The organism is Gluconobacter thailandicus F149-1 = NBRC 100600 (assembly GCF_000964465.1).
Lineage (GTDB): Bacteria > Pseudomonadota > Alphaproteobacteria > Acetobacterales > Acetobacteraceae > Gluconobacter > Gluconobacter thailandicus.
In genome coordinates this window covers 1-46,354 of the sequence record NZ_BANH01000042.1, presented here as the reverse complement: position 1 = coordinate 46,354, position 46,354 = coordinate 1, and the positions used below count along the sequence as shown (strand labels likewise).

Below are 46,354 nucleotides of genomic sequence, written 5' to 3'. Positions count from 1 at the left end.
CCCGACAACGGCACAGGACCAGCCCTGCCGTGACTGGCTGGCGGATCAGCGTCGTGTCGCGCTGGATCTGTTTGATGAATACGCCCCCGCCACGCCGGATACGGACATTCAGGAATGCGTTCAGATCGGGAACGGCCGTCGCTGGCTCCTCAGCACCCTGTACGGACATTCCAAAGACGGGAAGCAGCTTTTCGAGTTCCTGAAGCAGCCGATTCCGCCCAACGCCCCCAGAAAGAACGGGACAAACCATGCGTCTTGATAAGGAAACAACCGAAACCTTCGTGACATGGTGGCGAGACCTGTATCCGACCAACCCTGACCAGGAAAGGGGGGGCCAGAGAGCCATCAGCGCACGCCTGCGACGGTGTGGCTCTGTCTGGGATATTATGATGGAACCAGCGTTCGCCTCGCTGGTACGTCAGTTCCCAACCGCCCCATCCCCCGACGAGTTGCCCGCGCTGGCTCTCACGATGGGCGTGCTCGCGCATGTTCGGACAGAAACACCCACGCCAAAAGCACCGGACGGCCAAAAGGCTTTTCGAAATGCCGTTGCCCGGGAAATCGGACCAACAGACTTCGGCGGTTCCCCGAATGAAGTGGCAACCTCCGCCAGATTCAAACCCAACCGACTGGAAAAACTGCTGGAGACCCGTGATCCTGAAGAGTGCCTGACTGCGTTCCGCCGCCTTGTGCGGCTGGCCAACGCACCACTCAACATTCGCGATCTGGCCCAGTCCCTTCTTCGCTGGCCGGCAGAAGATGCCGCCGCAGACCGTATTCGTACCCGCTGGGTGCATGACTATTGGGGCATCGGGAACCGCAACCCACTCTCCGCCCTTCCCGCCGACGCCCGATAAGGACATTTCTCATGAGCCGTTTTCTTCAACTGCATCTTCTGACGTTCTTCCCCCCTTCCAACCTGAACCGGGATGATCTGGGCCGCCCCAAGACCGCCATAGTCGGCGGAGCCAACAGGCTCCGACTGTCTTCACAGGCGCTCAAACGTGCATGGCGGACTTCGGAAGCATTCCAAGCGGCGCTTGAGCACAACTTGGGCAAGCGCACCCAACGGATGGGGCAAGAAATCCTGGACCATCTGATCGCAGCAGGTCAGGACGTTAAAAAAGCCACGAAAATCGCCCGCGAAGTCGCAGGTATCTTCGGCAAGCTCAAAAAGGAAGAAACCTCAACCGCTATCGAGCAGCTTGCCTTCATTTCCCCACGCGAGAAGGCAGCAGCCCTCGAACTGGCAGACCGCATGGCGGGCGGCGAAAAGATCGACCCCAAGAAAGAAGCCGCTTCTGTGCTCTTGCGGGCCGATACAGCCGCAGACATTGCGCTGTTCGGACGGATGCTGGCGGATAATCCGTCGTTCAATCGTGAAGCCGCAGCCCAGGTGGCTCACGCCATCACAACACACAAGGTCTCCATCGAAGACGACTACTATACTGCCGTTGATGATCTGAAGACCTCTTCAGAAGATGCTGGTGCAGGCTTCCTGGGAGAAGCCGGCTTCGGATCTGGCGTGTTCTATTTATATCTCTGCATCAATCGGGATCTTCTGAAGACCAATCTTGGCGATGAAGACGACGGCACCCTAGCCGCGGCCACTCTCGGTGCTCTGACGCGAGCCGCCGCAACCGTCGCCCCCAGCGGCAAGCAGAACAGCTTTGCCGCTCATGCCCGCGCGCACTACATTCTGGCTGAAAAAGGCAACCAGCAGCCCCGCACGCTGGCCGGTGCATTCGCCCAGCCCGTCACCGGAACAGACATTGTCGGCGCCTCCATCGCCCAGCTCAAAACTTTCCGGAACCAGCTCGATAACGCTTACTGGCCCGGTTCTGACGCACAGGCCGAACTGGTGCTGGGCGGCGGCGGGACACTGGAAGAGATCGTCACCTTCGCGCAGAAGGACTGATACCCATGCCACGCTATCTGACCTTCGCCCTCATTGCGCCGCTCTCGGCCTTTGGCGGCGTGGCAGTCGGGGAACGGCGGGACGGATTTGATCGCCCGGCCCGTTCGGCCATTCTGGGACTGGTCGCCGCCTGCCTTGGCCTGACCCGGGATGATCCCCGTCAGGACGATCTGGCACGCGATTACGGTCTGGCCCTTCTCTGCCACGCCCCCGGCCAGTTGCTAACGGATTTTCACACCGCCCAGATGCCCTCCGCCCAGCGCAATACACGCTTCCGGACCCGCGCGCAGGAACTCGCCACCCCGGACCTGAACACAACCCTGTCCCGCCGCGATTACCGGGCCGGAAGCTGGCACCTTGGTGCCCTGTGGCTACGGACGGAAACGGCGCCATGGTCTCTGGACGATCTGGCACAAGCCATGCGCACACCGGTTTTCACGCCCTATCTGGGTCGGAAATCCTGCCCGCTCGGTCTGCCGCTCGCTCCCGATCTTCAGGACCACGAGAACGCCGTTTCCGCCCTCCGCGACCGTTACCGACAGGGGCCGGAAGGCAGACTTTCCCTTACCAGTTCATCCTCTTCCCAAGCGGGGCATCAGGAACGCACAACCCTGCGTCATGCGCTGGCACGAACGGCACCAAACCGGAGGCACTGGGCCGAGTGGGATTGCCTTACCACCCCGGCAGAGACCCAATCCGAACACACGATGCGGCACATGATCGTCATGGACCAACGGGATGCGGACCAGCATGGCCTGCCGGACGAGACCATCCAGACCATCTTCCGCCGGGACCAGCCACGCTCCCGAACCCGCTGGCAATTCGACCTGAGAGAGGAGGCCGTCATGACGGTTCCCGTGCTGTGACGCAACTCTACCTCTCCCGCGCACGCCTGCGACGGGATAGCCAGGCGCTCTCCGCCCTCTCCAGCCTGCTCCTGCCCCACGATACGAGCGCCCAGATCAAGAGCGGTCACCACCTGATCTGGGCACTGTTCGGAGACACTCCTGAACGGAACCGAGACTTTCTATGGCGGCAGGAAGAGCCGGGCAGTTTCTACATCCTGTCCGAACGTCCCCCCGCGGACCCGCATGGACTGTTCGAAATCGACGCGCCCCGCCCGTTTGAGCCCAACCTGCGCGCAGGCGACGCTCTGGAGTTCCGGTTGCGCGCCAATGCCACGATCAGTCGTCACATCCCAGGCCAGAAACGCGGTAAACGGCATGATGTCGTCATGGATGCACTGCACCACATTCCGGGCAGACAGCCTTCCGAAAAAGGAGGAACAAGCCTGCGGGCCGAAGCCCGTCTGGCGCTCGTTCAGGACGCCGGCTCTGCCTGGTTGACCCGACAGGCACAGGACAGAGGCTTTTCCCTGCCCACGCCCCCACGCGTGGACAGCTATGACACCGTCGTCATTCCCCGAACGCCGCAGCAGAGCCCTGCAACCTTCGGCGTCATGGAATTCGAAGGCATCCTGACCGTCACGAACCCGGAGATTTTCCTGACCAGCCTGCGAAGCGGTTTTGGGCGGGCCAAAAGCTTCGGGTGCGGCCTCATGCTCATCCGCCGGGCCTGGTAAACCGCTGTGACGGAGCGGCCAGTCCCGGGGCTACCGCCGCCCCGTCCCATTCCCATCCGTGAACGGTCTTCGATCCTCTTTGTTGAAAAAGGCCGTCTGGATGTTCTGGATGGCGCTTTCGTCATGGTCGATGAGCGCGGCGTCCGCACCCACATCCCGATTGGTGGCCTGTGCTGCCTGATGCTTGAACCCGGCACTCGCGTCAGTCATGCCGCGACAGCCCTCGCCGCCCGCGCCGGAACACTCCTGATCTGGGTCGGGGAAGCAGGCGTGCGCCTCTACGCCTCCGGCCAGCCCGGCGGAGCGCGTGCAGACCGGCTTCTGTATCAGGCTAGATTGGCTCTGGATGAAACAGCACGCCTGAACGTGGTGCGCCAGATGTATGTCCTGCGTTTTGGTGAGGAAGCACCCGCCAGACGCTCGGTGGACCAGCTTCGCGGTATAGAAGGCGCCCGCGTTCGGGAAACCTATCGGCTTTTGGCCCTGCAATACGGTGTGAAATGGGAAGGTCGGCGCTACGACCCGCGGGAATGGTCATCCGCCAACGACATCAACCGTGCACTTTCAACCGCAACATCCTGCCTGTATGGCATCTGCGAAGCCGCCATTCTTGCCGCTGGATATGCACCCGCCATCGGCTTTCTTCACACCGGCAAACCCCAGAGCTTCGTTTATGACATTGCCGACATCGTAAAATTCGAAACCGTAGTGCCTGAGGCATTCCGGGTTGTCGCAGCCCTCGAAAAAGGACGCATGCTGGACGGTGAAGCCATCACGAACGTGACGGGAACTGTCCGCCGAAGGTGCCGGGATGCCTTCCGCCGCACCCGGATCCTGGAACGCCTCGTCCCCATGATCGAAGATGTTCTCTCCGCAGGAGGCCTGTCACCCCCTGAAGCACCGGAAGAAGCCATGCCTGTGGCCTTTGAAGACCCGGAAGGATTGGCCGATGCTGGTCATCGTGGTTGAAAACGCTCCACCGCGACTGCGAGGGCGGCTCGCCGTCTGGCTGCTGGAGATCCGCGCAGGAGTATATGTCGGTACCTATGGCCGAAAAGTACGCGAGATGATCTGGCAGCAGGTCTGCGCCTATATTGAACAGGGAAACGCTGTCATCGCATGGGCTGCTCCCAATGACGCAGGCTTCGAGTTCGACACCTGCGGCGCCAACAGACGATGCCCCGTGGACCTTGACGGATTTCGTCTGGTCGAGTTCGGTCCAGAAGCTGCCCTCCCCCTCCTGCCCGGCCCCCTCAATTCACCACGAAACCGACGCTGAAAAATCGGTAGCTTTTTGAAGTGGAAGATTTGCACCCATAATCATATACTTACAAACAAGGGTGTTCCCCGCACACGCGGGGATGAACCGGCCAAACAAGCCCACTTTATACCCTTCTGTTTGTGTTCCCCGCACACGCGGGGATGAACCGGCCTTCTTAACCTTCACGTGGTTTTCGACAAGGTGTTCCCCGCACACGCGGGGATGAACCGCACTGCCAGTTCTCCAGTTCGATCAGCTCGCCGTGTTCCCCGCACACGCGGGGATGAACCGGCTGCGATCGCCTGCGTCAGAATCGTGCCAACGTGTTCCCCGCACACGCGGGGATGAACCGACAGGCGATAACGATAACGGCACGATCCTGCTGTGTTCCCCGCACACGCGGGGATGAACCGGATAGTCTGGCTGTGACAGGATCGATCGGCATGTGTTCCCCGCACACGCGGGGATGAACCGGCGGAGTTCGCTCGCCGCCAGCAGGATACCACGTGTTCCCCGCACACGCGGGGATGAACCGCAGGTAGATTTTCCACTGTAACTGCCATTCTGGTGTTCCCCGCACACGCGGGGATGAACCGTAGCCCGGAAATCCCATGCGGTTGATGACATCGTGTTCCTCGCACACGCGGAGGTAAATCTTTACCGTCAGGCTTCTGAGCCCTGCACAACCGCACTCATTCTCCCAACATTCTTGCACACAAGGAGACAGATCATGAGCAAGCTCAGTAAAGAGGAACGGGACAGCCTGCCTGACAGGGAATTCGGGCTTCCTGAAAAACGGGCCTATCCCGTCGATACAAAGGCCAGGGCACGGAATGCGAAAGCCCGTGCCACGCAGGAGATGGAACGGGGGCTGCTGACACCGGAAGAACGGGATGAGATTGACCGGGCAGCAGATCGTAAACTGAACAAAGACTAAGCCAGAATCAGAAACGGCCCCGGATCACTCCGAGGCCGTTTCATCATTCAATTCCGCAGTCAGTGAGCCTGCGCTGCCCGCAATGGAGCATCTGCCGGAACATCCTTGAGCGGAATGCCCTGATACTTGCCCGTCAGGGTCTTCAGGAACGCAACGATGTCTGCAACATCCTGATCACTGATATCATGATCGGGCGTTTCGTAACGCGCCATGGCACGAACGGCAGCATCCAGTGTCTTGGCAGAACCATCATGGAACCACGGACCGGTCAGTTCGACGTTCCGCAGGTTTGGCACCTTGAAGCGCTCACGATCAGACGGGTTGTTGGTGAAAGAGAAACGCCCATCATCCGCCGCCGTCAGCTTGCTGTGACGGTCTTCGAAATATGGCCCCTCAAGACCCAGAATTTCGTACGCATCGCCACCGACGGCAACACCGCTATGGCAGCCAGAGCAACCAATCGTCTTGAAGCGCTCATAGCCGCGCTTTTCCTGTGCCGTAATCGCGTCTGCCTTGCCCTTGAGGTACAGGTCGAAGCGGCTATCCGGCGTGATCAGCGTCTTTTCGTACTCGGCGATCGCATCCGTAACAGTGTTCTTCGTGATCTCGTCAGACCCGTAAACCGCTGTGAACTGGTCCGTGTAACCTGGCTCTGCCCGCACACGATCTGCCACGGCTGGCCAGTCATGCGAGCCCATTTCCAGCGGATTCATGACAGGGCCAGCAGCTTGCTCGGCCAGATCCTTGGCCCGACCATTCCAGAACTGCCCGATGTTGAAGACGGAGTTGTAAACCGTCGGCACATTGATCGGGCCGGTCTGGCCGTTGATACCTGTCGCAGTCGTCTGGTTGTCCACGCCGGCCTTGTCCAGTCCATGGCAGCTTGCACAGTTAAGCTGGCCATTTCCAGAAAGCTGCTTGTCAAAGAACAGGGTGCGTCCCAGTTCGGCCTTCTTCCAGTCCACGGCAATCGTTTCCGGGATAGGCTGAATGACTTCCCCCCGGAACTGCGGCGCAACATCCGTACTGGCGTAATAGCGCTCGCGCTGGTCACGCACCCACTTCAGAATATCGGCGCGCTGCTTCTCGTTCAGGTGAGCGTGCGGATGCATTGTGAGATAGGCTGCCGGTGGCATCCGGTTCTGCACGATGACTTCCTCGATACGAGAAAGCTGCTCAACGGAAGGTGGCTTGCCCTGCTGGAACGCCTCGATGATCGGCGCAAACTCAAAGTGACGCTGCCCCTGCTCCAGATCGCGGTTCATGATCTGATTGGCCAGCGGCAGCTTGAAGTAGAACGGCAGATCAGCGTTACGCGTGTGACAGTAATCACAGCGCACTTCCTGAAAAGCCGCGAATGCCGTCATGGCTACAGGGTCATGCCGAGTAGGGCTGCTAGCAGGAAGCTTTGGCGCGCCAGCATGATCGAAATGCTCAAGATAGGTGACTGTACCGCCCCAGGCGACGACGCCCAGTGCCACCAGACCGGCAATTCCTTTGGTAATTGTGCTGCGACGCACCGCAAATCTCCTCACTGTCACGAGAATGTGAGGTTTGAAGATTGTAACACGAGAAGTCAAAACGATTGATCCTGTCAGACCTAAAGGCCTGACCGATCATTCGTCCACCCAGTCCTCTTCTTTCATCCCGATCGCCGCACGCAGACGCTTGCGCGCAATATTCACGTAACGCGTGTCTTTTTCCACGCCGATGCCTGACAAACCTTTGCGTTCTGCCGCAATCAGGCTCGTTCCCACCCCCATGAACGGGTCCAGCAACACGCCACCGGGTTTGACACCGTGCAGACGTATACAGGCTTCTGGCAACGCGATGGGAAACGTGCCCGGATGGCTGAATTTTTCTTTGCGACTCCGAACCGTTTCATAGGGAATGAACCATGTATCCCCTCGACAGCGCCGGTCCATCTCATGCTGTCGGCGTGAAATATTGCTCTTGTCCGTAAACGGAACGCCCGCATCCAGCCGGGCAACTTTCACATCGCCCTTCTTGGTCAGATGGAAAATGTGTTCATGGTTCCGGTTAACAAAACGAGGCGAGTTCAGAGGCTTGAAATGCCCGTACGTGATTTCGCCCACCGAAATCGACTTGATCCAGGTGATATGGTTCTGAAGCACGAACAGCTTACGCAGCCGGGACATCAACTCAAACGGAAGCCAGGGCTGAGACGAGGATCCGGCAATATTCAGGAAGAACGATCCATCATCTTTCATGATCCGCTTCACGCTGGCACAGACGTCTTCCATCCAGTCCAGATACGCGTCTTCAGGCAACTGATCCTGATAGGTACGGTACTCAATACCCAGATTATACGGCGGGGACGTGACGACAATATCGACGCTCTGCGACGGCATACGGCGCAGAACGGTCGTGCAGTCTCCTCGGATCATCGTATGGGCGCCGAGCGTCTCCCGGCGGCTTCGGATCATGGAGCCGAGGAAACCGCAGGAGGACGCGGTAGCAGGATCACCATCCTGCCCCCTTCATGCAGATTTCCTGCGACATACTGGGCAAAAGCGCCCCAGCCCGTGAACAGATCGGCACGTCCTGCGCCCTTGATGTCCGTTCCGATATCCTGGGCAAAGACCAGATGCTGCCAGGGTGCAGGCTGCCCTTTGGCATCCGGCAGCTTCGTCTCGACCCACAGCGGAGTTGCAAAAGGAACCACAGACCGGTCAATGGCCACCGAACGACCGGCTGTCAGTGGCACCCCAAAAGCCCCCGTCGCCCCTTGCGCAAGACTGCCATCATCGCGCCGGAAAAAGACGTAGTTCGGATTACGCTCCATCATCGCCATCATGCGATCCGGATGCGTTTCCAGCCATCCTTTGATGCTATCCATGCTGACTGAGGACGATGCCAGTTCATTTTCCTGAACCAGAACGCGACCAAGCGGCACATAAGGCAGGCCGTTTTTGCCGTCGTACCCCACGCGGATCTGGGAGCCATCAGGGAGGATCAATCGACCCGACCCCTGGATTTGCAGGAAAAACAGATCCACCGGGCTTTTCAGCCAGGCAATTTCCAGCCCCTGCCCGTTCAGAACCCCGGCATCAATCTGCGCCCGATCGTAATAGGGTTTGAACTGACCGTTTTCCCAGCGCCCCGTCACCATCTGGCCATTGGTGGCTTTGGTCCGCACGAGATCCTGCGGCCGTCCATAAACCGGCGTCTGATACGGGCCACCCCGCGTCAGGGATGCTTCGATCTGAGGCTCGAAGTAGCCGCTGTAGAACGCCCTGGCATCGACAACATAAGGCTGAAACCACGTCTGGAGGTAAGTCCGGGTATCCGTTGCTGTCTCGATAACCGCACAGGCCGCGGACCAGTCCCCCGCTTCCCGGCCATAGGGTAGCGTCTCCGCTCCCCCGAGAGGCGTCTCCGGCGGAAGCTGTGTCAGCCGATGGCAGTTCTGACGCAAAACAGGAAGAAGAGAGGAAAAATCCTCCCTCTCCCATCCCGTAAGGGCATCAAAACCGGTCGCTGTCAGGGAAAGAGAGGAGGACTTATCGTTCTGTGTGGCGCACCCGGCCACGAGGGCAAGTGCTGTCAGTGTCAGCAGTTTTCTCATGATGAGCGTATATAATCAGGCCGGGCGTGATGCCGCCAGACGCCATTGCGTTCCTGACACTCCAAACTGACGTTCGAACAGCCACAGGTCGTGGAACTCCGTGACAGCATCCGTGCCCTGAACCGGCTCACCCTGACGGTCCGTCAGCATGTTGACCTGGCGCGACACGATCCGCACTTCGATTCGGCCGGTCTGCGTATTGCCGTCGCCAGACACAAGCATCGCATCCAGAATAGCCATGCTCTCGATGCCACGAAGGTCACTACGCTGCGTTTCGCCAGCTTCCGTTCGCGCATCGATGGCCGCGAGAAACGCCTCTTCAGTCTCTGGCGTCATCAGACCTGACAGAGCCGCCCGGTCACCCGCGGCGAAAGCTGGAACCACCTGTCGGAAGATGGTCTCTGCGTCTTTCAGGAAGCCTTGCGGCGTAAACCCACCGTCAAGCTGCGTCATCTGCCCGAGAATAGTCCCCACACGGGTGGCGGGTGCAGGAATGTCGTACTCAATCTGCGGCGCAGGCTCGGCATTTCCCTGCGCGGAGGCAACCGGCAGAGGCGGCGGCGTCTGGCGGGCCGGAGCCTGTCCTGGCCCTGTAAAGACAGGAGGCCGGTCCTGCCGAACACCCTGCATGCCAATACGACGTCCCAACACGCGGTAGAGGCGAAAACCGAGTGCAATCGCCAGAACTGCCAGCACCACGATGTCCCATGGGAATTCGTGACCGGAATGGCCAATCAGAGCGGAGGAGAGATGAATGTCGTCAGAAGACATGAAGGTTATGTTTCACGCAGGTCGTTGAAATTTCCGTTGTCTTACAGATAGGGCGGCAGCGACCCAATCTCAACCTCATGCATGCAGGAAGCCTGTCTTGGCGTGCATGACACATCATGCTACCGCCACTGTATCGCAATCGTTCCATCGCTATCCGCCCTGCGGATCCGGAGACCGTACATGTCCGAGAATATAAACGACAACACCACGCAGAACATGGAAGGCGCTCCGCCGCAGATGCCGCTTGCCGTCAACCTGCAGTACACGAAGGACCTGTCCTTCGAAGTTCCGGCCGGCGCTTCCATCTTCGCAACGCTTCGCGCTGCCCCGCAGATTTCCGTCAACATCGACGTTCAGGCCAACCGCCTGGAAGAAGAACAGCCGGTTTACGAAGTTGCTCTGGCTGTTCGCGCCGAAGCTGCCGAGCCGCCAGCAGAAGAAGGTGGCAAGGCTGGCCGCACGGTCTTCATTGCCGAGCTGACCTATGCCGCCATCGTGACGCTGGGCAACGCTCCGCAGGAACTCGTCGAGCCTATCCTGCTGGTTGAAGTTCCGCGCCTGATCTTCCCGTATGTGCGTTCCATCATCAGCGACGTCACCCGTGACGGTGGTTTCCCGCCGGTGGTTCTGCAGCCGATCGACTTCGTTGCCCTGTGGCAGGCCAAGCGCGCCCAGCAGTTCCCGGAGCCAGCTGGCGAAGCCTGATCTCCCGATCAGTAAGGCCCGAGCCGTTCCAGCGGATCGGGCCATTCCACTGCACGCCAGTCCTTTCTGGTCAGGCGTGCAGCGATGGCCTCGGACAGACAGAGTGCCCTCACCCCAGACAGGCTTTCCAAACCCTGGCTCTCCAGAGCCTCCATGAAGGCGTCTGCTGTTTTTCCTGAATAAAAGACAACAGCCTCGACCTCATGCCTCAAAAGGGCATCACGAGCGGCGTCCATCAGAAGAGCACGCTTGGTCACGCCATAAACGCTCACCCGGGACGCATTCAGTTCTTCCGCAAGATCCAGCCCATACCCCTCGCCACAGGCCAGAAGAAGGGAAGGACCAGTCAGATCATGGCTACGGCAATAGGCCGCGAGAGAGCGGGCATCTCCATCCGCCGCCTCGACCCGCCGAAAGCCCATGCTCCGTGCACGATCAGCGGTACTGGAACCGACGGCCACAATACGTTGATCGCGAGGCCAGTCTTCCAGTGATGCCAAAGCATTCGCACTGGTGATGGCTATGGCCTCACAATCTCGCACGGTTATTGGCGCATCTGTACGAATTTCCAGCATCGGACATGAAACTGCGTTCCACCCGAGACGCCGAACATCCGCGAGCGTCACGGTCAGGCCAGGCTCAGGACGCGTGACCAGAACCGCGCGCCGTCTCATGGTCAGGCGCGCGTCATCTCGGCGAAAATGGCTGCCGGGGTATCACGACGCAGTTCCTCTGCCAGTTCTCTTCCCATACGGGCCGCTTCAAGTGGCGCGCCAGAAATTTCACGGCGAAGCAGGAACGTTCCGTCTTCACTGGCAATCATGCCCGTCAGCTTCAGAACGCTATTCTCAATCCGGGCATAACCGCCAATCGGCGTCCGGCATGAGCCATCCAGTTCGGCCAGAAGCGCACGTTCGGCCGTGGAAACGGCGCGCGCTTCCGGATCTTCAATTGCCGAGAGCAGCTCACGCAGTTCCGTATCACTCTCGCGGACCGTCACGCCCACAATGCCCTGCCCTGCGGCCGGAAGCATCTGGTCCGGCTCCAGCACAATATCGACGCGGTCTTCCATTCCGAGACGACGCAGACCAGCAAGCGCCAGAAGCGTCGCGTCACAAGCCCCCGCCTGAAGCTTGTCCAAACGGGTCTGAACGTTTCCACGCAACAGGCCAAACCGCAGATCCGGACGGCGGTTCAGCATCTGCGCCTGACGCCGTACTGAAGCACACCCGATCAACGCACCTTCTGGCAAGGAGGCATACGGATCTGCCGGATCAACCTTTGTCGTCCGGTCCCGCAGGATAATCGCATCCCGCGCGTCTTCGCGCTTCAGCGTGCAGGCCAGAACCAGACCTGGCGGAAGATTGGTCTCAAGATCCTTAAGGCTATGAACTGCAAAATCGATCCGCCCGGCCGCAAGAGCCTCATGAATTTCCTTGGCAAACAGACCCTTGCCGCCAATTTCAGCAAGACGCTGTGTGAGATTGCGGTCGCCCTCAGTGCTGATCTGGTGCTCCTGAAACGCCCCCATGTCACGCAGGACGGGGCAGAAGCGCGTCAGACGCGTGAGGAATGTCCTCGTCTGCCAGAGCGCCAGCGGAGAGGCGCGCGAGCCAACCCTGAGCGGGAGTTTGCGCTGACCGGAGGGGCTGGCGGCATGAGATCGGCGGACGGCTTCCGCCGCAACCTTTTGAAGGGCGTCGGAAGACAGGACGGAAGCATTCATGGCCCGCAGCTTTAGCTCATTCATGCGGGGCTGTCATGATGAGAGAGACTCGGTCATAATGCATGGCATGTCCGACCCTGCTGCATTGCGCCCACTTCTGGCGATCGAAACGTCCTGTGATGACACAGCCTGCGCCATTCTCGCCCATGACGGTACCATTCTTGCCGAAGGCGTCCTGTCCCAGAACGATCACGCCATTCTGGGCGGCGTCGTTCCCGAAATTGCAGCCCGCGCACATCTGGACGCTTTGCCCGCACTGGTCCAGTCCGTTCTCTCCAAGGCATCCCTAACGCTGGCTGACATCGACACCTTTGCAGGAACGACAGGTCCCGGCCTGATCGGTGGCCTGATTGTCGGCAGTTCCTATGCAAAAGGACTGGCTCTTGCCCTTGGGCGGCCCTTCATCGCGGTCAATCACATCGAGGGCCATGTCCTGACGGCGCGGCTGCCCTCGCTTGAGGCCAATCTCCAGTTCCCGTTCCTGACAATGCTTGTCTCTGGAGGCCATTGCCAGTGCATCTCCGTGGAGAAAACCGGGCAATATATTCGCCTCGGAGGCACAATCGACGACGCCGCCGGCGAAGCTTTCGATAAGGTTGCCAAGATGCTCGGTCTTGGCTGGCCCGGCGGCCCGGCGCTCGAAAAACTCGCAGGAGAAGGTCGGGATGACGCCTTCGCCCTGCCCCGTCCGCTCAAGGGACGCGAGGGATGCGACTTCTCGTTCTCCGGCCTGAAAACTGCTGTTAGCCGCCTCATCGAGCCGCAGGGTTCCGGAGCACTTCCCCGCCAGTTCGCCGCTGATGTTGCCGCATCCTTCCAGCGCGCCGTTGCCGACGTCATGGCAGATCGTGCGGAACACGCGCTCGCTATGGCTCCACACTCCACAGCTCTTGTCGTGGCTGGTGGTGTCGCCGCAAACCGCACGCTACGCAGCGCTCTCGAAGCCGTAGCCGAACGTCACGACATTCGTTTTATCGCGCCGCCCCTCCGCCTCTGCACGGATAATGCCGTCATGATCGGCTGGGCCGCACTGGAACGCCTGCATGCAGGCGAACAGCCCCACGAAATCGACGTCGCCGCACGTCCCCGCTGGCCCCTTTCGGAACGCCAGCCCGCCGCCGCATTGTCCTGACATCACAACCGGAATACAGATCCCTTGAATTACCGCCACGCCTACCACGCGGGAAACTTCGCGGACTGCGTCAAACACGCAATCCTTCTGGTCCTTCTGAAAGCTCTCGCGCGCAAACCAGCGGGGTTCTGCGTTCTGGACACCCATGCCGGCTGCGGACAATATGACCTGTCTTCCGAAGAAGCCCAGAAAACCGGCGAGTGGAAAACGGGCATCGGCCTTCTGGAAGAGTCGGAAGACCCTGCGCTTCAGGACTATCTGGCCGCGGTTCGGGATCTCGGGCTCTATCCCGGCTCCCCAGCCTTCACACGCCATGTCCTGCGCCCGCAGGATGAACTCATCGCCTGCGAACTGCACCCGGAAGACGTCCGCCCTCTGCGCCGCCTGTTCAGGGATGACCCGCAGGTCTCCATCCATCATCGCAATGGCTATGAAGCACTGCGCGCGCTCCTGCCACCAAAGCACCTGAAGCGCGGCCTGGTTCTGATCGACCCGCCTTTTGAGAAACTGGATGATTTCCAGCAATGCGCGCAGGCTGTTTCGCTCATCCGCAACCGGTTCCGGGCTGGAATCGTGGCGGTCTGGTACCCGATCAAGCATCGCACACCCGTCCGCGCCTTCTACAATGCCCTGACGGATGCCGGCATTCGGGACATCATCGCCTGTGAATTCCTGTTGCGTCCTGCTCTCGACCCATCCCGGTTGAACGGATGTGGCATGCTGGTCGTGAATGCCCCATATGGGTTTGAGAACGAGGCTCGTGCCATTCTGGAAGCAATGAAAACAGAATTGGCCACGGAGGACCGTGAAGACATGCAGGTGCATATCGAACGACTGGCCGAAGAATGACCATGACAGGTCGCCATATCGCCGTCATCGGAGCAGGCGCCTGGGGAACAGCCCTTGCCTGCGCCGCTGCCCGCACAGGTGCCCGTGTGACGCTCTGGATGCGCTCGCCGGTTACCCCCGAAGTCCGGGAGCTTCCCCGCCTGCCCGGCATCCGCCTGCCCGATACCGTGCACGTTACAGGGGAGTTTCCAACACAGGCCGATATGGTCCTTCTGGTCGTTCCCGTTCAGACCGCGCGGCAGGTCTCAGCCGCGCTGGAACGGTCTTTGCCGCCCGGAATACCCGTCATCACCTGCTGCAAAGGGCTGGAAAAAGGCACATCCCTCCTCCCCCTCGACGTCCTTGCTGAGACAATGCCCGGTCGGCCCACAGCCGTTCTGTCAGGTCCGAATTTCGCCATTGAAGTCGCCCAGGGCCTGCCCGCTGCCGCAACGCTCGCAAGCGCGGATCTGTCGCTCGCCCAGCATCTGGCCAGCCAGCTCAATTCCTCTTCCTTCCGCCTCTATGCCAGTCAGGACACTGCCGCCGTCCAGCTTGCCGGAGCTGCAAAGAACGTTGTGGCGCTAGGAGCAGGCATCGTCATCGGAGCAGGCCTTGGCGAGAATGGCCGCGCCGCCCTCATCACACGGGCTGTCGCGGAAATCGCCCGTCTGGCCGAAGCGCTTGGCGGCCGGGCATCCACTCTTGCAGGTCTGTCCGGCGTTGGCGATCTGATCCTGACCTGCACCGGCCGTGGATCACGAAACTACAGCCTTGGCGTCGAACTTGGTGAAGGCCGCTCTCTGGCGGACATTCTCGCCTCCCGCACAACCGTGGCTGAGGGCGTTCTAACGGCTCCGGCACTCGTGGCTTTGGCTCATAGGCTGAACGTCCAGGTGCCTATCATCGAAACCGTGACGCATCTGCTGTCAGAAAAGCTGACGATTGATGAAGCCCGGTCCCTGCTACTGGACCGCCCGCCAACCGTGGAGTAGCCCCTTATATTGAAAGGAGAAATATGAAGCTCTCGTGGCACTCTTTTCTGGCGATGCTCATTTTTTCTCTGCTTGGAATGAGCGTCAACCTGCTGAAATTCTTCACGACCGGAGAAAACGTCTTCAGCAGCTTTCACTTCTGGGAATGGGTCGGGATCACTGCAACTTCCCTATGGGCGACGCTCATTTTCAGAAAAACATCGCCGAAGTCTTAACCTCTCTAGAACACCCGCAAAAAGCTGGATCAGACAAACAGCCCAGCGATAACAGCGCTCATGGCATTGGAAAGCGTTCCTGCCACAACGGCCCGGACAGCCAGCTTCGCCACATCCGTACGCCGACGTGGTTCCGCGCTCCCGAACGCGCCGATCAGAATTCCGATCGTGGAAATATTAGCAAACCCACACAACGCAAAAGACAGGATCGTAATCGTTCGATGTGACAGAGCGTGCGCGTGGATCATCGGTGACAGGTTTACGTATGCCACGAACTCATTGAACGCGATCTTCTGCCCCAGCAGTCCGCCAGCCGCCACACACTCGGACCACGGAACACCCATCAGCCACGCGAAGGGCGCAAAAACCATCCCAAGGATCTGCGTCAGAGACAGCCCGATCATCGCCAGAAGGCCATTGGTCAGGGCAATGACGCCCACAAAGGCGATCAGTACCGCCCCCACTGCCACAGCAATTTTCGCGCCATTCATCGCGCCTTCGGCCAAGGCTTCGAACATGCTGTGATGCCCGTGGTCGGCCCCGGCGATTTCCGTACTGGCATGACGTGGACCGGGAAACAGCACCCGGGAAAACAACAAACCACCGGGAATGGCCATGGCAGATGCCGCCAAAAGGTTCTCCATCGGCACACCAAGAGAGGCGTATCCCGCAAGAACAGACCCGGCGATAGAAGACGTACCACTGCACAGGACAGTGGCCAGTTCACCCATCGACAGCCCTGCGAGACAAGTCTGAAGAGCGATAGGCATTTCGCTCTGGCCCAGAAAGATCGTCAGAACCGCTGAGAACGACTCAAGCTGAGTCGTACCTAGAATTTTTGCCAGCCCACCACCAATGATCCGGGACAGGAACTGAAGAACACCCCAGTGCTGCAACAAGCCCAATAAAGCTGCCACGTAAACGATCTCTGGCAGGACCTTCAGGGCAAAAATAAAACCGCCATCGCCAAAGACCGTATCCATCTTCGGTCCGACCAGACCACCAAACAGGAATGCGCTCCCCTGATCCCCATAAGAAAGGATTTTTGTGACGCCATCCGACACCAGATGCAGGGCATGAGCACCCATGGGCACCCAAAGAACGACAGCAGCAATAGCCACCTGAAGGGCAAGCGCGCGCGCAACCAGCGTCCAGTCAATGGCCCTGCGGTTCGTGGAAAGAAGCGCGCCAAGACAGAGAAGACCAGCCATGCCGATCAGGACGCGCAGGATCACGAACAGAAGCTCCCTTTCAGAGACAGAACGGTTCCACAACCTGTCTGCATGACAGCGCCGTGTCCAGCCCTCCTCTCGCCTCATGTGCCTTATGGCATTACACTCATCTCAAACGAGAGGGAGAAACCATGTCCTGTGCCTATGACTTCCACCTGCCGGGCCTGTCAGGTGAAACCATCGACCTCTCGGCCTATCGTGGCCGTCCGCTGCTTATCGTCAACACGGCTTCCAAATGCGGCTTCACGCCTCAGTATGAGGACCTGCAACATCTGTGGTCCCGTTACGGCAGAGACTATGCGGAAGGCCTGATGGTGCTCGGTGTGCCCTCAAACGATTTTGGCGAACAGGAGCCAGGCTCTGCAGAAGACATCAAGACATTCTGCTATCGAAATTACGGTGTGACATTTCCAATGGCCGCCAAGTCGCATGTCAAAGGGTCAGACGCAGTGCCTCTTTTCCAGTGGCTGCGCCAGGAAGGCGGCTTTCTTTCCCGGCCACGCTGGAATTTCTACAAATATCTGATCGGCCGTAATGGCAAACTGAATCGCTGGTTTACACCTTTGTCAAAACCCACCTCTGGACGGGTAGAAGAGGCCATCCGCCGGGTTCTTCTCGATCACTGAGTCCGCGCCATCCCGGAATGTCGTTTGCATCAGCGCCTGCTCTATCAGGGCGACATTCCGCAGATCAGCCTTGAAGACGGTGTCAAACACATCCCCGAGGAATGGCACCACACCAAGAACAGCTTCGATTCCCACATTCAGCAGCATTTTACGGACAGTACGTGTTCCAACGCCCATCCGATGGCCTTCCCATACGATGTAAAGCGAAAGAAGCGTCCCGAGAGCGAGCCCTCCTCCCGGAATAAGGCCCAGAATCGTATCGACGCCTGCTCGCAGGCGCAAACCGGGAATGCGCACCGCAGCATTCAAAATCCAGGCCAGCCGCCGAAGCTTCTGCAGCCTTTGCATGAGGTCTTCAGTGCTGGATGGAGACGTGGTGAACGAAGTTTTGATCATGATACAAAACAACACAGCAATGGCATCGCAAGTTGCGTCTTTTTCCTTGACGCTGCGCACCAAAAAACGCGAGCTTCATGACAGCAATATGACAGGAGGCTTGTCATGACGGTGTCTGTTCTCCGCCCTATTCTGCCGCTGCTGGTCGTCGCCGCCCTCGGCGCGCTCACACCGTCTGTCGCCCATCACGTTTCAAGCTTTCTGGGACTTCCCGGAATTTTCTGGGCCAGTGTGATGCTGACGCTGGAAATTGTCCTGCTCTGCATCGGTCTTGCCGCTGTTCGTCCGAGCATGACCCGTCCTTCTGAAAAGCTGTACGCCAGGGAAACCGTTCTGCGATAAAAATCGTTCCTCCAGCCCTCAGGAGGATATGTTACCCGCCCGCGGGATAGGCTAGAGACGGGAAATGCTTCGCAATTTCCTGACTGTTGGCAGCTGGACCATGCTTTCGCGTGTTCTGGGCCTGATCCGTGACCAGCTTCTCGCAGCTTTTCTGGGCGCAGGCCCGGTGCAGGACGCCTATCTGGTCTCTCTGCGTCTGCCCAACATGTTCCGGCGCCTCTTTGGCGAAGGCGCATTCAACGCCGCCTTTGTCCCGATGTTCACAGCGAAATATGAAACGGAAGGGCGTACCGCAGCCCTGCGTTTCGCGGGGCAGGCTCTCTCGACGCTCGTCGCATGGCTCGTGATTCTGACCGTTCTATGCGAACTGTTCATGCCGTTTATTATTCCAGTTCTCGCAACGGGCCTGCAGGGAGAACGATTTAGAATCGCCCTCGAACTAACGCAGATTACTTTCCCTTACATGATTATGATCTGCGCAGCGGCTCTTGTTTCTGGCGCACTTAATGGTTTGGGAAAATTTGGTGCCGCTTCGGCAGCCTATTTGAGCTTTAACGTCATCGGCATCACTGCCATTTTTCTGGGGGCGTATGTCTGGCATAATGTTGCCCTCACCAGCGCCTGGGCCGTTACGATTTCAGGCGTCGTCCAACTTGGGGCGCTGTACTGGGCTGCGCATCGGGTAGGCGTTGCCCCTCACTTCGTTCGTCCATCACTCTCAAAGGATATTCGTGATCTAATGCGCCGGATGGGACCGGGGTTAGTGGGATCAGGCGTCACACAGCTAAACCTGACAGTGGATATGAACATTTCCACCCTGTTACCCGTTGGCACCCCCTCCATCCTGTACTTCGCGGATCGTATCAACCAGCTTCCGCTCGGCGTTTTGGGTGCTGCGGCTGGCACAACGCTCCTGCCGCTCCTGACACGGCATGTCGCCAACAAGGACCGCGCCTCTCTCCACGCCAGCATGAACAGGGCTCTTGATTACTCACTCCTCCTGACATTGCCGGCCACGATCGGGCTGATTGCGCTTGCGCCATCCATCATGGCTGGTCTCTTCAGCTACGGGCACTTCACGGTTGCAGACGCCATGAAATCCGCTCAGTCCCTTCGCGCTTATGCGCTTGGGCTGCCTGCCTTCGTGCTCATCAAGGTGTTTTCACCGGGTTTCTTCGCAGAGGGCGACACCAGTACACCAGTTCGGATCGGCTTCTTCACGCTAGCCCTGAACCTCGTCCTCAATCTTGCGCTGTACAAACCGCTCGCCCATGTCGGCCCTCCGCTGGCCAGCACAATCGCCGCTATTGTCAACGTTGCCATTCTGGCCGTTCTTCTTCGTCGGCGTGACGTTTTCAAACCTGACCCTCGCCTGAAAAGTCGCGTCACACGTATCGTCGGAGCTGCCATCATGATGGGACTATGGGTTGCTGCCGCCCAGAAGTTCGTCGCCCCGGATCTTCCTTACTGGCATGGTGTGTGGCGCCTGAGCATGCTTGGTGCACTGATCGTTTTTGGCGGCGTGGTTTATGCCGTTTCCCTGGACGCTCTGAAGGTCGTGAAACTTCGGGACGCAGCCGCAGCGTTGCAAACGCGCATCGCCCGACGCCGGACACGATAAGAGATCCATCCTGCCGGTTCACACACCGGCAGGGACAGGGTACTTTGCCGCCCCTCCCCATTCACCATCGGAGACTGGACCCATCGGCACGTTCATGCCCCTGCCTTCTGCTGCGAATGCCACGCCATCCATGGCTCAGTGGTTTGACCTGAAGCATCAGGAGCCGGATGCCCTGCTGTTCTTCCGCATGGGGGATTTCTACGAGCTTTTCTTCGGTGACGCCCAGGCAGCAGCCATGGCGCTCGATATCGCGCTGACAGCCCGTGGCAACCATAACGGCGAACCGATCCCGATGTGTGGCGTGCCAGTCGCGGCAGCGCCGGCCTATCTCTCCCGCCTGATCCGCCGCGGCTTCCGTGTCGCCGTGGCCGAACAGACGCAGACTCCGCAAAAGGGCCAGAAAGGTCCTCTCCCCCGTGCCATCGTCCGCGTTGTCACACCCGGTACGCTGACCGAAGACGAACTCCTGGAAGCCGGACGAGCCAATCTTCTGCTGGCCATTGCCCGCTCCGGGACTCGCCGGTCCAACATGATCGGCGCCGCCTGGATCGACATTTCGACGGGTGCATTTGAAACAACATCCGTGCCGGAAGCCGCACTACCGGAACTCATGGCCCGGCTCGACGCAGCGGAAGTTCTGTCCGATCCGGAACTCATTCCCGCTGACCATGCGAGCCGCCTTGCTCCGGTTGCCGTCCCGCCGACCATCGACAGTGCCCGCACCCTGATCGCCCGCGCCTATGGCGTCGCCCAGCTTGATGCACTGGGAGACTTCCCGGACGAACAGGCCATCGCCTGTGCCATGGCACTGAATTACGTCCAACGCAGCCAGGCTGGTGCCCTTCCACGCCTTTCCCGCCCCATTCCACAAGGTGTCAGTGGCGTTCTGGGAATCGACCCGGCGACCCGCGCCAGCCTCGACATTCTTCGCACCCGAGATGGGGAGACAAAATACAGCCTGTTTGGCGTTGTTTCCCGCACGGCTACAGCCGCCGGCTCACGCCTGCTTTCACAATGGCTGTCCTCACCGCTCACCAACGCCCAACAGATCACCGACCGACAAAACGCATGGCTGTGGCTCCAGGCCGTTCCGGGCCTCGTGGGATCGCTGGGTAACATCCTCAAACGCACGCCCGATCCGGCGCGCGCGCTAGGACGCCTGTCTGCCGGGCGCGGCCAGCCCCGCGACCTTGCCGCCATTCGGGACACGCTGATCGCCGCAGACGACCTCACCGGCCTATTGCAACCCGTTTGCGATGAACAAACCCCGACCCTGATTCGTACCCTGACAGCCGGATTGTACGGCAGAGCCGACACCCTGCTCGATCGCCTGAAGGCTGCGGTCGCCGAGGATCTTCCTGCCCGTATCGAAGACGGCGGGTTCATTGCCGCCGGATTTGATTCGGAACTGGATCGCTATCGCACCCTCCGGGACGAGAGCCGCCGGATCGTCGCAGCGCTTCAGGGACGACTGTCAGAAGAATACGGCATCGGCAATCTTAAGATCCGCCATCACGCCCAGCTCGGCTACGTGATCGAAGTTCCGTCCGCCGCAGGGGCGAAGCTGAAGGATCGGCCTGAACTGTCCTTCCGTCAGGGAACGGCAAGCCTCGCCCGTTTCTCAACAGAAGAACTTGCCGCTCTGGACCGCGCCATTCTGGAGGCTGCCGATAAGGCCAGCGCCCTGGAACGTCGCCTCTTCGCCGAACTCTGCGCGCATATTCTCCAGACCCCCGCTCTGGACGAAGTGGCAGAATTTCTTGCTCTGGCGGACGTTCTGCGCTCCTGCGGGCTCCTGTCCGAAGGCGGATCATGGTGCCGCCCTGAAGTCACGGACGGAACGGATTTCGAACTCATCGCCTGTCGCCATCCCGTCGTGGAAGCCGCACTTGCAGAGTCGGGGAGTGCAGACGCGCGCTTCATTCCCAATGACTGCAAGCTGCCACCCGAACATCGGGCCATGCTCCTCACCGGCCCCAATATGGCCGGTAAATCGACATTCCTCCGCCAGACAGCTCTGGCTGTCATCATGGCGCAAGCGGGACTACCTGTTCCCGCAAAGAGCGCCAAAATCGGCGTTGTAGACCGGCTGTTTTCCCGCGTAGGCGGCGCGGATGACCTCGCCCGAGGCCGCTCAACTTTCATGGTCGAAATGACCGAGACCGCCGCCATTCTCAATCAGGCCGGACCGAAATCCCTCGTCGTCGTCGATGAAATTGGTCGCGGCACCGCAACGCTGGATGGTCTTTCCATTGCCTGGGCCACGCTCGAAGCACTGCATACGCAACTCGGCTCCCGCACAATTTTCGCCACGCATTTCCATGAGCTTGGCGCACTGACGGAGTTCCTTCCCCGCCTCGCGCCATACACCATGGCGGTGAAGGAATGGCGCGGGGAAGTCATCTTCCAGCATGAGGTGCGCCCGGGATCGGCGCGGAAAAGCTGGGGCCTGCATGTCGCCAAGCTTGCTGGCATTCCGCAATCCGTCGTCAATCGCGCCTCCCGCCTGCTGGCAACATTCGAGCGCGAACAGGCAGAAGCACGGTCTTCCCTGCCGCTGTTCGAAGCCGTTGAAGAGACGCCAGACCCGGCCATTGAGACACCTGCGCCACAGTCCGCTGCTCTCGATGCCCTCACGACGCTGAATCCCGATGATCTCTCTCCCCGGGAAGCGCTCGCCGCGCTATATGATCTTAAACGCCTCGCCACAGGAGACAGGACTTGAAAAGAGCGGGTTTCTGGGGCGAAAGTTCTCCCTCCCCTTTCGCTGACGATACGGATACGACCCTGTCTGACCGCAAAGCCATGACCCCGTCGCTGCAAACAGCCCTCCAGAATGCTGCAGCCCAGGGGCAGACATCCCGTGAAGATGTTCTTTCCATCCTCCGTCGTCATCTCGGCAATGGCCATGCGGCCATCCGTCAGCGGTTTGAAAACCGCCAGATGTCCGGAATCGCAGCCGCACGGGCTCTCGCCGCGCAGGCGGACAGCGTCGTCTGTGCGCTGGCAGACCTGTCAGCCCAGCAGGAAGGCACGTCTGACGAACCTCTCTGTCTTTGTGCGACTGGCGGCTATGGCGCTGGCCTCCTCGCGCCATTCAGTGACATCGATATCCTCTTCCTGATCCCGGAAGACGCATCCACCGCCCTCACGACCCGAATCGAATTCATTCTCTACGCCCTGTGGGATCTCGGCCTGCGAGTCGGCCATGCTACGCGCTCCATCAGCGCCTGCATCAAGGACGTCGCCGAAGACCTGACGATCCGCACAGCTTTGCTGGATCTGCGCCCGCTCTACGGAGATCGCACACTTGCACGCGATTTGCGCTCCGCTTTAGGCGCTGATCTTCAGAACGATACGCTCTGGGGCTTCGTGCAGGGCAAGATTGAAGAGCGCGAACAGCGCCATCGCCGCTTCGGCGATAATCCGTACATGGTGGAGCCAAACATCAAGGAAGGCCGCGGCGGCCTGCGAGACCTTCAGACCCTGAACTGGATGGGCCGCGCCGCCCTTGGCTGCGCGATTACGACGGTCGACCAGAACGCCGCCCCTGCCGAAGCCGTCCCGACACCGTCCTTCATTTCCTTTGGCCTTCTGACCAATCGTGAAACCCACCGCGCCCGGCGCGCGTGGGATTTTTTCTGGACGGTTCGCCTGCATCTTCACTACATCACCGGCCGCGCTGAAGAGCGTCTGACCTTTGATGTCCAACCCGTCATTGGTGGCCGCATGGGCTACGCAACCCATGGTCGCCAACGCGGCGTCGAACGCTTCATGCGGCACTATTTCCTGACAGCCCGCGACGTCATGCGCCTGACGCACGTACTGCAGCCGATTGTCCTGATGCGCCTTCAGGATCAGGCCAGCGACACCCAGCCGGAAACCCTGGCTGGTCCCGAAGGCTTCGAGCGCATTGCCGGTCGTCTGTGTCCTGTCGAACCGGTAACATTTGCAAAAAATCCGCGCGACATGTTCCGCATGCTGGATTGTGCCCGCCGCCATGATCTGGAGTTGCATCCGCTCGCTATCCAGCAGCTCATTCGCAACGAACGTCATGCCGTTGAACTTCGGGATGACCCGGAAACGGCTCAGATTTTCCTGAACATGCTCTGCGAACCCAGCGCGGACGAAACAAAAAACGTTCCGTTCTGGCTGCCAATCCTGAACGAAACCGGTCTTCTAGGCCGCCTGCTGCCAGACTGGTCCCGCGTTGTCGGGCAGATGCAGTTCGACAGCTATCATATCTACACCGTGGACGAGCACATCATTGAGGCCGTCCGCATGATGGGGCAGATCGAAGCCGGGCACATGGCGGATGAAATTCCGCTCGCTTATGGCCTAGCCAAGGATCTGCGGTCCCGCCGCGCCCTGTATGTGGCCGTCCTTTTGCATGACATCGCCAAGGGTCGTGGCGGTGACCACTCGGAACTCGGGGCCGATCTGGCCCTCACAATCTGCCCACAGCTTGGCCTCGACCCGGAAGAAACGGACACAGTTTCCTGGCTGGTCCTGCATCATCTCCTGCTCTCGCAGACAGCCTTCACCCGTGACATCGACGATCCACGCACCATTCTGGATCTCGCGGATACCATCCAGTCCCCGGAACGCCTCCGCCTCCTTCTTCTACTGACCATCGCTGACATGCGTGCCGTCAGCCCCAAAGTCTGGAATGCGTGGAAAGCCACACTTCTGCGCGAACTGTTCTCCCGCGTTGCAGAAGTTCTGGAAGGCGGCCTGGCCGCCACGGAACAGGATGGACGTGTCAGTCATGCCCGTGAACTCGCCCGTGACGGCCTGACCCCTCTCCTTCCAGAGAGCAGCATCGAGCACTTCCTTGCACTCGGTTATCCAAGCTACTGGCTGGGCTTCGATACCGATACGCACATGCGCCATGCCCGCATGATCCATGACTCAGACCGCTATCGTTCTCCCGTAACGGTAGAAGCCTATCCCATTCCGGACCGGGGCGTGACGGAGCTTACCGTTCTGTGCGCTGATCATCCGGGCCTGTTCTCACAGATCGCTGGGGCTTTGGCTGTTGCCGGCGCGTCCATCGTGGATGCCCGCATCCATACGCTGAGCGACGGCATGGCATTGGACACATTCTGGGTTCAGGATGCCGACGGGTGCTCTTTTGAAGATCCGCATCAGCTTGGCCGTTTGAACCATCTCGTTGAGCAGGCTCTGTCTGGTCGACTGGATCTGGAAAAGGGTATCTCCGAAGCCCGTCACCGTGGCGCTTCACGCCGGATGCGTGCAATCCATGTTCCACCGCGTGTGGTCATAGATAATGCCGCTTCCGACCGTCATACGGTCATTGAAATCAATGGTCGTGACAGATCTGGCCTGCTTCACGACATCACACGAACACTGAGCCAGCAGTCCCTACAGATTTCCTCAGCTCATATTACAACCTACGGCATGCGCGCTGTGGACGTGTTCTATGTCCGGGATCTTCTGGGGATGAAAATCACGGATGCAGCCCGTCTGGCCCATATCCGTGCCTCCCTGCTGGATACTCTGACGCCCCTTCCCGTCAAGAAAACCGCTACTGTTCCCACGCCCTGAGCGCTTCGGCCACCTGTTCCAAGGCAGGTGGCCAGGCCTCCGGCAAGAAGCCGTCAGGCCGGAACTGTCGAACATTCTGGTACCAGGGCACATCCTTCCAGCGCCAGTCACCCCCTCGGCGATTCAGCAACCAAAGCGGACGCCCCACGGCTCCAGCCATATGCGCTACAAGCGTATCCACACTAATAACCAGCGCACATTGGCTTACAGCACGCGCCAGAGCCTGTGGCGTGGAAAGATCCACTGCGTCCATCCAGTCGGGACACTCTCCCCGCTGAAGGGACACAATCCTGATCCCTGAAATCCCTTTCAATGGCTCCAACCATTTGGCCTTCAGGGAACGCCTCAGATCAAAACGGTAGGAAGGGTTTCCCGCCCAGCACAAACCAATCGTTTTCTGCTCTGAGTGCAGCCCCGTCTCCAGATAAGGCTTATCGTCGGGGACATTCTGGAGGCCAAGAACAAAGGGCAGGCTCAAGAGGCTAACTTCACTCTCCACCGGACCTTCGGACTCCAAAATTCTCTCCCTATCCAGTTGCGGCATGAAAGAAACAAGCTCAGCCGCCGGAAAACGGAGGCGCAATGGACGACGCTTTGCGGCCTCAATCAGAAACCGCAGGAACTGAACACTGTCCCCAAGCCCCTGCTCGGCCGTGACTGCGATCGGCGCTTCACCCACGGAACCATTCCAGACTGGGCTCTCCGGCACGTAGCCCAACAAAGCGTGGCGGCTTTCGAACTCTTTCCAACCCTGAGCAAAAGCTCCCTTACCCAGAAGAAGCGTGGCGTGATTAAAGCGCGCCTGCTCCCTGTCGAAACCGCTTTCCCTGCCCATAACGGCACTAAAAAGCGTTTCCGCAACGGCTTCCTCGCCCATTTCCATGAGAACAGTCCCGAGACTGTTGGCGATGCGACCGTCCTCTGGCCGTAGCGATAGTGCTTCTCCAAGAATGGCGCGGGCCGAAGGCAAATCCCCCAGCGCCATCAGGACAAGCCCGAGATTATTCAGTGTTTCGGCCGTTCGGGCACCAAGTTCACACGCCCGCAGCAGAACATCCTGTGCTTTCCCATACTGCCCAAGTCCGAACAGAACGGCCCCCAGATTGGCCCATGCCCGTCCGTCCTGAGCGCATCGCTGTGTGACGGCTTCGAAGCAGACAATCGCCTGTTCTGCCTCTCCATCCTCAAGATGGATCTGCCCCAGTCTTGTCAGATATTCAGCATCATTTGCGGCAAGCTTTGCAGCCTGTTCCAATGCTGCTTTTGCCTCCGCACGGCGCCCCAGAAGCAATAGCGCTTCTCCGAGGGCTGCAAAGGTTCGGGGATCCGAAGGCTGAAGCGCTTGAGCCACGACCAGTGCAGCACGCGCAGGTTCAGAATGGCCTTCGGCTATCAAAGCGAGGCCAAGCGTCAGGTGAATACGCGCCAGACGAGACGCTGGAAGACCTGCCCCTGCCTTGAGCGCCTTGCCACACAGGGCAATCGTCATCGCATTCTGGCCATTGGCGCGCGCCATGCAGGCCATGCCGTGCAGGGCATCCGGCTGAGATGGATCAGCAGTCAGAATTTCCCGGAAAAGACGCCCGGCTTCAATCAGATCTCCCTGTGCAAAGCGATCAAAAGCATATCGGGTGGGATCAGAGATAAGGCTGGTCATCCTGGTTCCGTTATTTCAGAAGTCGAAAGAGAGCCAGTACAGGAAATGACGCACTGAAACCTTTAATAAAAATATAAAAGGCCGTTAACGAAGTATTCAGATTTTGGACAGCATTGTGCGTGTGACCACGACCATAAAAGGCGTCTGACCATGCACCTTGAACAACGGACAGGCAATGTTCCCGGCCTGGTTTTCGCAACAGTGCGTCAGGGTATGACCACACGTACCTTCCCGATTGAAGTAAGGCAGACCCCGTCAGGGCATTACATCTCCCGCATGCCGGATCAGCGCTGGTCCATCGAGTGTCAGACCATTGAGTCTGCTCTCCTGATGCATGCGGCTGTCATCTTCCCTTTTGAGTATGAACATGCTCCCTGGCTGTCCAATCCGCGCCCGGCGCCTCGACCTACCCAGCGATATCCTCACGTTACAGAAAAATTTGGCTCTGCTCGCTCCGAGACAAGATACACGGATAAAGCTGACAGAGCGCTGACACTGGAGAATTAATCCCTTTTCAGGCTTGTCAAATTTTCCAGACAGGCCGATGTCTCGAACCATGAAAAGTTGGCTTCTGCGCTCCGTGTCCGTCGTTCTTTTGGGAACGTCCTGCCTGTTTGCCTCCCCCGCACTGGCAGACCACCCATGGAAAGACGCTGTACAGACAGCGACGATTACAGCAGATGCGTCACTTCAGAATGTTCAACTCACCACCCTGATGCGTCATGATTCGGCATCCGTCATGGGGCTGGATCTGAACGGGCGCCCTGTCTTCATCGATTCGACAAACCAGACACATCCGTTTCCTGCCGATGAGGCTGAAAGAGCAAAAATTCCGTCCCTTTCGGTGTTAACGGGCCAAGGTACAGCTCTCTGGGGACTCACCACTTCTCCAAAAGCCGCGCTTGTTCAGTTATCCGCAGAAGGAAAACTGCTCCAAACAGTGTCTCTTCAAAAGCCACTCGCGGCAGGCAGTCATTTAACGGCCATTCAGGTTCATGGAAATTACGCTTACCTGACCGACGAAGGACGGGCCGCACTCGTTGTGGTGTCTCTCCAGGACGGCAGGACGCAAAGCCTTCTTCCCTATGACCCATCCGTGACAGGTCGCCGTCCCCTGATACGAAACGGGCGGATCAATAATGGACCGGACAATCACCCGCTGACAGGCGGAAATGTAAGGTTTCTGGCCCTTGATACCAAAGGCCAATGGCTATTTTACATGCCAGCCTGCGGCCCTCTTTACAGAATTGATAGCGCCCTTCTCACCGATCCGGCATTCACACCTGTGGAGCAACTCGACGGAATCGTGGAATGGCGTGACACACCCAGCCTGGGCGGGATCACACTCTCACCCGACAACGTCTTCTACATGTCGGACATTACGGATGGGGCGCTCCTGAAATTTGGAAGCGAACGCAATCCTCTGATTCTTGTTCGGGATGTGCGCCTCATAAATGCTGGCGCATTGACGGTTTCAGGCGATCATGAGGTCAGCGTTCTGACATCAGAAGATGGAAAACCGCACATTCTTCGCATCGCCTTGCCATAGGAGGTCGTGATATAAAGTCAGCATGCGCTACCGATCTACTCGCGGCGACCTGACCGCCGACGCCCCCAACTTTTCCGACATTCTGCTTGCCGGCCTTGCTGGAGACGGCGGTCTCTACATGCCGGAGACATGGCCAAAAATCAGTGCCCAGACATTCCGCGAATGGCGTGCACTGTCCTACGCGGACCTGACGGCTGAGGTCATTTCCCTTTTCTCCGAAGGTGCCATTGATCGCGATACCCTGCGCGATATGGCCCGCGACGCTTATGCAGGCTTCGATCATGCTGCCGTAGCGCCACTTTGCGAAGTTGAGCAGGATCTCTTCTCGCTCGAACTGTTCCATGGCCCGACGCTCGCCTTCAAAGACATGGCGATGCAGATGCTGGGGCGTCTCTTCGATCACGTTCTGACGCAGCGCAACCAGAAGGTCACGATCGTCGGCGCTACATCAGGCGATACCGGTTCGGCCGCCATTGAAGCCTGCCGTGGACGTGAGCGTCTCTCGGTGGTTATCCTTCATCCAAAGGGCCGCACATCGGAAGTCCAGCGTCGCCAGATGACAACTGTGCCAGACGACAACATTCTGAACATTGCCGTCGAAGGTGACTTCGATACCTGCCAGGATATCGTCAAGGCCCTCTTCGCCGACCAGCCGTTCCGGGACGAAGTCTCCCTGTCCGCCGTCAATTCCATCAACTGGGCCCGTATTGCGGCACAGATCCCCTATTACGTCCGTGCAGCACTGGCTCTCGGCGCACCAGATCGGGAAGTGTCCTTCTCCGTTCCGACCGGCAATTTCGGCAATGTGCTTGCGGCATGGGCTGCCCGTCAGATGGGCCTCCCGATCCGTCGCCTGTGCATCGGTTCCAACCGCAATGACATTCTCACACGTTTCCTTCTGGAAAACGACATGAGTGTCCGCACAGTCGAGCCGAGCCTGTCCCCGTCGATGGATATTCAGGTTTCGTCCAATTTCGAACGTCTGCTGTTCGAGCTTCTGGATCGCAACCCGACGCGCTGCGCCGCGATCATGAAAGAGTTCCGCGAGACTGGCCGTATGGCCGTTCCGCACGATGCCTGGACGCGCATGAAGGATGTCTTCGACGGCATGACGCTCAGTGATGAGCAGACCAGCGAAGCCATGCGTCATTTCTACAACGAGAGCCTCTATCTGGCTGATCCGCACACGGCAATCGGCCTGGCTGTTGGCAAGCGCTTTCAGGAACCCGGCATTCCAATGATCGCCGCAGCAACAGCTCATCCCGCCAAATTTCCGGATGCAGTCTTCTCAGCGACCGGCATCAGAGCTGCCCTTCCCCCGCATCTGGCCGATCTTTTCGAACGGCCAGAGCGTTACGACACGGTGAGCAGTCAGATCGCTGGCATTCAGAATGCGGTCCGCGCCCATCTCAAAAGCCACTAATACCTTGTTCCTTCCCGCAGGCTCCCCATCTCAGGGAGCCTGTCTTTTTATGACTTACGGAAACTCATGCCCGATACGATTGAAGTCACTACGCTCGACAACGGTCTGACCATCATTACGGAACGCATGGAACGTGTTGAGACCATCTCGTTCGGGGCATATGTCTCGATTGGCACCCGTGACGAGACCGCAGAAAACAACGGTGTGTCCCATTTTCTTGAACATATGGCCTTCAAGGGAACCGAGCGCCGCTCTGCCTCCCGGATTGCCGAAGAAATTGAGAATGTCGGCGGCTATATCAACGCCTACACAGCCCGTGAAACCACAGCCTACTATGTCAAGCTTCTCAAGGAAGACCTGGCGCTGGGCGTGGACATTATCGGCGACATTCTGACGCACAGCACGTTTCTGGATGCCGAGATCGAACGTGAGCGTGGCGTGATCCTTCAGGAAATCGGTCAGGCGAATGACACGCCGGATGACATCATCTTTGACCAGTTCCAGGAACGCGCCTTCCCGGAACAGCCCATGGGGCGCCCAACGCTCGGCACGGAACAGCTTGTCTCCGACATGACGCGCGAGACGCTGATGGGCTACATGCGTGAGCACTACACCACGCACAACATCACGATCGCCGCGGCGGGAAACCTGCATCATCAACAGGTTGTCGATCTGGTGAAAGAGCACTTCCGGGACCTGCCAATGCATCAGACGCCCCGCCCTCGTGGGGCAACTTATGCGGGTGGCGATCTGCGGACGACACGCGAACTGGATCAGGCCCATCTGGTCATGGGCTTCCCTTCCGTCAGCTATCATCATCCCGATCATTACGCCGTCATGATCCTGTCCACCCTTCTGGGTGGCGGCATGTCCTCACGTCTGTTCCAGGAAATCCGGGAACGGCGCGGGCTGGTGTACAGCGTTTATTCCTTTGCCTCCCCCTTCAGCGACAGCGGGCTGTTCGGCCTGTACGCAGGCACTGGTGAAGCCGAGACGGCCGAACTTGTCCCGGTCATGATTGATGAGCTCAAGCGTCTTCAGGATGGCCTGACAGAGGAAGAACTCTCCCGTGCCCGCGCGCAGCTCAAGTCTTCGCTGCTGATGTCTCTGGAAAGTACCGGCAGCCGCTGTGAACAGCTCGCTCGCCAGATCCAGATCCATGGCCGTCCCGTCCCCGTGACCGAGACAGTCGGCAAGATCGACGCTGTCACGGAAGAGGACATCCTACGCGTCGCCCGCGAAATCTTTGCTGGCACACCCACCTTCACAGCCATCGGCCCGGTCAAGAACATGCCGACGATGGACGACATCACAGCGAGGCTTGCTGCATGAGTACAACCCGTCACGTTGAAGCCCTTCTTGCTGCGGCAAAACGTCACGGCGCCGATCATGCCGACGCCATTTTCATCCGGAACGAATCCGAATCTGCCATGGTGCGGAAAGGCGTTCCTGAAGGCATTGAGCGCTCCGAAAGCGTAGCCCTCGGCCTGCGCGTTTTCCGCGGCCAGAAAGCAGCCTCCGTTTCCACCAGCGTGCTGGACGATGCCGAGTTTGACCGTCTGGCAGAGCAAGCCTGTGCCATGGCGCTTGTGGTGCCGGAAGACCGCTTCGGCGGATTGTGCTCGGACGCCATGATTGGCCATTTCGATGCCGCCGGTCTGGATCTTGCTGATACGGCATCTCCGGATATGAACACTATGCTCAGCCGCGCTCGGGAGGCAGAGGACGCTGCTTTGGCCGTATCAGGCGTCACCAACACCAATGGCGCATCTGTCGGGCATGGTCGCACCGTAATCGCTTTGGGCACATCCGCTGGCTTCATGGGCAGCTACAGCCGCACAGGCCACTCCATCAGCGCCAGCGTTCTGGCGGGTGACGGCGCATCCATGCAGCGCGATTATGCGCATCACAGCACCGTTTATCTGGAAGATCTGGATGCGCCTGACGCCATCGGTCGTCTGGCGGGCGAGCGCGCCGTTGCACGCATCAATCCGGGCCGCCCAAAAACGGGCACATACAACGTTATCTATGATCCCCGCGTCTCCTCCAGTCTGCTCGGTCATCTGATCGGAGCAATTAACGGTGCATCGATTGCTCGCGGGACCTCGTTCCTGAAAGACGCAATGGGAACGCACATCCTCGGCACAGGCCTGACAGTCAGGGACAATCCCCGCCTTGTCCGCGGTCTCGCCTCCCGCCCCTTTGATGGCGAAGGCTGCGCCGCTGAGGCGCTGGACCTCGTGACCGATGGCGTTCTTCAGACATGGCTTCTGGACTCACGAAGCGCTCGCCAGTTGGGTCTACGCTCGAATGGGCGGGCCAGCCGGGGTGTTTCCGGTCCTCCAGCCCCGAGTGTGACAAATCTTCATCTCGCGCCTGGTGATCTTTCCGCAGCCGAGTTGCGTTCCGATATAAAGGAAGGAATTCTGGTTACGGAACTGATGGGATCGTCCGTCAACATGTTGACGGGAGATTACAGTCGCGGAGCTTCCGGCTTCATGATCCGCAACGGCGAGATTGCCGAGCCTGTTGCGGAACTGACCATTGCCGGAAACCTTCAGGACATGTTCACCCGGATGGTACCAGCCAGCGATCTTTCCTTCCGGAGCAGCGTGAATGCGCCGAGCATCCGGATTGATGGCATGAGCATTGCAGGACTTTGATGCGTAATTTTCGTCTTTTCTCTATCGCCTGTGCGCTTCTCTGCGTGCTGGGTTCCGCTGATGCCCGTCCGGGTGGAGGGTCGTCCATGGGCAGCCGTGGCTCCCGTACCTGGAGCGCGCCTCCACGGACCTCCATTACGCCAGGCTGGACGCGCCCGATGGACCGGACCATGACGCCGCAGTCCAACTATGGCGCCCAATCCGCTGCCCCCCGCCCGATGGCGCCCATGACGCCGGGATATCGTCCGTCCTTCCCGAACCGTCACCCGTTCATGACGGGCTTTGCCGGCGGCCTGCTCGGGGCTGGTCTGTTTGGAATCCTGAGCGGACACGGCTTCTTCGGTGGCATGACGGGTGGAACATCAATTCTCGGGTTCCTGTTTCAGGTCTTCGTGATTGGTGCGCTGATCATGTTCGCTATCCGGCTGTTCAACCGTCGTCAGGGAGCGTCAGGCTCACCGGCCGCCGCACCATTCGGCGCAGCCAGCAGTGGTAATGCTCCGGTGACCCTGAGCAACGACGACTACACCAGTTTCCAGCGTCTGCTGCTCGATATCCAGTCTGCCTGGAGCGCGCAGAACATGCGGGCACTATCGTCCATGACGACGCCGGAGATGGCGGGTTATTTCAACGAGCAACTGTCAGATCTGGCGAGCCGTGGCGCGCGGAACATTGTCTCAAACGTCCGCTTCCTGCGGGGTGATCTTTCGGAAGCCTGGCGTGAACGCAACCTGACCTATGCCACCGTCGCCATGCAGTACTCCATGACGGACGTGACAACGGACTCGTTTGGCAATGTCATTGATGGCAGCTCAACAGAGCCAGTTACGGTCACAGAACTCTGGACGTTCGTCCGCGCTGATGGACGTGGCAACTGGATCCTCTCAGCCATCCAGCAGGGCGGCTGAAACGTTCCTTAAAAGCGGATCAAAGTAATGACATAGAAGATTGCAGCGAGGGTAATCACCCCTCCTGCAATCCCCACGATCCGGCTCTGACGCCGTTTTGCGGTAAGATCGGTTGTTGTTTTCATGACAGCAGTACCCGATCCACCAACAGGCCACAGAACAGGAAAAACAGATACGCCAGCGAGTAGCGAAATGCGAAACGTGCTGGCTTATCTTTTGTAAGGCTAACGCCCTGAGCGTCCTGCTGATCCATCAGCACACGGACCGCGCAAAGAATAAACCCAAGATCGAGCAGACTGGTCGTGACGGTGTAAAACAGCCCACACTCATGCACGAAAGACGGAACCAGCGAGACGGCCGTCAGAATGAACGTGTAAAGCAGGATCTGCCAGCGCGTATGCCGTGCACCCTTGACGACTGGCAGCATGGGAATACCGGCCTTGTCGTAATCCTTGCAGGCATATAGCGACAGGGACCAGAAGTGTGGCGGCGTCCAGAGAAACACAATGGCAAACATGGCGACAGGCAATACAGCCATGGAGTTCATCGTCGCGGCCCAGCCAATCATTGGAGGGAATGCACCCGCAGCGCCACCAATAACGATATTCTGAGGCGTGCTCCGCTTGAGCCACATCGTATAGATCACGCTGTAAAAGAAGATCGAGAACGCCAGAATGCCCGCAGCAAGAGCATTCGTTGCCAGCCAGAGCACCAGAACTGATAGAACTGACAGCACCACACCATAGATCAACGCGCTATCAGCGGGCATCCGGCCATCCGGAATAGGGCGAACATTGGTCCGCTTCATGACGGCGTCAATGTCGCGGTCATACCACATGTTGATCGCACCGGCGGCCCCTGCCCCGATACAGATGCACAGGATGGTAATAATCCCGATAGGCACGGAAGGCCATCGGGGGGCAACGGCCATACCTGCGGCTCCCGTAAAGACCACCAGCGAAATGACGCGGGGCTTTAGCAGGGCGACCCAATCCTTGAGAGAAGAATCACCGTCAGCGCCCAGAACGGAAAAAAGCCCCGACGGGGCTAAAGGAGTCGTTTCGCTCATGCTCTGACCCGAGCACGCCCGGTCTCCCTGATCAGGAAAAGGCCCAGCAGACCAAAGGTTAGCAGGCTGAGGCCCATCAAACCTTCTCCCACCGGCCTCACAACCGGCGTCAGGGAGCAAAGGGCGCCAACAAACGTCAGGCCCGCATGCATCCGACTGAGCGGGGCAGGAATATGATCTGGCAGAAGACGAATCATCCAGGCGTAGAAACCGCCACAAAGAGCCATCACGCCACCAAATGCCGCAGCCGTATGGTCGATTGCATGTCCAGGCATGAACTCTGCGATCCAGCCTGCAGAAAAAAGAACGATACTTCCCAAGGCCCAGAGCGTCGTGCCGTCCAGAGCGCGCCGTTGCTTCCAGACATCTCCGCAAAGAGCCGTAATAAGCACGAGAGACGGAACGAACTGCGTCAGAGCGACAAGAATGCTCTGGAACGCTGCTGGCATTCCACCAAACAGGCCATCCATCCAGCAAAGTGGCCCCAGAACTGCCATGCAGCCAAAGGCATATGGTGCGACCCGGCCAGAGAGGCCTTTCGCACCCTGACGAGGCATCAGAAGATGACAGACCAGTCCGAGCGCAGGCGTCAGCATTAATGCAGTCTCGGGAAGATGAAGCATCCCGATAAGACCCTCTGCAGCGCTGGCAGGTGCTCCATCAACCATCATCCGTGTGACCACCGCAGCCAGCACCGGCGCGATAATCGTCACCCCAGCAGCAGTGGCAAGCAGGGACCAGGCCAGCGGGGAGAGGTTGCGAAAGCGCTGGGTTCGCCCCTCAAGAAAGGTCGTGATGATATCGACTGCGAGTGCAAGAACACCAACAACCCACAGCGCAAGAGCCATGATGGGCTGCACCGGAAGCAGGACAACGCCCGAAGACAGGAAACAGAAACCTGCCAGACTGGAGGCAGGGAGAGTCGTTCTGTCGGTACCCAGTTCAGCGGGAAGCAGCCACTGGCCAAACCCGCCAAGCGCAGCGGGGCAGATGACGAAAAATGCCATCAGAATACCGTGGCAGAACGCGAATCCCGCAGTCGGATGTGTCTGAAGAAGTGGCAAAGCCAACGACCCACCCAGAAGACCGGCAAACAATGCCAGCAGAATGAATGATGTCCCGATCCGTCTGTTGGAAAGAACAGGAATAGAGTCGAAGGCCTGATAAGTCATGGTCGCGTAGTAGGTCCCTGCCAAGGAATACCGCAGCGAGCGTCGGAATACTCGGCGCCGGCCTGTACCGGAGCCATACGCCGATCAGGCGACCAGGGCTGCGGCGTCGCTTTTACTCTCGCATTGCGGCAATGTCACGAGTGTAAACAGCCCTGCAGGCGGAACAGGCGTCAGAGTTGCGCGTTTCAGATCTTCTGGCGGCAGGAGGGACTCGATTGCGAAGTCCGGGTGCCAGCCCAGGGAACGGGATGCACGGGCCATTCCGCGTTCGACCGTCAAGCGAAGGCCGCCGGTTGCAAGAAAGTGGTTTACGAAGAGAATGTGACCGCCTGGACGAACGACACGCTTGAGTTCGGCCAGAAGCCGGTCCGGATGCGGCACCACAGAAGCCACGAACATGGCAACTGCGATATCGAAACTGTCGTCTTCGAAGGTGGTTGCTTCCGCATCCATTTCCAGAAGATCGTCCACATTCGTCAGACGATCCTGAAGAACGCGCTGACGTGCGCGATCCAGCATGTCTTCAGACAGATCAATGCCTGTAATCCGTTTGTCCGGATTATAGGACGGAAGGGCGAGTCCCGTTCCGACGCCTACTTCGAGCACACGCTCGCCAGGAAGGGCGTTTACTGCTTCAACAGCCCTCTTCCGTCCATAGCCAGAGATACCGCCGAAAACAGTATCATAAACGCGGGCCCATCGACGATAGGCCGCCTTGACGGCCTCCGCATCCAGTGCAGAACGCGGGGAGAGGGTTGAAGACATATTCTATGCGACCTTCTGTGTCCGCTCTCCTTCAAAACTGGAGAGCATGTCCGGAAACGTGGTTCAGTTGGCTCCTTCTTGCCCTTCCAGATATGCATCTGGCAAGACACGGGTTACGGATGGCGACTAACTCGTCCGTTTTTCATCATTTTGGAGGCGACAGATGCTGAATTTTTTTCTTGTCCTGCTCTGTATTGCCATCTGGGTAGCGCTCTATGTCTTGTATTTTCGCGAACACATACGGACGTGGATCGAAAACCGTTTTGGAAAAGACACACCTCCGAAGGCAGATGAGCCACCCGCTCCGATCAAGTACCCTAAGTCACCCCAGTAAAGAGCTCTGTGGCAGGTAACAGTTTTTATCTGCCACGGCCCCCTGCCTGTCATGATCAGGGCGCGTAACGCCGCTCAATGGCGTTCCAGATCAGACCGGCACTGTTGATGCCTTCAAAACGATCCAGTTCCTGCAAGCCGGTTGGAGACGTGACGTTGATTTCCGTCAGCCAGTCACCAATCACGTCGATCCCCGTGAAAATCAGCCCATGGTCGCGCAGATAGGGACCAATCGACTCACAGATTTCCTTGTCACGGTCCGTCAGGTCCACGCGCTCGGCACGTCCGCCAACATGCATGTTCGAACGCGCCTCACCCGTTGCCGGAACACGATTGATGGCACCGATCGGCCGTCCGTCCACCAGGATGATGCGTTTGTCACCTTTACGAACAGCAGGCTCGTAACGCTGGATCATCAAAGGCTCATTGGTACGCGCAAAATGCATTTCCAGCAGGGCCTTCAGGTTTTCATCATCCGGCTTGATGCGGAAAATGCCCGCACCGCCATTCCCGTAAAGCGGCTTGATGATGATGTCCTGATGCTTCTCACGGAAGGCGAGAATGTCCCGTGGATCCCATGCCACCAGCGTTGGCGGCATCAGATGCGGGAAATGCGTAACCAGCAGCTTCTCTGGTGCGTTCCGAACCGCTACCGGATCGTTCACCACCAGCGACAGTCCCTCACCAACGCCATGAACATGCTCCAGCATGTGCGTGGCAGTGATGTAGCCCATGTCGAACGGAGGGTCCTGACGCATCAGGATAACGTCCGTCTCGCCCAGCGGAAGGATTTCTTCTTCCCCAAAAGTCGCATGATCGCCACGAACGCGACGGACCTCCACCCGGCGGGCACGGGCCTGAAGACGGCCGCCTTTGCCCTGCCCTTCCGTCAGGCTAAGCGTCGAAACAGGATAAACCCAGAGCTCGTGTCCACGCGCCTGCGCTTCAAGCATGAGGGCAAAAGTGGAGTCGCCGTCGATGTTGACCTGTTCTAGCGGGTCCATCTGTACGGCAACCCGGAGTGAGCGGGACATGTCGGATACTCCGGTTAAAGGGATGTTGAAACATTATCTGTAGCTGGCAGAACAGCTTTTTCAAAGCCGAGGCCAGCGCCGGATGTCAGGGCTCGTGCTTCTGAAGGGTGGCTGCGGCCTGAACGGTTGACGTCGTCAGCGGGAGCGGCAGTTCCTCCAAAGGAAACCAGCCAAAATCGCTATGCTTTTCCGGCTCCATCAGGGTGGGCGTTCCGGTGAATTTTGTGACCAGATAGACTGGGGCAATCCAGTGGGTTCCCGCTCTCTGATCGGGCTGCTCTACGAGACAGAGCATCTTTTCAGCGTGAATCGTAATCCCGAGTTCTTCTGCCACCTCGCGCTCAACAGCTCGGGCCACAGGTTCAAACATATCCACTTTTCCGCCAGGCAATCCCCAGCATCCGGCTTCCGGCTCTCTCTTCCGACGAATCAGCAGTAGTTTTCCGTCAACGAGAATGGCAGCGCCACACCCTACACGAGGTTCGGATTGCACAGGCGCCTCTTCAGTCCTGCGGATCAGGATAGGTGATTTTCAGGATCTCGATCTCAACGGGCCCACGGGGCGTCTGCAACATCGCCACATCGCCAACCCGCGTACGCATCAGGGCACGGGCGATCGGAGAAATGAGGCTGACCTCTCCCCGCGCCAGATCCGACTCGTCCACACCAAGGATCGTCACGGTATGTTCCGTGTCGTCCTCATCGACATAGGTCACTGTCGCCCCGAAGAACACGCGATCACGCGTTGTCTGCGCAGCCGGATCGACGATCACTGCATTTTCCAGCCGTTTGCCCAAAAAGCGCAGGCGACGGTCGATCTCACGTAGACGACGCTTGCCATACTGATAATCGGCATTCTCGGAACGATCACCGTTCCCGGCAGCCCAAGAAACGATCTCGACAATCCGTGGCCGTTCTTTCTGCGCCAGTTCCTTAAGCTCCGCGCGCATGACGGCAGCGCCTTTCGGAGACAGATAATGGGAGAGCGGCGTTTTTTCAGACATCAGACTGCCCTGACGTGAAAACGCATCCGGCCACCGATCCGCGTGTTCGGCTTAAGAACATGCAGCCCCCGGTCCGGAATATCAGATCGGTTGATGGCATCCGTCATGCTCGTCACAGGTTCCACGGCCACAAAAGGATCATCCGGCGATGTAAAAACAACCAGATGTGTGAAGATCGGATCAGCCTCTACCGTCACCTTTAAGCCTGCATCTGGCCGGTCGAGGACAACCTGCCCTCCAAAACCTGCAAAGCAGTTGTCGATAAAACGCGCATGCGCATTCCTGGGGGCATGGAAGGACCATTCTCCGTCACAAGAGACGGCCTGGACCGGAAGACCATCTGGTGACGTTAACCAGGCTTTTGTCGCTTCAAAGGAAAGTGTGGCAGGACCTTGCGCAGCAAGAAAGGGATGAAAACCAAAGCCAACCGGTTGATCGACCGTATCGCGGTTTTCAACAACCATCTGCACATCGAGCGTGTTTTCGGTCAGCAGGTACGACAGAACGGCACGATAGGTGAAAGGCCACTGCGTATCGTTTTCCTGCGGAACATGATCCAGTGTCAGAACAGCGTGGTTCGCTCCCTGGTGCGCGACGGTCCAGTCCTTTTCCCAGGCGTTTCCGTGAATTGTGTGAGGGTGATCGCCCATGTTGGGCGCAAGATCATAATCCTGTTCGTTGAATGAGAAACGCCCGTCGGCAATGCGGTTCGAATAGGGAATGAGAGGATAGGCCCCCACGGCCTCCCCTTTCTGCGCGGCCAAAGCCTCATTCGATACTGGCAGAAAAATATCTTTCCCATCCAACTGCCAGACACCGATGGCACCCCCCGTTTCAGGAAGAATGGTCAGACGGCTCTTTCCTCGGCTCAATTCGATCATGACAATCTGAAATCCTGATAATAACGGTCGGTCATGGGCAACCCGCTGCCCCATATACTCCGATCAGCGACGACCGCCACGTTTGCGTTTGGCCGGATCGTACCCGCCACCACCGGGCCCAAGCGGCGTTGGCCCCTTCGGTTTCTTTCCGCCCCCGGGACGACCGGCCGTTGATGTCGCGACCGGCGGCGGTTCCAGCCCCATATCAATCGCTTCAAGACGACGCACTTCATCACGCAGGCGGGCAGCCTGTTCGAAGTCCAGATTGGCAGCGGCTTCACGCATCCGCTTTTCGAGTTCCTGAATGGTGACAGGAAGGGATTTGCCAACGAACTCTTCCGTATCGCCAGCAGAGTCAGGCGCAACCGTGACGTAATCCTGCTCAAAGATAGACGACAGCGCATCACCGATCTTCGAACGAACCGTCATGGGTGTAATGCCGTGCGCCTCATTCCACTCCATCTGGCGTGTCCGACGACGGGCCGTTTCCTCGATGGCAAAGGTCAGGCTGTCCGTCATCTTGTCAGCATACAGCAGGACCCGACCATCCACGTTACGGGCCGCACGACCGATCGTCTGGATCAGGGACGTCCGTGAGCGCAGGAAGCCTTCCTTGTCCGCATCCAGAATGGCGACGAGCGCACATTCCGGAATATCCAGGCCCTCGCGCAGCAGGTTAATGCCAACCAATACGTCAAAAGCGCCAAGACGCAGATCACGGATAATCTCGATCCGCTCCAGCGTATCCACATCGGAATGCAGATACCGCACCTTGATCCCGGCTTCGCCCAGATAATCCGTCAGATCCTCAGCCATGCGCTTGGTCAGCGTCGTGACAAGAACGCGGCCACCCTGCGCAATGGTCTCACGCGCTTCGTGCAGCAGATCGTCCACCTGCCCTTCAACGGGCTTTACGATCGTGACCGGATCGATCAGTCCTGTCGGACGAATGATCTGCTCAGCAAAGACGCCACCCGTCTGTTCCATTTCCCATGGTCCGGGTGTGGCCGATACAAAGATGCTCTGCGGTCGGAACGCGTTCCACTCACCAAATGCCAACGGGCGGTTATCAATGCAGGACGGCAGACGAAAGCCATAATCAGACAGAACGGATTTTCGCGCCCTGTCCCCGCGCTCCATGCCGCCAATCTGTGGAACTGTGACGTGACTTTCATCCACGATCAGCAGGGCATCTTCGGGCAGGTATTCAAATAGCGTCGGCGGCGGGTCCCCTGCCCCACGGCCAGACAGATAGCGGGAATAGTTCTCGATGCCTTTGCAGGCACCAGTCGTTTCGATCATTTCCAGATCAAAGGTTGTCCGCTGGGACAGGCGCTCGGCTTCCAGCAGCTTTCCTTCTTCGGTGAACTGCGCGAGCCGCTGTCGAAGCTCGTTCTTGATCCCGATCATGGCCTGATTCAGCGTCGGACGCGGGGTGACGTAATGGGAGTTTGCGTAAACGCTGATTTCCGCCAGATCCGCCGTCTTGTTGCCCGTCAGCGGGTCAAACTCGGTGATCTGGTCAATCTCGTCACCAAACAGTGAAACGCGCCAGGCACGGTCTTCATTCTGGACCGGGAAAATGTCGATCTGCTCGCCGCGCACACGGAAGGTCCCGCGCTCGAACCCGGCATCGTTTCGACGATACTGAAGTTCGACCAGCGCCTTGATGAGCTTCTCCCGGTCAATCTCACCCCCGACCTCAAGCCGGACCACCATTTTCGAGTACGTCTCGACTGACCCGATACCGTAGATACAAGAGACGGACGCGACGATGATAACGTCATTCCGCTCCAGAAGCGCCTGCGTGGCAGCATGACGCATCCGGTCGATCTGCTCGTTGATCTGACTGTCTTTCTCGATATACGTGTCTGACCGCGGAACGTAGGCTTCCGGCTGGTAGTAGTCGTAATACGAGACGAAATATTCGACGGCATTATCGGGAAAAAACTGCCGCATTTCTCCGTAGAGCTGCGCGGCCAGCGTCTTGTTTGGTGCGAGGATCAACGTAGGTTTTTGCGTCGCTTCAATGACCTTCGCCATGCTGAAGGTTTTGCCAGACCCCGTCACGCCCAGCAGAACCTGATCGCGATCCCCGTTCTCCACACCCTGCACAAGCTCGGAAATGGCCGTGGGCTGATCGCCAGCCGGTTCATAATCCGCCTTGACCACGAATTTCCGCGTCTTGGCCTTTGCAGGCTGCTTTTCAGGGATGAATGCCGTCATGGGCATTGCGGTCGCATTGCGGAGCGCAGAAGGTTTTTTGGCCATGAGATCCAAGATGGGAAAGAAACGGGAACATCACAAGAGCGCAGTAGAACAGAAGGCGTTCCGGCGGCGTATCTTTATGTCATTTTATTGCTGAAAAGGATGGAGGGACTCGCTGAGAAGGCGTATTCAGGCCCCGTATCTTTGAAGGGAAACCGGTCATGGACGTCCAGACGATCGAGCAGACATACAACCAGCTTCAGGAACAGGCCCAGCAATCCGCACAATCCCTCCAGACGCTCGGCGCCAAAATGCAAGATGCCGCACAGAGCGGAGACATGCAGGCTCGGGAATGGGCACTGGATCTGCGGGAAGTCGCGCTTTCGTTTCAGGCCGAGCAGCAACAGGTCACAACCCTGCTTCAACAGCTTCATGCAGCGCTTGAAAACGCGGCGAACAGCCAGAACACCTATGCCTCGCCCCAGCCATACCAAGCACAGCCGCCCGTTCAGGCCGTGGAACAACCCGCTCAAAGCAACTTCTTTTCCAACATCCTCAATTCAGGTTTTGCCCGTTCGGTTGAAGCAGGTGCCGGCTTCGGCATCGGCAATGATCTGATCAAGGAAATCTTCTGAGACTGTCTGGCTCGGCATTTCGCGCGGGCCAGCCTACTGCTGTCTCAGATTAGGGCAGCAGCACCGCTTACGCTGCGAGATCCATAACGGGAAGCGTCTCGCGGGCCGAATACCTTCGGTGCACGGCCACACAGGACAAAACGCTCCCAATCACCAGAACAAACGCGGACACTTCCAGAACGCGGGGGGCTCTCTGCTCCCACAGGAGCCCATACGTCAAACCAAAAAGCGTCTCAAACAGGATCATCTGGCCCGTCATGGTCAGAGGCAAAAGACGGGACATCCGGTTCCACAGAGCGTTTCCGCACAAAGATGCAATCACGGCAACGCCCGCCGAGACCGCAGCAAATCGCCCCCATTCGGGCAGGGAATGACTTCCAGAATATGCCAGAAAGGCAACAGGCAGCAGAACCATCGCCTGCCCTCCCGTGACTAATCCGGTCAGCAAATTCCAGTCATGAACCGAAATGTGCTGAAGGCGCATCAGGCATCGACTGTTCCACACAGCATATGTCGTCCAGCATATCAGAGCAGCCAGTGCATAGACTAAACCCATCATGGGACGCCCGGACGTTGCAGGCATGGTCAGGGCCTGCCAACCGATACACACCGCACCGGCCGCACATAGCATCAATGAGGGAAGCAAAGACTTGAGCGCCACCGCGTTTTTGTCCCGACTTCCAATAATGGTAACGGCGACGGGCATGAATCCCAAAACCAGCGACGTCAGGGCAATGCCTCCAGCATGCACCGCGGCCGCCACCAGCACGTAATAAAGCGTGTTGCCAAAAATAGAGAGCCAGAACAGGGCTTTCCAGTCCTGAAGTCTTACACCGCTGAACACTTTCTTCCAGCGAGGTGCAATCAGGACTGTGGCGATAATGCCGTATGCAAGATAGCGTCCGACCGAGAGCTGAAGCGGCGCAAAGGACCGCACCAGTTCCGGAGCCAGAAAAACCAGTCCCCACAAGGCACCAGCCCCCGCACCACACAGAATTCCCAACGGGGTCTGACTGGATTTGGCCGGTGTGTGCGACGATACGTTCACGATGATCTTTCCTCTGGGGCGAGAGGCATATCATCGGCATAGTGAGTTTTGCGCTCTTGATTGAGGGATCAAATGCAACAAAAACTCACCTCATGAACAAGAAAGCTCCTGCGCCTTCCAGACTCTTGGACCTGTTTGACCGGGCCATCCTGCGGATCGTTCAGAAAGACAATAAAATGCCTCAGAGGCAGATTGCGGAGAAGGTCAATCTGTCCGCCGCAGCCGTGCAAAGACGCATTGCTGCGATGGAGAAATCCGGCGTCATCATCCGAAACAGCGCCATGGTGGATGCTCGCTCCCTTCAGATGGGCATTACATCCATCGTTGAAGTCATGCTGACAGACGAACGGCTTCAGACCGTCGACAATGCCAAGGCCCTCTTCCGCGCCGCGCCGGAAGTCCAGCAATGCTATTATGTGACGGGAGGAGTCAGCTTCATGCTGGTCATCGTGTCCCAGGACATAACCACCTACGAAGAGACAACCCGCCGCCTCTTTGCCCAGAATGAGGCGGTGGCCAGCTATCGCAGTCTGATTGCTCTGGATCGCGTTAAGGTTGGAAGCGACATTCTCATTCCATAAAAAAAGCGCTCCCGTTTCCGGAAAGCGCTTTTTCTTTACTCAGAGCGAGGAAATCGCGGGAGGAACCTTGGCCTTGGCAAGAGCTTCTTTCTGCCGCGCCGCCAGAACATTGACGTCAAAGCCTTCGATCAACTCCTGGAACATCTGATGCCAGTTCAGACGGGCGCCAAGACGCAGGAACGCGCTTCCAAGCCCAATGGCTGACCGGTCCATGAGAACGAATTCACGAGGCAGTTTTACGCCCCCCGTGCGTTTCAGCCCTTCATAGACGCGTTCCAGAACCTGCTTGGCCTCTGCCGGATCATTGCTTTCCTGCATGGCACAGACGCGATCCGTCATTAGCGGACGGTAGAAGAACCGAGCCCATTCGTTCAGGACAGCGGCCGTTTCGCGCGAAAGCCCTTCGAAGCCCCATTTGCTGTAAGCATGGAAGGCACGGTCTTCGTCATTGTCCCGCAGAGCCGCAAACAGATCCACCACGCCCTCGACAAAGCGGGGGGAGAAGATACGAACGGCACCGAAATCGAGCAGGTTCAGACCGTAATCATCGCGAACGGTGAAGTTGCCCATGTGCGGGTCACCGTGAATGACGCCGTAGCGATAGACTGGCGTGTACCAGGCCCGGAACAACGCCCGCGCCATATCGTCCCGCTGTTCCTGCGTCGCCTCAGACGCCAGCACCGCCTTCATGCCACGACCGGACACCCAGTCCATGGTCAGCAAGCGGCCTGTAGACAGTTCCTCAATCGGTGCAGGAACGGTCACAGTCGGGGTTTCGGACAGCATATCGCGATACAGGCGCAGATGGCTGGCTTCCCGACGATAATCCAGTTCTTCCCGAAGACGGTCAGACAGTTCGGTGTAAACCTCGTCCTGACGAATTGTTGTCTCAAACCGCTTGTAAACACCAAGAGCCGCACGGAACTGCCGCAGATCGGAATCAACCGCGCCCTGCATGTCGGGATACTGGAGCTTGCAGGCCACTTCGCGTCCATCAACCAGACGGGCCCGATGCACCTGGCCCAGAGACGCCGCCGCAACAGCATCATGGCTGAAAGAGCGAAAATTCTTTTCCCAGCCGGCCCCCAGTTCCGCCGTCATCCGACGACGCACGAAGTTCCAGCCCATTGGGGGTGCATTGGCCTGAAGATGAGCCAGTTCTTCCGCATATTCGTCCGGCAGAGCACCGGGAATGGTGGAAAGAAGCTGGGCCGCCTTCATGAGTGGTCCCTTCAGATTGCCCAGCGAAGACTTCAGACCTTCCGCGTGGACACCCTTGTCCGTCTTGATGCCAAGACGGTTTCCAGCCAGGCGCGCAGCGATGCCGCCGACTGCACCAGATGTCCGAGCCATCCGGCGAAGTTCGCCCATCAAACCGGTATTATCGAGATCGCGCGCCATGGTGCTCTCAGCCCTCCTGCTCGAGCTGATCGATCAGACCCGAGATTACATCCAGTCCTTTACGCCAGAAACCCGGATCCGTCGCATCAAGACCGAACGGCGCCAGTAATTCCTTGTGGCGAAGCGTTCCACCAGCTTCGAGCATGGTCCGGTATTTGTCGGCAAAACCGTCAGGCTGATCCTGATAGACGCCATACAGAGCGTTCACCAGACAGTCCCCGAAGGCATAGGCGTACACATAGAACGGCGAATGCACGAAGTGCGGAATGTAGGACCAGTAGGCGTCATAATCCGGCGTAAAGTGGAACGCCGGACCAAGGCTGCGTTCCTGCACATCGCGCCAGATAGCACCAAGCTGTTCCGCTGACAGTTCGCCTTTGGCCCGTTCATCATGCACGCGCACTTCAAACTGATAGAACGCGATCTGACGGACCACCGTATTGAGCATGTCCTCCACTTTCGCCGCCAGAAGATGACGGCGGCGCTTTGGATCGGTCTCCCGGTCGAGCAGAGACTGGAACGTCAGCATCTCACCAATTCTGTTGAAAAAGTCGCATGCTGTGTCGAGTGGATCGGGGC

44 protein-coding genes, 1 pseudogene and 1 CRISPR repeat array are annotated in these 46,354 nt (G+C 58.6%); of the genes and pseudogenes, 25 read left to right on the top strand and 20 right to left on the bottom strand.

Going from position 1 to position 46,354, the window contains the following annotated elements; all coding sequences use genetic code 11:
• From B7444_RS11465 to B7444_RS11430, 8 genes and pseudogenes are all read left to right on the top strand, one after another.
• A pseudogene (locus B7444_RS11465) lies at positions 1–259 on the top strand (type I-E CRISPR-associated protein Cse1/CasA); the annotation flags it as partial.
• Positions 249–857 carry a type I-E CRISPR-associated protein Cse2/CasB gene (gene casB, locus B7444_RS11460; protein WP_007282375.1) on the top strand — a complete coding sequence of 203 codons (609 nt, stop codon included), beginning with the start codon at positions 249–251 and terminating at the stop codon, positions 855–857. The pseudogene B7444_RS11465 and the gene casB, both read left to right, overlap by 11 nt.
• Positions 858–868: 11 nt before the next feature.
• Entirely contained in the window at positions 869–1,918 is a 1,050-nt protein-coding gene (gene cas7e, locus B7444_RS11455) for a type I-E CRISPR-associated protein Cas7/Cse4/CasC (protein ID WP_007282376.1), read from the top strand.
• A gap of 5 nt (positions 1,919–1,923) precedes the next feature.
• Positions 1,924–2,784, top strand: coding sequence for a type I-E CRISPR-associated protein Cas5/CasD (gene cas5e, locus B7444_RS11450; RefSeq protein ID WP_007282377.1), 861 nt, complete (start codon positions 1,924–1,926; stop codon positions 2,782–2,784).
• Positions 2,781–3,500 (top strand): type I-E CRISPR-associated protein Cas6/Cse3/CasE, encoded by a 720-nt coding sequence (cas6e, locus tag B7444_RS11445; RefSeq protein ID WP_007282378.1) that lies wholly within the window; start codon positions 2,781–2,783, stop codon positions 3,498–3,500. The genes cas5e and cas6e overlap by 4 nt, the downstream gene beginning before the upstream one ends.
• A gap of 6 nt (positions 3,501–3,506) precedes the next feature.
• Complete coding sequence (gene cas1e, locus B7444_RS11440; RefSeq protein ID WP_007282379.1) at positions 3,507–4,469, top strand: type I-E CRISPR-associated endonuclease Cas1e; 963 nt, start codon at positions 3,507–3,509, stop codon at positions 4,467–4,469.
• Positions 4,450–4,779 carry a type I-E CRISPR-associated endoribonuclease Cas2e gene (cas2e, locus tag B7444_RS11435; RefSeq protein WP_016737723.1) on the top strand — a complete coding sequence of 110 codons (330 nt, stop codon included), beginning with the start codon at positions 4,450–4,452 and terminating at the stop codon, positions 4,777–4,779. The genes cas1e and cas2e overlap by 20 nt, the downstream gene beginning before the upstream one ends.
• Before the next feature lie 61 nt (positions 4,780–4,840).
• Positions 4,841–5,357: direct repeats of the CRISPR family, unit length 29 nt; unit sequence GTGTTCCCCGCACACGCGGGGATGAACCG.
• 134 nt (positions 5,358–5,491) lie between these two features.
• Entirely contained in the window at positions 5,492–5,698 is a 207-nt protein-coding gene (locus B7444_RS11430) for a hypothetical protein (protein ID WP_007282382.1), read from the top strand.
• 59 nt (positions 5,699–5,757) lie between these two features.
• Here B7444_RS11430 and B7444_RS11425 read toward each other — a convergent pair whose 3' ends face one another.
• The 4 genes from B7444_RS11425 to B7444_RS11410 all read right to left on the bottom strand — a co-directional run bounded on the left by B7444_RS11425 (position 5,758) and on the right by B7444_RS11410 (position 10,058).
• The gene (locus tag B7444_RS11425) at positions 5,758–7,218 is read right to left on the bottom strand and encodes a cytochrome-c peroxidase (protein ID WP_007282383.1); all 1,461 of its coding nucleotides are present in this window, start codon (positions 7,216–7,218) and stop codon (positions 5,758–5,760) included.
• Between the two features lie 96 nt (positions 7,219–7,314).
• On the bottom strand, positions 7,315–8,145 hold the full coding sequence (locus B7444_RS11420) for a DNA-methyltransferase (protein WP_007282384.1): 831 nt from the start codon (positions 8,143–8,145) through the stop codon (positions 7,315–7,317).
• The gene (gene mltA / locus B7444_RS11415; RefSeq protein ID WP_007282385.1) at positions 8,142–9,287 is read right to left on the bottom strand and encodes a murein transglycosylase A; all 1,146 of its coding nucleotides are present in this window, start codon (positions 9,285–9,287) and stop codon (positions 8,142–8,144) included. Before mltA ends, B7444_RS11420 begins: the two co-directional genes overlap by 4 nt.
• A 15-nt stretch (positions 9,288–9,302) precedes the next feature.
• Positions 9,303–10,058 carry a Tim44/TimA family putative adaptor protein gene (locus B7444_RS11410; protein WP_007282386.1) on the bottom strand — a complete coding sequence of 252 codons (756 nt, stop codon included), beginning with the start codon at positions 10,056–10,058 and terminating at the stop codon, positions 9,303–9,305.
• Positions 10,059–10,238: 180 nt separating this feature from the next.
• Here B7444_RS11410 and secB point away from each other — a divergent pair, with 180 nt between their 5' ends.
• Positions 10,239–10,763: a protein-export chaperone SecB gene (gene secB, locus B7444_RS11405; protein ID WP_016737722.1), complete on the top strand. Its 525-nt coding sequence runs from the start codon at positions 10,239–10,241 to the stop codon at positions 10,761–10,763.
• Positions 10,764–10,771: 8 nt separating this feature from the next.
• On the opposite strand, the gene B7444_RS11400 is transcribed toward secB, so the two are convergent.
• Together B7444_RS11400 and hemC are read right to left on the bottom strand one after the other, a co-directional pair.
• Entirely contained in the window at positions 10,772–11,437 is a 666-nt protein-coding gene (locus B7444_RS11400) for a uroporphyrinogen-III synthase (protein WP_007282388.1), read from the bottom strand.
• A 2-nt stretch (positions 11,438–11,439) separates the two neighbouring features.
• The gene (gene hemC, locus B7444_RS11395; protein WP_007282389.1) at positions 11,440–12,513 is read right to left on the bottom strand and encodes a hydroxymethylbilane synthase; all 1,074 of its coding nucleotides are present in this window, start codon (positions 12,511–12,513) and stop codon (positions 11,440–11,442) included.
• 34 nt (positions 12,514–12,547) lie between these two features.
• Here hemC and tsaD point away from each other — a divergent pair, with 34 nt between their 5' ends.
• The 3 genes from tsaD to B7444_RS11380 are packed head-to-tail and all read left to right on the top strand — an operon-like array spanning position 12,548 to position 15,444.
• Positions 12,548–13,621: a tRNA (adenosine(37)-N6)-threonylcarbamoyltransferase complex transferase subunit TsaD gene (tsaD, locus tag B7444_RS11390; protein ID WP_007282390.1), complete on the top strand. Its 1,074-nt coding sequence runs from the start codon at positions 12,548–12,550 to the stop codon at positions 13,619–13,621.
• A gap of 24 nt (positions 13,622–13,645) precedes the next feature.
• Positions 13,646–14,470, top strand: a complete 825-nt coding sequence (locus B7444_RS11385) for a 23S rRNA (adenine(2030)-N(6))-methyltransferase RlmJ (RefSeq protein WP_007282391.1) — start codon at positions 13,646–13,648, stop codon at positions 14,468–14,470.
• Positions 14,467–15,444, top strand: coding sequence for an NAD(P)H-dependent glycerol-3-phosphate dehydrogenase (locus tag B7444_RS11380; protein WP_007282392.1), 978 nt, complete (start codon positions 14,467–14,469; stop codon positions 15,442–15,444). The genes B7444_RS11385 and B7444_RS11380 overlap by 4 nt, the downstream gene beginning before the upstream one ends.
• Before the next feature lie 244 nt (positions 15,445–15,688).
• Here the strand turns inward: B7444_RS11380 and B7444_RS11370 are convergent, their stop codons facing one another.
• Positions 15,689–16,933, bottom strand: a complete 1,245-nt coding sequence (locus B7444_RS11370; protein WP_007282394.1) for a NupC/NupG family nucleoside CNT transporter — start codon at positions 16,931–16,933, stop codon at positions 15,689–15,691.
• An 89-nt stretch (positions 16,934–17,022) separates the two neighbouring features.
• Between B7444_RS11370 and B7444_RS11365 the strand changes: the two genes are divergently transcribed.
• Entirely contained in the window at positions 17,023–17,517 is a 495-nt protein-coding gene (locus B7444_RS11365) for a glutathione peroxidase (protein WP_015072166.1), read from the top strand.
• On the opposite strand, the gene B7444_RS11360 is transcribed toward B7444_RS11365, so the two are convergent.
• The gene (locus tag B7444_RS11360; RefSeq protein WP_007282395.1) at positions 17,458–17,865 is read right to left on the bottom strand and encodes a DUF4112 domain-containing protein; all 408 of its coding nucleotides are present in this window, start codon (positions 17,863–17,865) and stop codon (positions 17,458–17,460) included. The genes B7444_RS11365 and B7444_RS11360 overlap by 60 nt on opposite strands.
• Before the next feature lie 153 nt (positions 17,866–18,018).
• On the opposite strand from B7444_RS11360, the gene B7444_RS11355 reads away from it, so the two are divergent.
• The 4 genes from B7444_RS11355 to B7444_RS11340 all read left to right on the top strand — a co-directional run bounded on the left by B7444_RS11355 (position 18,019) and on the right by B7444_RS11340 (position 25,444).
• Entirely contained in the window at positions 18,019–18,255 is a 237-nt protein-coding gene (locus B7444_RS11355) for a hypothetical protein (RefSeq protein ID WP_007282397.1), read from the top strand.
• Between the two features lie 64 nt (positions 18,256–18,319).
• The gene (gene murJ, locus B7444_RS11350; RefSeq protein ID WP_007282398.1) at positions 18,320–19,876 is read left to right on the top strand and encodes a murein biosynthesis integral membrane protein MurJ; all 1,557 of its coding nucleotides are present in this window, start codon (positions 18,320–18,322) and stop codon (positions 19,874–19,876) included.
• A 94-nt stretch (positions 19,877–19,970) separates the two neighbouring features.
• Positions 19,971–22,601 (top strand): DNA mismatch repair protein MutS, encoded by a 2,631-nt coding sequence (gene mutS, locus B7444_RS11345; RefSeq protein WP_007282399.1) that lies wholly within the window; start codon positions 19,971–19,973, stop codon positions 22,599–22,601.
• Positions 22,598–25,444 (top strand): [protein-PII] uridylyltransferase, encoded by a 2,847-nt coding sequence (locus B7444_RS11340; RefSeq protein ID WP_007282400.1) that lies wholly within the window; start codon positions 22,598–22,600, stop codon positions 25,442–25,444. The genes mutS and B7444_RS11340 overlap by 4 nt, the downstream gene beginning before the upstream one ends.
• On the opposite strand, the gene B7444_RS11335 is transcribed toward B7444_RS11340, so the two are convergent.
• Positions 25,425–27,101 carry a tetratricopeptide repeat protein gene (locus B7444_RS11335; protein ID WP_007282401.1) on the bottom strand — a complete coding sequence of 559 codons (1,677 nt, stop codon included), beginning with the start codon at positions 27,099–27,101 and terminating at the stop codon, positions 25,425–25,427. The two genes, B7444_RS11340 and B7444_RS11335, sit on opposite strands and share 20 nt — an antisense overlap.
• Before the next feature lie 150 nt (positions 27,102–27,251).
• On the opposite strand from B7444_RS11335, the gene B7444_RS11330 reads away from it, so the two are divergent.
• From B7444_RS11330 to B7444_RS11305, 6 genes are all read left to right on the top strand, one after another.
• The gene (locus B7444_RS11330; RefSeq protein WP_007282402.1) at positions 27,252–27,608 is read left to right on the top strand and encodes a hypothetical protein; all 357 of its coding nucleotides are present in this window, start codon (positions 27,252–27,254) and stop codon (positions 27,606–27,608) included.
• A 49-nt stretch (positions 27,609–27,657) separates the two neighbouring features.
• Positions 27,658–28,650 (top strand): LVIVD repeat-containing protein, encoded by a 993-nt coding sequence (locus B7444_RS11325; protein ID WP_007282403.1) that lies wholly within the window; start codon positions 27,658–27,660, stop codon positions 28,648–28,650.
• Positions 28,651–28,672: 22 nt separating this feature from the next.
• Complete coding sequence (thrC, locus tag B7444_RS11320; RefSeq protein ID WP_007282404.1) at positions 28,673–30,073, top strand: threonine synthase; 1,401 nt, start codon at positions 28,673–28,675, stop codon at positions 30,071–30,073.
• 66 nt (positions 30,074–30,139) lie between these two features.
• A complete protein-coding gene (locus tag B7444_RS11315; RefSeq protein ID WP_007282405.1) occupies positions 30,140–31,405 on the top strand; it encodes a M16 family metallopeptidase in 1,266 nt (421 codons plus the stop codon).
• Positions 31,402–32,736 (top strand): TldD/PmbA family protein, encoded by a 1,335-nt coding sequence (locus B7444_RS11310; RefSeq protein WP_007282406.1) that lies wholly within the window; start codon positions 31,402–31,404, stop codon positions 32,734–32,736. The genes B7444_RS11315 and B7444_RS11310 overlap by 4 nt, the downstream gene beginning before the upstream one ends.
• Positions 32,736–33,644, top strand: a complete 909-nt coding sequence (locus B7444_RS11305) for a Tim44 domain-containing protein (RefSeq protein ID WP_007282407.1) — start codon at positions 32,736–32,738, stop codon at positions 33,642–33,644. Before B7444_RS11310 ends, B7444_RS11305 begins: the two co-directional genes overlap by 1 nt.
• Before the next feature lie 121 nt (positions 33,645–33,765).
• On the opposite strand, the gene B7444_RS11300 is transcribed toward B7444_RS11305, so the two are convergent.
• From B7444_RS11300 to uvrB, 8 genes are all read right to left on the bottom strand, one after another.
• Entirely contained in the window at positions 33,766–34,713 is a 948-nt protein-coding gene (locus tag B7444_RS11300) for a heme o synthase (RefSeq protein WP_007282409.1), read from the bottom strand.
• The gene (locus B7444_RS11295; RefSeq protein ID WP_007282410.1) at positions 34,710–35,885 is read right to left on the bottom strand and encodes a cbb3-type cytochrome c oxidase subunit I; all 1,176 of its coding nucleotides are present in this window, start codon (positions 35,883–35,885) and stop codon (positions 34,710–34,712) included. The genes B7444_RS11300 and B7444_RS11295 overlap by 4 nt, the downstream gene beginning before the upstream one ends.
• Before the next feature lie 84 nt (positions 35,886–35,969).
• Positions 35,970–36,650, bottom strand: a complete 681-nt coding sequence (locus B7444_RS11290; RefSeq protein ID WP_007282411.1) for a class I SAM-dependent methyltransferase — start codon at positions 36,648–36,650, stop codon at positions 35,970–35,972.
• A gap of 389 nt (positions 36,651–37,039) precedes the next feature.
• Positions 37,040–38,017 (bottom strand): glutathione synthase, encoded by a 978-nt coding sequence (gene gshB, locus B7444_RS11285; RefSeq protein WP_007282413.1) that lies wholly within the window; start codon positions 38,015–38,017, stop codon positions 37,040–37,042.
• 85 nt (positions 38,018–38,102) lie between these two features.
• Positions 38,103–38,510, bottom strand: coding sequence for an NUDIX hydrolase (locus B7444_RS11280; RefSeq protein ID WP_007282414.1), 408 nt, complete (start codon positions 38,508–38,510; stop codon positions 38,103–38,105).
• Positions 38,511–38,520: 10 nt separating this feature from the next.
• A complete protein-coding gene (gene greB, locus B7444_RS11275; protein WP_007282415.1) occupies positions 38,521–39,021 on the bottom strand; it encodes a transcription elongation factor GreB in 501 nt (166 codons plus the stop codon).
• Positions 39,021–39,902 carry an aldose 1-epimerase gene (locus B7444_RS11270; RefSeq protein ID WP_035730046.1) on the bottom strand — a complete coding sequence of 294 codons (882 nt, stop codon included), beginning with the start codon at positions 39,900–39,902 and terminating at the stop codon, positions 39,021–39,023. The genes greB and B7444_RS11270 overlap by 1 nt, the downstream gene beginning before the upstream one ends.
• Before the next feature lie 63 nt (positions 39,903–39,965).
• Positions 39,966–42,173 (bottom strand): excinuclease ABC subunit UvrB, encoded by a 2,208-nt coding sequence (gene uvrB, locus B7444_RS11265; protein WP_007282417.1) that lies wholly within the window; start codon positions 42,171–42,173, stop codon positions 39,966–39,968.
• A 158-nt stretch (positions 42,174–42,331) separates the two neighbouring features.
• Between uvrB and B7444_RS11260 the strand changes: the two genes are divergently transcribed.
• Complete coding sequence (locus B7444_RS11260) at positions 42,332–42,745, top strand: hypothetical protein (protein WP_007282418.1); 414 nt, start codon at positions 42,332–42,334, stop codon at positions 42,743–42,745.
• A gap of 67 nt (positions 42,746–42,812) precedes the next feature.
• On the opposite strand, the gene B7444_RS11255 is transcribed toward B7444_RS11260, so the two are convergent.
• Complete coding sequence (locus B7444_RS11255; protein ID WP_035730044.1) at positions 42,813–43,793, bottom strand: DMT family transporter; 981 nt, start codon at positions 43,791–43,793, stop codon at positions 42,813–42,815.
• Between the two features lie 92 nt (positions 43,794–43,885).
• On the opposite strand from B7444_RS11255, the gene B7444_RS11250 reads away from it, so the two are divergent.
• Positions 43,886–44,374: an Lrp/AsnC family transcriptional regulator gene (locus tag B7444_RS11250; protein ID WP_035730041.1), complete on the top strand. Its 489-nt coding sequence runs from the start codon at positions 43,886–43,888 to the stop codon at positions 44,372–44,374.
• Positions 44,375–44,413: 39 nt separating this feature from the next.
• On the opposite strand, the gene B7444_RS11245 is transcribed toward B7444_RS11250, so the two are convergent.
• Complete coding sequence (locus B7444_RS11245; RefSeq protein WP_007282421.1) at positions 44,414–45,775, bottom strand: ABC1 kinase family protein; 1,362 nt, start codon at positions 45,773–45,775, stop codon at positions 44,414–44,416.
• Positions 45,776–45,782: 7 nt separating this feature from the next.
• Positions 45,783–46,354, bottom strand: a 572-nt coding sequence (locus B7444_RS11240) for a M3 family oligoendopeptidase (RefSeq protein WP_048855172.1), incomplete at its 5' end; no start/stop codon positions are given.

What these genes read in the sequence shown, in the direction of transcription:
- casB (WP_007282375.1), top strand. Translation starts at nt 249, where the DNA reads ATGCGTCTTGATAAGGAAACAACCGAAACCTTCGTGACATGGTGGCGA.
- cas7e (WP_007282376.1), top strand. Translation starts at nt 869, where the DNA reads ATGAGCCGTTTTCTTCAACTGCATCTTCTGACGTTCTTCCCCCCTTCC.
- cas5e (WP_007282377.1), top strand. Translation starts at nt 1,924, where the DNA reads ATGCCACGCTATCTGACCTTCGCCCTCATTGCGCCGCTCTCGGCCTTT.
- cas2e (WP_016737723.1), top strand. Translation starts at nt 4,450, where the DNA reads ATGCTGGTCATCGTGGTTGAAAACGCTCCACCGCGACTGCGAGGGCGG.
- B7444_RS11430 (WP_007282382.1), top strand. Translation starts at nt 5,492, where the DNA reads ATGAGCAAGCTCAGTAAAGAGGAACGGGACAGCCTGCCTGACAGGGAA.
- B7444_RS11420 (WP_007282384.1), bottom strand. Translation starts at nt 8,145, where the DNA reads ATGATCCGAAGCCGCCGGGAGACGCTCGGCGCCCATACGATGATCCGA.
- mltA (WP_007282385.1), bottom strand. Translation starts at nt 9,287, where the DNA reads ATGAGAAAACTGCTGACACTGACAGCACTTGCCCTCGTGGCCGGGTGC.
- B7444_RS11410 (WP_007282386.1), bottom strand. Translation starts at nt 10,058, where the DNA reads ATGTCTTCTGACGACATTCATCTCTCCTCCGCTCTGATTGGCCATTCC.
- secB (WP_016737722.1), top strand. Translation starts at nt 10,239, where the DNA reads ATGTCCGAGAATATAAACGACAACACCACGCAGAACATGGAAGGCGCT.
- B7444_RS11400 (WP_007282388.1), bottom strand. Translation starts at nt 11,437, where the DNA reads ATGAGACGGCGCGCGGTTCTGGTCACGCGTCCTGAGCCTGGCCTGACC.
- hemC (WP_007282389.1), bottom strand. Translation starts at nt 12,513, where the DNA reads ATGAATGAGCTAAAGCTGCGGGCCATGAATGCTTCCGTCCTGTCTTCC.
- tsaD (WP_007282390.1), top strand. Translation starts at nt 12,548, where the DNA reads ATGCATGGCATGTCCGACCCTGCTGCATTGCGCCCACTTCTGGCGATC.
- B7444_RS11380 (WP_007282392.1), top strand. Translation starts at nt 14,467, where the DNA reads ATGACCATGACAGGTCGCCATATCGCCGTCATCGGAGCAGGCGCCTGG.
- B7444_RS11365 (WP_015072166.1), top strand. Translation starts at nt 17,023, where the DNA reads ATGTCCTGTGCCTATGACTTCCACCTGCCGGGCCTGTCAGGTGAAACC.
- B7444_RS11360 (WP_007282395.1), bottom strand. Translation starts at nt 17,865, where the DNA reads ATGCAAAGGCTGCAGAAGCTTCGGCGGCTGGCCTGGATTTTGAATGCT.
- B7444_RS11355 (WP_007282397.1), top strand. Translation starts at nt 18,019, where the DNA reads ATGACGGTGTCTGTTCTCCGCCCTATTCTGCCGCTGCTGGTCGTCGCC.
- murJ (WP_007282398.1), top strand. Translation starts at nt 18,320, where the DNA reads ATGCTTCGCAATTTCCTGACTGTTGGCAGCTGGACCATGCTTTCGCGT.
- mutS (WP_007282399.1), top strand. Translation starts at nt 19,971, where the DNA reads ATGCCCCTGCCTTCTGCTGCGAATGCCACGCCATCCATGGCTCAGTGG.
- B7444_RS11335 (WP_007282401.1), bottom strand. Translation starts at nt 27,101, where the DNA reads ATGACCAGCCTTATCTCTGATCCCACCCGATATGCTTTTGATCGCTTT.
- B7444_RS11330 (WP_007282402.1), top strand. Translation starts at nt 27,252, where the DNA reads ATGCACCTTGAACAACGGACAGGCAATGTTCCCGGCCTGGTTTTCGCA.
- B7444_RS11325 (WP_007282403.1), top strand. Translation starts at nt 27,658, where the DNA reads ATGAAAAGTTGGCTTCTGCGCTCCGTGTCCGTCGTTCTTTTGGGAACG.
- thrC (WP_007282404.1), top strand. Translation starts at nt 28,673, where the DNA reads ATGCGCTACCGATCTACTCGCGGCGACCTGACCGCCGACGCCCCCAAC.
- B7444_RS11315 (WP_007282405.1), top strand. Translation starts at nt 30,140, where the DNA reads ATGCCCGATACGATTGAAGTCACTACGCTCGACAACGGTCTGACCATC.
- B7444_RS11310 (WP_007282406.1), top strand. Translation starts at nt 31,402, where the DNA reads ATGAGTACAACCCGTCACGTTGAAGCCCTTCTTGCTGCGGCAAAACGT.
- B7444_RS11305 (WP_007282407.1), top strand. Translation starts at nt 32,736, where the DNA reads ATGCGTAATTTTCGTCTTTTCTCTATCGCCTGTGCGCTTCTCTGCGTG.
- B7444_RS11300 (WP_007282409.1), bottom strand. Translation starts at nt 34,713, where the DNA reads ATGAGCGAAACGACTCCTTTAGCCCCGTCGGGGCTTTTTTCCGTTCTG.
- B7444_RS11295 (WP_007282410.1), bottom strand. Translation starts at nt 35,885, where the DNA reads ATGACTTATCAGGCCTTCGACTCTATTCCTGTTCTTTCCAACAGACGG.
- B7444_RS11290 (WP_007282411.1), bottom strand. Translation starts at nt 36,650, where the DNA reads ATGTCTTCAACCCTCTCCCCGCGTTCTGCACTGGATGCGGAGGCCGTC.
- gshB (WP_007282413.1), bottom strand. Translation starts at nt 38,017, where the DNA reads ATGTCCCGCTCACTCCGGGTTGCCGTACAGATGGACCCGCTAGAACAG.
- greB (WP_007282415.1), bottom strand. Translation starts at nt 39,021, where the DNA reads ATGTCTGAAAAAACGCCGCTCTCCCATTATCTGTCTCCGAAAGGCGCT.
- B7444_RS11270 (WP_035730046.1), bottom strand. Translation starts at nt 39,902, where the DNA reads ATGATCGAATTGAGCCGAGGAAAGAGCCGTCTGACCATTCTTCCTGAA.
- uvrB (WP_007282417.1), bottom strand. Translation starts at nt 42,173, where the DNA reads ATGGCCAAAAAACCTTCTGCGCTCCGCAATGCGACCGCAATGCCCATG.
- B7444_RS11260 (WP_007282418.1), top strand. Translation starts at nt 42,332, where the DNA reads ATGGACGTCCAGACGATCGAGCAGACATACAACCAGCTTCAGGAACAG.
- B7444_RS11250 (WP_035730041.1), top strand. Translation starts at nt 43,886, where the DNA reads ATGAACAAGAAAGCTCCTGCGCCTTCCAGACTCTTGGACCTGTTTGAC.
- B7444_RS11245 (WP_007282421.1), bottom strand. Translation starts at nt 45,775, where the DNA reads ATGGCGCGCGATCTCGATAATACCGGTTTGATGGGCGAACTTCGCCGG.